The 57,671-nt window shown below is 45.3% G+C and carries 50 protein-coding genes (2 of these 50 running past the window's edge); 21 read left to right on the plus strand and 29 right to left on the minus strand.

Annotated features, from left to right (window positions below):
- A protein-coding gene (gene recG / locus AB4180_RS06380) for an ATP-dependent DNA helicase RecG (protein WP_102249009.1) crosses the window boundary here: on the plus strand, positions 1–1,830 show its 3' portion. The gene continues 249 nt to the left of window position 1, outside the view; 1,830 of the gene's 2,079 nt are visible here — the last part of the coding sequence; its start codon lies off the left edge, out of view; it ends in the stop codon at positions 1,828–1,830.
- Positions 1,831–1,897: 67 nt separating this feature from the next.
- Here the strand turns inward: recG and envZ are convergent, their stop codons facing one another.
- Together envZ and ompR are read right to left on the minus strand one after the other, a co-directional pair.
- Positions 1,898–3,193: a two-component system sensor histidine kinase EnvZ gene (gene envZ, locus AB4180_RS06385; RefSeq protein WP_012603020.1), complete on the minus strand. Its 1,296-nt coding sequence runs from the start codon at positions 3,191–3,193 to the stop codon at positions 1,898–1,900.
- Positions 3,194–3,501: 308 nt separating this feature from the next.
- Entirely contained in the window at positions 3,502–4,221 is a 720-nt protein-coding gene (gene ompR / locus AB4180_RS06390) for a two-component system response regulator OmpR (protein WP_009848007.1), read from the minus strand.
- 178 nt (positions 4,222–4,399) lie between these two features.
- Here ompR and greB point away from each other — a divergent pair, with 178 nt between their 5' ends.
- Together greB and AB4180_RS06400 are read left to right on the plus strand one after the other, a co-directional pair.
- Positions 4,400–4,882 (plus strand): transcription elongation factor GreB, encoded by a 483-nt coding sequence (greB, locus tag AB4180_RS06395; protein ID WP_012603019.1) that lies wholly within the window; start codon positions 4,400–4,402, stop codon positions 4,880–4,882.
- A gap of 664 nt (positions 4,883–5,546) precedes the next feature.
- Positions 5,547–7,877 (plus strand): Tex family protein, encoded by a 2,331-nt coding sequence (locus tag AB4180_RS06400; RefSeq protein ID WP_102249010.1) that lies wholly within the window; start codon positions 5,547–5,549, stop codon positions 7,875–7,877.
- 251 nt (positions 7,878–8,128) lie between these two features.
- Here AB4180_RS06400 and AB4180_RS06405 read toward each other — a convergent pair whose 3' ends face one another.
- Both AB4180_RS06405 and bioH read right to left on the minus strand, forming a co-directional pair.
- Positions 8,129–8,602 carry a hypothetical protein gene (locus AB4180_RS06405; RefSeq protein ID WP_009848010.1) on the minus strand — a complete coding sequence of 158 codons (474 nt, stop codon included), beginning with the start codon at positions 8,600–8,602 and terminating at the stop codon, positions 8,129–8,131.
- A gap of 354 nt (positions 8,603–8,956) precedes the next feature.
- Entirely contained in the window at positions 8,957–9,733 is a 777-nt protein-coding gene (gene bioH, locus AB4180_RS06410) for a pimeloyl-ACP methyl ester esterase BioH (RefSeq protein WP_102249011.1), read from the minus strand.
- Positions 9,734–9,826: 93 nt separating this feature from the next.
- Here bioH and AB4180_RS06415 point away from each other — a divergent pair, with 93 nt between their 5' ends.
- From AB4180_RS06415 to cysQ, 4 genes are all read left to right on the plus strand, one after another.
- Complete coding sequence (locus AB4180_RS06415; RefSeq protein WP_012603014.1) at positions 9,827–10,540, plus strand: ComF family protein; 714 nt, start codon at positions 9,827–9,829, stop codon at positions 10,538–10,540.
- 109 nt (positions 10,541–10,649) lie between these two features.
- A complete protein-coding gene (nfuA, locus tag AB4180_RS06420; protein ID WP_009848013.1) occupies positions 10,650–11,234 on the plus strand; it encodes a Fe-S biogenesis protein NfuA in 585 nt (194 codons plus the stop codon).
- Positions 11,235–11,547: 313 nt separating this feature from the next.
- Positions 11,548–12,099 (plus strand): ADP compounds hydrolase NudE, encoded by a 552-nt coding sequence (gene nudE, locus AB4180_RS06425; RefSeq protein ID WP_029224088.1) that lies wholly within the window; start codon positions 11,548–11,550, stop codon positions 12,097–12,099.
- Positions 12,100–12,135: 36 nt separating this feature from the next.
- Positions 12,136–12,963, plus strand: coding sequence for a 3'(2'),5'-bisphosphate nucleotidase CysQ (gene cysQ / locus AB4180_RS06430; protein WP_009848015.1), 828 nt, complete (start codon positions 12,136–12,138; stop codon positions 12,961–12,963).
- Positions 12,964–13,084: 121 nt separating this feature from the next.
- On the opposite strand, the gene AB4180_RS06435 is transcribed toward cysQ, so the two are convergent.
- The 12 genes from AB4180_RS06435 to gspC form a co-directional block, all read right to left on the minus strand.
- The gene (locus tag AB4180_RS06435; RefSeq protein ID WP_102249012.1) at positions 13,085–13,864 is read right to left on the minus strand and encodes a type II secretion system protein N; all 780 of its coding nucleotides are present in this window, start codon (positions 13,862–13,864) and stop codon (positions 13,085–13,087) included.
- Positions 13,865–13,871: 7 nt separating this feature from the next.
- A complete protein-coding gene (locus tag AB4180_RS06440; RefSeq protein ID WP_102249013.1) occupies positions 13,872–14,354 on the minus strand; it encodes a type II secretion system protein M in 483 nt (160 codons plus the stop codon).
- A 19-nt stretch (positions 14,355–14,373) separates the two neighbouring features.
- Positions 14,374–15,621, minus strand: coding sequence for a type II secretion system protein GspL (gene gspL, locus AB4180_RS06445; RefSeq protein WP_102249014.1), 1,248 nt, complete (start codon positions 15,619–15,621; stop codon positions 14,374–14,376).
- Complete coding sequence (gene gspK, locus AB4180_RS06450; protein ID WP_102249015.1) at positions 15,590–16,639, minus strand: type II secretion system minor pseudopilin GspK; 1,050 nt, start codon at positions 16,637–16,639, stop codon at positions 15,590–15,592. The genes gspL and gspK overlap by 32 nt, the downstream gene beginning before the upstream one ends.
- Positions 16,623–17,390: a type II secretion system minor pseudopilin GspJ gene (gspJ, locus tag AB4180_RS06455; protein WP_102249016.1), complete on the minus strand. Its 768-nt coding sequence runs from the start codon at positions 17,388–17,390 to the stop codon at positions 16,623–16,625. Before gspJ ends, gspK begins: the two co-directional genes overlap by 17 nt.
- Positions 17,377–17,772 carry a type II secretion system minor pseudopilin GspI gene (gene gspI / locus AB4180_RS06460; RefSeq protein ID WP_102249017.1) on the minus strand — a complete coding sequence of 132 codons (396 nt, stop codon included), beginning with the start codon at positions 17,770–17,772 and terminating at the stop codon, positions 17,377–17,379. The genes gspJ and gspI overlap by 14 nt, the downstream gene beginning before the upstream one ends.
- A complete protein-coding gene (gspH, locus tag AB4180_RS06465; protein WP_017099561.1) occupies positions 17,759–18,352 on the minus strand; it encodes a type II secretion system minor pseudopilin GspH in 594 nt (197 codons plus the stop codon). Before gspH ends, gspI begins: the two co-directional genes overlap by 14 nt.
- Before the next feature lie 78 nt (positions 18,353–18,430).
- On the minus strand, positions 18,431–18,874 hold the full coding sequence (gene gspG, locus AB4180_RS06470; RefSeq protein ID WP_009848023.1) for a type II secretion system major pseudopilin GspG: 444 nt from the start codon (positions 18,872–18,874) through the stop codon (positions 18,431–18,433).
- Positions 18,875–18,962: 88 nt separating this feature from the next.
- Positions 18,963–20,183 (minus strand): type II secretion system inner membrane protein GspF, encoded by a 1,221-nt coding sequence (gspF, locus tag AB4180_RS06475; RefSeq protein WP_017099562.1) that lies wholly within the window; start codon positions 20,181–20,183, stop codon positions 18,963–18,965.
- 1 nt (position 20,184) lies between these two features.
- Positions 20,185–21,687 (minus strand): type II secretion system ATPase GspE, encoded by a 1,503-nt coding sequence (gene gspE / locus AB4180_RS06480; protein WP_009848025.1) that lies wholly within the window; start codon positions 21,685–21,687, stop codon positions 20,185–20,187.
- A complete protein-coding gene (gene gspD / locus AB4180_RS06485; RefSeq protein ID WP_009848026.1) occupies positions 21,687–23,711 on the minus strand; it encodes a type II secretion system secretin GspD in 2,025 nt (674 codons plus the stop codon). Before gspD ends, gspE begins: the two co-directional genes overlap by 1 nt.
- A gap of 41 nt (positions 23,712–23,752) precedes the next feature.
- Positions 23,753–24,676, minus strand: coding sequence for a type II secretion system protein GspC (gspC, locus tag AB4180_RS06490; RefSeq protein ID WP_102249018.1), 924 nt, complete (start codon positions 24,674–24,676; stop codon positions 23,753–23,755).
- 279 nt (positions 24,677–24,955) lie between these two features.
- Here gspC and hslR point away from each other — a divergent pair, with 279 nt between their 5' ends.
- The 4 genes from hslR to AB4180_RS06510 all read left to right on the plus strand — a co-directional run bounded on the left by hslR (position 24,956) and on the right by AB4180_RS06510 (position 30,341).
- On the plus strand, positions 24,956–25,342 hold the full coding sequence (gene hslR, locus AB4180_RS06495; RefSeq protein WP_102249019.1) for a ribosome-associated heat shock protein Hsp15: 387 nt from the start codon (positions 24,956–24,958) through the stop codon (positions 25,340–25,342).
- Between the two features lie 18 nt (positions 25,343–25,360).
- A complete protein-coding gene (gene hslO / locus AB4180_RS06500; RefSeq protein ID WP_009848029.1) occupies positions 25,361–26,254 on the plus strand; it encodes an Hsp33 family molecular chaperone HslO in 894 nt (297 codons plus the stop codon).
- A 337-nt stretch (positions 26,255–26,591) separates the two neighbouring features.
- On the plus strand, positions 26,592–28,217 hold the full coding sequence (gene pckA / locus AB4180_RS06505) for a phosphoenolpyruvate carboxykinase (ATP) (RefSeq protein ID WP_009848030.1): 1,626 nt from the start codon (positions 26,592–26,594) through the stop codon (positions 28,215–28,217).
- Positions 28,218–28,370: 153 nt separating this feature from the next.
- Positions 28,371–30,341, plus strand: a complete 1,971-nt coding sequence (locus AB4180_RS06510; protein WP_102249020.1) for an AsmA family protein — start codon at positions 28,371–28,373, stop codon at positions 30,339–30,341.
- A gap of 39 nt (positions 30,342–30,380) precedes the next feature.
- On the opposite strand, the gene AB4180_RS06515 is transcribed toward AB4180_RS06510, so the two are convergent.
- Genes AB4180_RS06515 through AB4180_RS06525 form a run of 3 tightly spaced genes read right to left on the minus strand, consistent with a single transcriptional unit; the run spans position 30,381 to position 32,680 of the window.
- Complete coding sequence (locus AB4180_RS06515; protein ID WP_009848032.1) at positions 30,381–31,316, minus strand: bifunctional GNAT family N-acetyltransferase/hotdog fold thioesterase; 936 nt, start codon at positions 31,314–31,316, stop codon at positions 30,381–30,383.
- Between the two features lie 16 nt (positions 31,317–31,332).
- Entirely contained in the window at positions 31,333–31,767 is a 435-nt protein-coding gene (gene dtd / locus AB4180_RS06520; RefSeq protein WP_004735590.1) for a D-aminoacyl-tRNA deacylase, read from the minus strand.
- Entirely contained in the window at positions 31,739–32,680 is a 942-nt protein-coding gene (locus AB4180_RS06525; RefSeq protein WP_012603002.1) for a virulence factor BrkB family protein, read from the minus strand. The genes dtd and AB4180_RS06525 overlap by 29 nt, the downstream gene beginning before the upstream one ends.
- Before the next feature lie 205 nt (positions 32,681–32,885).
- On the opposite strand from AB4180_RS06525, the gene AB4180_RS06530 reads away from it, so the two are divergent.
- Both AB4180_RS06530 and AB4180_RS06535 read left to right on the plus strand, forming a co-directional pair.
- Entirely contained in the window at positions 32,886–33,527 is a 642-nt protein-coding gene (locus AB4180_RS06530; RefSeq protein WP_102249021.1) for a DUF2959 domain-containing protein, read from the plus strand.
- 20 nt (positions 33,528–33,547) lie between these two features.
- Positions 33,548–34,078: an AAA family ATPase gene (locus tag AB4180_RS06535; protein WP_102249022.1), complete on the plus strand. Its 531-nt coding sequence runs from the start codon at positions 33,548–33,550 to the stop codon at positions 34,076–34,078.
- 190 nt (positions 34,079–34,268) lie between these two features.
- Here the strand turns inward: AB4180_RS06535 and typA are convergent, their stop codons facing one another.
- On the minus strand, positions 34,269–36,101 hold the full coding sequence (gene typA, locus AB4180_RS06540; protein WP_009848036.1) for a translational GTPase TypA: 1,833 nt from the start codon (positions 36,099–36,101) through the stop codon (positions 34,269–34,271).
- A gap of 563 nt (positions 36,102–36,664) precedes the next feature.
- On the opposite strand from typA, the gene glnA reads away from it, so the two are divergent.
- The 5 genes from glnA (at position 36,665) to AB4180_RS06565 (ending at position 44,367) form a co-directional block, all read left to right on the plus strand.
- Positions 36,665–38,074 carry a glutamate--ammonia ligase gene (gene glnA / locus AB4180_RS06545; RefSeq protein WP_009848037.1) on the plus strand — a complete coding sequence of 470 codons (1,410 nt, stop codon included), beginning with the start codon at positions 36,665–36,667 and terminating at the stop codon, positions 38,072–38,074.
- Between the two features lie 240 nt (positions 38,075–38,314).
- A complete protein-coding gene (locus tag AB4180_RS06550) occupies positions 38,315–38,884 on the plus strand; it encodes a DUF4124 domain-containing protein (protein WP_102249023.1) in 570 nt (189 codons plus the stop codon).
- 168 nt (positions 38,885–39,052) lie between these two features.
- Positions 39,053–40,129: a nitrogen regulation protein NR(II) gene (glnL, locus tag AB4180_RS06555; RefSeq protein WP_198592239.1), complete on the plus strand. Its 1,077-nt coding sequence runs from the start codon at positions 39,053–39,055 to the stop codon at positions 40,127–40,129.
- A gap of 110 nt (positions 40,130–40,239) precedes the next feature.
- Entirely contained in the window at positions 40,240–41,643 is a 1,404-nt protein-coding gene (glnG, locus tag AB4180_RS06560; RefSeq protein ID WP_009848040.1) for a nitrogen regulation protein NR(I), read from the plus strand.
- Between the two features lie 108 nt (positions 41,644–41,751).
- Positions 41,752–44,367 carry an EAL domain-containing protein gene (locus AB4180_RS06565; protein WP_102249024.1) on the plus strand — a complete coding sequence of 872 codons (2,616 nt, stop codon included), beginning with the start codon at positions 41,752–41,754 and terminating at the stop codon, positions 44,365–44,367.
- An 83-nt stretch (positions 44,368–44,450) separates the two neighbouring features.
- On the opposite strand, the gene hemN is transcribed toward AB4180_RS06565, so the two are convergent.
- The 5 genes from hemN to AB4180_RS06590 all read right to left on the minus strand — a co-directional run bounded on the left by hemN (position 44,451) and on the right by AB4180_RS06590 (position 49,054).
- Positions 44,451–45,842 (minus strand): oxygen-independent coproporphyrinogen III oxidase, encoded by a 1,392-nt coding sequence (hemN, locus tag AB4180_RS06570; RefSeq protein WP_102249025.1) that lies wholly within the window; start codon positions 45,840–45,842, stop codon positions 44,451–44,453.
- Positions 45,843–46,188: 346 nt separating this feature from the next.
- Positions 46,189–46,677, minus strand: coding sequence for a DUF2489 domain-containing protein (locus tag AB4180_RS06575; RefSeq protein ID WP_017079341.1), 489 nt, complete (start codon positions 46,675–46,677; stop codon positions 46,189–46,191).
- 6 nt (positions 46,678–46,683) lie between these two features.
- Positions 46,684–47,241 carry a Der GTPase-activating protein YihI gene (yihI, locus tag AB4180_RS06580; protein WP_004735577.1) on the minus strand — a complete coding sequence of 186 codons (558 nt, stop codon included), beginning with the start codon at positions 47,239–47,241 and terminating at the stop codon, positions 46,684–46,686.
- Positions 47,241–47,879, minus strand: a complete 639-nt coding sequence (locus tag AB4180_RS06585) for a class I SAM-dependent methyltransferase (RefSeq protein ID WP_004735576.1) — start codon at positions 47,877–47,879, stop codon at positions 47,241–47,243. The genes yihI and AB4180_RS06585 overlap by 1 nt, the downstream gene beginning before the upstream one ends.
- A 557-nt stretch (positions 47,880–48,436) precedes the next feature.
- Positions 48,437–49,054, minus strand: a complete 618-nt coding sequence (locus AB4180_RS06590; protein WP_009848044.1) for a cytochrome c — start codon at positions 49,052–49,054, stop codon at positions 48,437–48,439.
- Between the two features lie 148 nt (positions 49,055–49,202).
- Between AB4180_RS06590 and yihA the strand changes: the two genes are divergently transcribed.
- Both yihA and AB4180_RS06600 read left to right on the plus strand, forming a co-directional pair.
- On the plus strand, positions 49,203–49,862 hold the full coding sequence (yihA, locus tag AB4180_RS06595) for a ribosome biogenesis GTP-binding protein YihA/YsxC (RefSeq protein ID WP_017099574.1): 660 nt from the start codon (positions 49,203–49,205) through the stop codon (positions 49,860–49,862).
- Between the two features lie 230 nt (positions 49,863–50,092).
- Positions 50,093–50,692: a GTP-binding protein gene (locus tag AB4180_RS06600; protein WP_102249026.1), complete on the plus strand. Its 600-nt coding sequence runs from the start codon at positions 50,093–50,095 to the stop codon at positions 50,690–50,692.
- 507 nt (positions 50,693–51,199) lie between these two features.
- Here AB4180_RS06600 and polA read toward each other — a convergent pair.
- The 3 genes from polA to hemB all read right to left on the minus strand — a co-directional run bounded on the left by polA (position 51,200) and on the right by hemB (position 56,260).
- Positions 51,200–54,001, minus strand: a complete 2,802-nt coding sequence (polA, locus tag AB4180_RS06605; RefSeq protein WP_102249027.1) for a DNA polymerase I — start codon at positions 53,999–54,001, stop codon at positions 51,200–51,202.
- A 693-nt stretch (positions 54,002–54,694) separates the two neighbouring features.
- On the minus strand, positions 54,695–55,135 hold the full coding sequence (locus AB4180_RS06610; protein ID WP_102249028.1) for a GNAT family N-acetyltransferase: 441 nt from the start codon (positions 55,133–55,135) through the stop codon (positions 54,695–54,697).
- An 81-nt stretch (positions 55,136–55,216) separates the two neighbouring features.
- The gene (gene hemB, locus AB4180_RS06615) at positions 55,217–56,260 is read right to left on the minus strand and encodes a porphobilinogen synthase (RefSeq protein WP_009848049.1); all 1,044 of its coding nucleotides are present in this window, start codon (positions 56,258–56,260) and stop codon (positions 55,217–55,219) included.
- A gap of 208 nt (positions 56,261–56,468) precedes the next feature.
- On the opposite strand from hemB, the gene AB4180_RS06620 reads away from it, so the two are divergent.
- Complete coding sequence (locus AB4180_RS06620; RefSeq protein WP_102249029.1) at positions 56,469–57,230, plus strand: TatD family hydrolase; 762 nt, start codon at positions 56,469–56,471, stop codon at positions 57,228–57,230.
- A gap of 191 nt (positions 57,231–57,421) precedes the next feature.
- Here AB4180_RS06620 and tatC read toward each other — a convergent pair whose 3' ends face one another.
- Positions 57,422–57,671, minus strand: partial view of a twin-arginine translocase subunit TatC gene (tatC, locus tag AB4180_RS06625; protein WP_009848051.1) — the 3' end only. The gene runs 506 nt beyond the window's last position; only the last 250 of its 756 coding nucleotides appear in the window; its start codon lies beyond the right edge, outside the window; the stop codon is at positions 57,422–57,424.

Genomic DNA, 57,671 nt, shown 5'->3' on the forward strand with positions numbered 1-57,671 from the left:
ATCAGCGATGGTAACGGCACGATTACTCTGCGCTTTTTCAACTTTACTGCAGGAATGAAGAATAACTTTGCCGAAGGCAAACAAGTGCATGCTTATGGTGAGATCAAGCGCGGCAATATGGGGCTTGAGATTGTTCACCCTGACTACAAATTCTTTGCTCCTAGGCAACAACCAGACGTTGAAGCCAACCTGACTCCAGTGTATCCAACCACTGAAGGGCTAAGACAAGTCACGCTGCGTAACCTCACTGACCAAGCCTTAGAGCTGATCGACAAGGCCGCGGTTAACGAGCTTCTCCCATCAGGTTTATACGACCACCAAATTACCCTCGCACAAGCACTGCATACCATTCACAGACCACCTCCGGGAATTGACCTAGAGCTGTTTGATGAAGGCAAGCACCCTGCGCAACTGCGCCTAATTATGGAAGAGTTACTGGCTCAAAACCTGTCTATGTTGTCTGTTCGTAGCAAAGGGCAGCAAGACAAGGCAATGCCTTTTCCTCCAGTAAACACTCTTAAAGATAAGCTACTGGCTCAGCTGCCGTTTTCACCAACCAATGCCCAAGCACGAGTGACCAAAGAGATCGAAGCTGACTTGGAAAAGCCGCACCCTATGATGCGTTTAGTGCAAGGTGATGTGGGCTCTGGTAAAACCTTAGTCGCTGCACTCGCGGCGGTTCGCGCACTCGAACACGGTCAACAAGTAGCACTGATGGCACCAACTGAACTACTCGCAGAACAACACGCGATTAACTTTGCCAACTGGTTTGAGGCAATGGGTATTCAAGTTGGATGGCTAGCAGGTAAGCTCAAAGGTAAGGCTCGTGAAACTGAACTAACACGTATTGCCAGCGGCGAAGCACAAATGGTGGTGGGAACTCATGCGCTATTTCAAGAGCATGTCGAATTCAAAAACCTTGGCTTAGTGATCATCGATGAGCAGCACCGATTTGGTGTCCACCAGCGATTAGAGCTGCGTGAAAAAGGCGCGAAGCAAGGTTATTACCCTCACCAACTGGTGATGACCGCGACCCCAATCCCACGAACGTTAGCAATGACGGCCTATGCCGATCTTGAAACTTCTATTATTGATGAGTTACCACCGGGGCGAACCCCAATTCAAACCGTCGCGATTCCTGATACCAAGCGCGATGACATTGTTGAACGTGTGAAAAATGCGTGTCTCAATGAAGGCAAACAAGCTTACTGGGTGTGTACGTTGATTGATGAATCAGAAGTACTGGAAGCTCAAGCTGCAGCGGATACGGCAGAAGAGCTGCAACGCAAACTGCCCGACGTAAAAATTGGTTTGGTTCATGGCCGAATGAAACCCGCAGAGAAACAAGCGGTGATGCAGGAATTCAAAGAGAATAAACTGCACCTGTTGGTTGCTACAACCGTGATTGAAGTAGGTGTAGATGTACCGAATTCGAGCTTAATGATCATCGAGAACCCAGAGCGTCTTGGTCTAGCGCAACTGCACCAACTGCGTGGCCGTGTTGGCCGAGGTTCGGTCGCAAGCCATTGTGTACTGTTGTACCACTCCCCACTATCTAAAACCGCTCAGAAGCGCTTAGGGGTACTTCGTGAAAGTAACGATGGCTTTGTTATTGCTCAGCGTGATTTAGAGATTCGTGGCCCCGGTGAACTACTTGGTACCAAACAAACAGGCTTGGCTGATTTCAAAATTGCCGACTTAGTCCGTGACCAACGTTTGATACCTGAAGTGCAGCGTATCGCGCGTCATATTCACGATAGCTACCCAGACAACGCCAAGGCGATCATCAACCGCTGGCTGGGTGAACGCGATGTGTATTCTAAGGCGTAATTCGCCCTCATATCTTGCTTAAAACGTAAAAAGGCTTCTACAAGGAAGCCTTTTTCGTGCGTATAGCCTAAGGTTTCACAGGGAAACTGATCTGCGCCTTCAAGCCACCTTCACTGCGGTTATTCACCACCACTGCACCTTGGTGTTGGCTGACAATACGTTTCACGATCGCCAAGCCTAAACCTGTCCCTTCACTACCACGAGCCGTGTCACCACGAGTAAACGGTTCAAACAGCTTCCCGATCTGGTCTTGTGGAATACCCGGACCATTATCTTCTACCGTTACCCAAGCCAGTTTGTTATCTGCTGTCATGCCAGTCGATACTTTGACCCAGCCATTACCGTAGCGCAGCGCATTTACCACCAAATTACTCACCGCACGCTTCATCGCGATCGGGTTACCCAACGCAGGTTTCATGGTTTCTGGAATATCGGTTTCAATCTGAACCTCATAGCCTCCTTCAGAGCTAGAGACCTCGCGCGCAATATCATCGACAAATACCGCCTGGAATGAGTCTCGGTCAACAGGCTTTAGGTAATCCATAAACTGACTGATGATCTCATTACACTCTTCAGTATCACTGATGATCCCTTCCGCTAGATAACTGTCTTCTGGCGACATCATCTCAGTCGCCAAGCGAATACGCGTGAGTGGTGTACGCAGATCATGGCTGATACCCGCCATCAGCAGGGCTCTATCTTCTTCGAGTTCTTGAATGCCTTTCGACATCTGATTAAAGGCTCGAGTTACCGAGCGAATCTCTTGCGCCCCTTGCACTGGAAGTGGCGGTGGAATATCACCACGCCCAACACCTTGCGCGGCTTTCTCTAGGGCTATCAACGGCCGATTTTGCAAGCGGATAAACAGCCACCCACCAGCAACAATCAACAACGCCATGATCAGGCTGTTACGAAATAGAGGCGCAAAGTCTTCTTCTTGCAGTTCAGACAGGGGAATACGAATCAAGGAGTTAGGCAACTGCGCAATGTCCATCCACAACACGTAACTTTCTTTGCCCAAAACCAATCGCACTTCGGTCTCAGAGCCGAGCTCTTTGGTCATCTCCTCACTCATCAGGTCAATCGCGACCGCATGATAGTACTCGCCCGACGCTTCACTGTCCTTGGCATGAACCGTAACCCCGAGCTGCTCAAGTACACGCTGACGCAGTGGCGCATCAATCTCGATATCACTGCCTTGGTCCAATACTAAGTTTAGTTCGTGAGCCAAAATCTTATTAAACTGCTGTAAACTCGGCATCAATGCATAATTGAACACCGCGTAATACGAAAAAATTTGGCTGGCAACCAACAGGGTTAAGAAGAGCACTATCGACTGAGTAAAGGAGCTACGTATGCGCATAGGAGACCTAAAGTGAGGGATGATAAAGGGATATAGTGGGAACTATAGCTGTAATACCAATCACAGTAAGTAAATGATCATAAATAGCGCCGGAAAAAAGCTTGAGAACAAGGCAGCAATTTTTGATAAGTAGTTATTCTACAATCAAAATTTCTAACGAAGTTATCGAGCGTTTTAACAAGCTAGGATGAGCAGTTATTTACTACGATTGGTATCTCTCATTGTGCTGAATACAAAACGGGCCATCGCATATTAATGAGATGACCCGTAAATAAAGAATTCTGAATCACAGAACGAGCAAAGCTAGATTACACAGCTTTGCCATCTGGAACGAATACATAACCCAAGCCCCACACCGTTTGGATATAACGAGGTTTACTTGGATCTTCTTCTACTAGACGACGCAAACGCGAAATCTGAACATCGATAGAACGTTCCATCGCTGAATACTCACGGCCACGCGCCATGTTCATCAGCTTATCGCGAGACATTGGCTCACGAGCGTTAGTGACCAGTGACTTAAGAACCGCAAATTCACCAGAGGTAAGAGGCATAGGCTCTTCACCGCGGAACATTTCACGTGTACCTAGGTTTAGGCGGAACTCACCAAACTCAACCACAGACTCTTCTGTGCTTGGCGCGCCCGGTGCTTCAATCACTTGGCGACGCATTACCGCTTTGATACGAGCAAGCAGTTCACGCGGGTTAAATGGTTTTGGCAGGTAATCATCAGCACCCACTTCCAAACCCACAATGCGATCCACTTCGTCACCCTTTGCGGTCAGCATCAGAATTGGTAGCGAGTTGTTTGCGTTTCTTAGACGACGGCAGATCGAAAGACCGTCTTCGCCCGGCAACATTAAATCCAATACCATCAAGTGAAAGTTTTCACGGGTTAACAGGCGGTCCATCTGCTCACTGTTTGCCACGCTACGCACTTGAAAGCCTTGCTCTGACAGATAGCGTTCTAGCAGTGCACGTAAACGAGCATCGTCATCGACCACTAAAATTTTGTAGTTTTCTTGCATGTAATGGTTCCACCTATTAAAGCTTAAACCTAAGGTTAAGCATTCTTGGTAAATTGTATATTGGTATAAGACATTAAAAATGTAACATTATTGAGGGAAAAGTCGCCTAAATAATTGTTAACGTATGTTGCCTTTCTATATATTCTATCTTAGATCATCATTTCATTAAGTCAGATTTATGAAAACCAAACTTATCACCCGCGAAGGTTATAACAAGCTCAAAGCAGAACATGACCACTTATGGCACGAGAAGCGTCCTGAAATCACCAAGATAGTCACTTGGGCTGCAAGCCTTGGAGATCGTTCAGAAAACGCAGATTACACCTTCAATAAGCGTTTGCTTCGTCAGATTGATCGCCGAGTGCGTTTCCTACGCAAATTCCTACCAGATGTCACTATCGTGGATTACTCGCCACAACAAGAAGGTAAGGTATTTTTCGGTGCTTGGGTCGAGATTGAGAATGATGATGGGGAAATTAAGAAGTTTCGCATTGTAGGTCCTGAAGAGATCTACGGCGATGCTAAAGGCTATATCTCTATAGATTCACCCATGGCTAGAGCTCTGCTCAAGAAAGAAGTGGATGACGAGTTTACGGTAACCACACCGGAAGGCGACAAAGAGTGGTTCATTAACTCTATTCGCTACGCAGACGACGAATAATCAAACCTAATAAACACTTAGCGATGAGCTGAGGGTTCAAGCAAACTCAAACACCAGATAAAAGAAAACCCCGCTAGGCTTTCGCCTGACGGGGTTAAGTCTCTATCGCAGCAATCCGGCTACTGTTTATCTCTTCGAGATAAGGTGCTCCCTGCATCTTTCCTTGATAGTGGCTAAATCCTTTAACCAATTTCCTTTTTGTTCATCGCCATCCTAGCGGTGTCCATTCTAGCCTGTCATCCTGACTGGCGAATCTCATCCAGAGATTATCACATCCTTGCTGACCACTAATCCTAAGTAATCAAATCTTCATCCTGAAGATACCTAGTCCATTAGGCTTTTTCCTGTTCCTGCCAACTCCCTGTCGACAAGTTAAATATTACGGTATTTGGGCGACTTTCCTAGACAGTCCCAAAAAACATTTCAGGTGAGAAATACACCCACAAACACACAAACAAATAAAATCAGTAACTTAGATTTATTTTAAGACGATTTCATCGATTTAAAGTGACTTAGTCGCACACCACGTGTGAGAGATCTCGCACAAAGTGGGTATCAGAAACGGAAATTGGACTTCTGACAGGATAATTACACAGTCAAAGCTAGAAAAAGCGTACGCTCACCCCCATGTATTTGTCATGATATTAAATAAGAGATTCATCGGATGAGCCAAGCTATCTGTCGACTGATTGCTGAAGAACTGAATGTTCGTTCAGAGCAAGTCACCGCCGCAGTAAACCTAATTGACGACGGTAATACCGTTCCCTTTATTGCCCGCTACCGTAAAGAAGTCACGGGTGGCTTAGACGATACCCAACTACGCAACCTTGATAGTCGCCTTTCATACCTTCGCGAACTAGACGATCGTCGCCAAACTATCCTGAAATCGATTCAAGACCAAGGCAAGCTCACGCCAGAACTGGAGCGTGATATCACTCAAGCCGACAGCAAGACGCGCCTTGAAGATTTATACCTGCCATACAAACCAAAGCGTCGTACCAAAGGTCAAATCGCAATCGAAGCAGGCTTAGAGCCACTTGCCGATACACTTTGGAATGAACCACAGCACGATCCTGAAACCGAAGCAGCTAACTTCATCAGCAGCGATAAAGGCATTGCTGATACTAAAGCCGCACTCGATGGGGCACGTGCAATCGTGATGGAGCGTATTGCAGAAGACGCAAACCTACTTGAAAAGATTCGCCAACATCTAACACGCAACTCTGAGCTCGTTTCACGTGTCGTGGCAGGTAAAGAGCAAGCTGGCGAAAAGTTCAAAGACTACTTCGAACACAACGAAACGCTAAACAAAGTGCCTTCTCACCGTGCCCTTGCCATGTTGCGCGGCCGTAATGAAGGCTTCTTAACGTTGGCAATGAATGCTGATCCTGAACAAGAAGAAGGTGTACGCGGTTCATACTGCGAAAACATCATCTCTGATCACTACGGTATTACCCTAAGCAGCGCACCTGCAGATGTATGGCGTAAGCAAGTGATTAGCTGGGCATGGCGTATCAAGGTTTCTATGCACATGGAAACTGAGTTGATGGGCGCGATGAAAGAACGCGGTGAAATCGAAGCGATTGAGGTGTTCGCAACCAACCTTAAAGACTTGTTGATGGCTGCGCCTGCTGGCCCTCGAGCAACTTTAGGCTTGGATCCGGGTTTACGTACCGGTTCAAAAATCGCCGTTGTAGATTCAACCGGTAAGGTTCTGGCAACAGAGACCATTTACCCTCACCCACCACAGAAGCAATACGACAAATCTGCGCACGTGGTTGAGCAGATGGTTCGCCAATACAATGTTGATTTGATTGCGATTGGTAATGGTACGGCTTCGCGCGAAACAGACAGCTTTGTGGCTGATGTGATTAAGCGTGGCAACCTAACAGCGCAGAAAATCATTGTTAGCGAAGCGGGCGCATCGATTTATTCTGCTTCTGAGCTAGCGGCAAAAGAATTCCCGAATATGGATGTCTCGATTCGTGGTGCGGTGTCTATTGCGCGTCGTCTACAAGATCCACTGGCAGAACTAGTGAAGATAGACCCTAAATCGATCGGTGTGGGCCAATACCAACACGACGTTAGCCAAACTATGCTCGCTAAGCGCCTAGATGCGATTGTCGAAGACTGTGTAAACGCGGTTGGTGTTGATGTGAATACCGCTTCTGCTGCGCTTCTAACCCGCGTAGCTGGTCTTTCTAGCACCATCGCTCAAAACATCGTCGACTTCCGTGATGAGAATGGTCGTTTCGAAGCGCGTACTACCTTGAAAAAAGTCGCTCGTTTAGGGCCAAAAGCCTTTGAACAGTGTGCTGGCTTCCTGCGTATCATGGATGGTAAGAACCCGCTAGATGCATCATCGGTTCACCCAGAAGCTTACCCATTGGTGAAAACCATCGCCGAGAAAAACCATAAAGACATCAAATCTCTGGTAGGTAACACAGACTTCTTACGTGGCTTACATGCGGTTGATTACACGAATGAAAATTTTGGTGTACCGACAGTAACCGACATCATCAAAGAGCTGGATAAACCGGGTCGAGATCCTCGTCCTGAGTTCAAGACGGCAACGTTCGCCGATGGCGTAAATAGCATGTCTGACTTAGAACCCGGTATGATCTTAGAAGGCGTGGTTTCAAACGTGGCTAACTTCGGTGCGTTCGTAGATATTGGTGTTCACCAAGACGGCTTGGTACACATTTCAGCACTGACCGATCGCTTTGTCTCTGACCCACGAGAAGTGGTGAAAGCGGGTGATATCGTGAAAGTGAAGGTGATGGAAGTGGATGTTCAGCGTAAACGTATTGCACTAAGCATGCGCATGAAAGATGAGCCTGGACAAGATAACCGCGCACAACGTTCAAGTGCACCTCGTACGCAAAGCCGACCAAATCAAAACTCACAAGGTGGACAGCGCCGTCGTGAGGAGCCGCAACAAAACGCTGCGATGGGCGGTGCTTTCGCAGCTGCCTTCGCTAAAGCGAAAAAGTAATCCGTTAGCTCGTCTGCAAAACGGATGTGCTTAAAACAGAAAACCTGCATCCCTTAGGGTATGCAGGTTTTTTTATTATGTGTTCAAAAAAGACATCGAAGCTTGGTTGTATTCTTCGTGCTTATACTCAAAATAATTGGAGTTGCAGCTAGGCAACAAGTAAGTTCATCCCTATGAGCATAGAGGTTCTATGTGATTAGGGTGAACTTACGCAGTTAACAACGCTGCAGCTTCAAGTATGAAGAGTATAACTATAATACGACTAACATCTCTGACGGAGCATGAGGCGCAACAGCATGACCATAATGATATTTTATGACCTTACGTCGTTTCTCCATCTGTCCCTCCTGAATCGCCGCATCTAAAACATGCTTTGGCAGGCGGAAACGCATGGTATAGCCCTTTCCTTGATCAGCACTGTATGTTCTCAGAGCCAATAAGCTGAACAGCCTGTCAAAAGGATCTTGTGGCTTTTCATGGCTAACCGAATTGGCCTCTGACTCGTTCTCCATTTCATAACCTGGATGGTCTGAAGGATCCCAAGCCGACTGCTGCCTTCGTTTATCGTCTGATTTTACCTTACGCTCTGCATTGGTTCTCGCCAATGCTACTGCGGGAGCAACAGGTTCTCGGACTCTATTATCACGCGCAACTTGCTCTGTTTGCACATTAACGGACGGGGCGATTAGTGGCACACTTACTGCAGTTGCAGGTGACACAATCATCGCGAACTCTCCTCAAGAATCGCCCATCACTGTTGCCATAACACTGTCGTACTGAGTCAGCACAACAGGCATAGCCCAACTTACCGCAATCAACTCATGAGAGAGTTAGGTCTGAGTATCATGCAATGCCTTGGTGTTATACCAATCGTAGTAAATAACTGCTCATCCTAGCTTGTTAAAATGCTCGATAACGGCGTTAGAATTTTTGACTGTAGAATAACTACTTATCAAAACTACTTGTCAAAAAAAAAGCAGCCTTGTTTTCAAGCCTTTTTCCTACGCTATTTTCGAACACTTACTTACTGTGATTAGTATTAGGTTATATATCGACCAATCCGGCAATAAATTTAGTGATTATTTTTGCGCGAAGCTAACTAGTTCACTGCAAAAGGCATCGGCTTCTGTCATAAACGGCGCATGTGAAGACTGCGTGAATATATATTGCTCGGTATGAGGCAGCGCTCTACCCAGATCTTTTGCTACCTTGATTGGCACCAATCCATCCAGTCGCCCGTATAAACGCAGCATAGGCACTGAAATCTCCGGCAGTTGTTCACGCAAGTCAACATCAGACAGCATCTTTAAGCCGGCCAATAAAGAATCAGGATTCGGAAGCGGACGAGACAGTACCGCTTGCTTGAGTTGTTTTACATCTTGCCTTGCAGAAGGGCTGCCCATGGCTTGCAGTGCCATAAAGCGTTCGATAGTGGTTTGGAAATCTTCAACCAGCTGTTCGGTAAATGCGCTTAATACGTTTGGCTGAATGCCTCGCCATAACACGGGTTCTTTTGCAGCGGCGAATTTAGGAGAACTGGCAACAGTCACCAATTTGCTTACGTAGTCTGAGTGATGCAAAGCCATGTGTGTTGCGACCAAGCCACCCAGTGACCAACCGACCCAAATAGCCTGCTTTGGAGCTTCGGCCAACAGTTGCTGAGCTATCTCTTCAAGATCTTGAGCGTGGCAATGCGCGCTGTGTCCATACCCAGGAAGGTCAACAACATGCACTCGAAAATCAGCTTCTAACGCATCAACGGTTTGTTGCCATACCGCACCGTTCATTCCCCAGCCGTGAACCAACACTAAATCAGGCCCTTGCCCAGAAACATGCCAATATAACGTGTCACTCATTCTCGATATTCCCTACTTTTTCCATCAGCGATAATCCGCGCTTTTCAGTATTGTGAGTAAAAGGAACACCATAACCCAAAAGCATCACGAGCTATGTTATCCGATTGGCTACAAAAACACACACCACGTCTTGTCACACCTCAATGCGACCTGTGTAAGCTAGATAAGTCGCACAGCGATACTCACCCTAGATGGTGTAATTATTGTCTCAAACTCTTTGATCCAGTTCCTCGCTGCCAACGATGTGGTTTAAAAACGCTGCTCACAGTAGAGCAGTGCGGGCAATGTTTATCACAGCCTCCACCTTGGCATCGTCTCTATTGTGTTGGGGACTACACCTTTCCAACAGCACGTTACATTCAGCAAATGAAGTACGCCGATAAGTTTTGGTTTGCACGCGATCTGTCAAAGCTATTAGCTTCACGTATCGAACATCCTGCTTCGATGATCACCAGTGTCCCTCTGCATTGGCGTCGATATATTCATCGTGGCTTTAATCAAAGTCAGCTGCTCGCTAATTACACAGCTCAAGAACTTGGCGTTAAAGATGAGGTGCTGTTCCGTCGAATTCGCTCAACAGCTTCTCAGCAAGGGCTAACTAAATCCGCGCGATTACACAATCTAAAGAGTGCTTTTACGCTTAGAAAACAAGACTTTCATGGAAATATCCCCTCTCACGTCGCGATAATTGATGATGTTGTAACCACCGGCAGTACTGTGTATCAATTATGCCAATTACTACTTGAAGTAGGTGTGAAAAGGATTGATATTTACTGCATCTGCCGCACTCCTGAGCCCTCTGGATAGAAGCTGTGAATCGCTACTTGTACAGCAATCCAACAAAAAAGGGCTGAATTACAAGTCTGACAGGAGTAGAATGGCGCTAATAACCTACAAATCTACTCAGGTATTCGTCGTGTCAAATATTACTATTACAGAAACAGCTCAAACTCACTTTGCCAATCTGCTGTCACAGCAGCCTGAAGGTACAAACATTCGTGTGTTCGTGGTAAACCCAGGCACACAAAACGCTGAGTGTGGTGTTTCTTATTGCCCAACAGATGCTATCGAAGCGTCTGATACAAAACTGTCTTTCGAAGCATTCTCTGCATACGTAGATGAGTTAAGCCTGCCGTTCCTAGACGAAGCTGAGATTGACTTCGTGACTGACAAAATGGGCTCTCAACTAACACTTAAAGCACCAAACGCAAAAATGCGTAAAGTATCAGACGACGCAACTCTGATAGAGCGTGTTGAGTATGCAATCCAAACCCAAGTGAACCCACAGCTTGCTGGCCACGGCGGTCACGTTAGCCTAGTAGAGATCACTGAAGAAGGTGCTGCTATCGTTGCATTCGGCGGTGGTTGTAACGGTTGTTCTATGGTTGATGTAACGCTAAAAGAAGGCATCGAGAAAGAACTTCTTCAACAATTCGAAGGTGAATTGACAGCCGTTCGTGATGCAACTGAACACGATCGCGGTGAACACTCTTACTACTAAGCACTTTACAACTAAGTGCTCATATAGTCTTAGCCAGTAGATAGTTAAAGATTCAATCAAAAGGTTGATGCGCAAGCATCAACCTTTTTTTGTGTTTAAAACAGCAGAAGCACTCCTCAACAGTATATTTCCCGTTCAATGCCAACAATAGTGAGGCGTTACCATTTGCAGTAAGGTATTCAAGTGATCGCAATCGGTTCCTGCTCCAATAATTCTAGGATATGAAAGCTCGGATCTAGGAACTCACCGTCATTTCCCCTATATTAGAATGACTTTATAAGAAAGAATTCCAATGAGTTAAGGAGTGAGCGCAATGACAAAAAGGACCAAACCAGAAATTTTGGCTCAGCAAACTGTCGCTCAATCAAAACTGTTCTCTATCGAGTCTCTCGATTTACGCTTTTCAAACGGTGAAGAGCGCACTTACGAACGTATGAAGCCCAGCGGCCGAAACGCAGTCATGATGGTTCCGATTACTGAACAAGGCGATATTCTGTTAGTGCGTGAATACGCTGCGGGTACAGAGCGCTATGAACTCGGCTTCCCAAAAGGTCTAATTGATCCAGGCGAACAACCAAATGAAGCCGCCGTTCGTGAACTAAAAGAAGAGATTGGCTTTGGTGCCAACAAGCTTACTCCTCTAAAAGAAGTGATCCTTGCACCCTCTTATTTCTCTAGCAAGATGACGCTGTTTATCGCAGAAGAGCTCTACCCAGAGAAACTAGAAGGTGATGAACCAGAGCCACTAGACATTGTGCGCTGGCCACTTACTCAAGCCGAAGAACTGTTAACGCATCTCGACTTCTGTGAGGCTCGCAGTATTACCGCCCTACTATTAGCCCTTCGCGTGTTAAACAATAATTAAAACAGTCAGAATCACTCGAAGAGTAAGAGAATATTTATGCCAATAACAAAAGATTTGTCTCACCTGCTGCCCTCTGTCATTGAGATTGCTCGCTCTGCTGGGCAACTGATCTTAGAGATCTACGAGAAAAAAGATTACGAAGAGTTTACCAAGAGTGATGATACGCCCGTCACTAGTGCTGATCTCGCCGCTCATAAACTGATCTCGAAAAAACTTAGCGAACTGACACCTGATATTCCGGTGTTATCGGAAGAAGCCGCTGATATCAGCCTAGAACAACGTTCTCAATGGGATCGCTACTGGTTGGTTGATCCGCTGGATGGTACGCAGGAGTTCATTGCAAGAAGTGGCGATTTCGCGACAATCATTGCCCTAATCGAACACAACAAGCCAGTAATGGGCGTCGTATACGCACCGGTTTCAGGTGTGAGTTATTACGCTTACAGTGGTAAAGGTGCATGGAAAATTCCAGACCTTAATGACAGCGTTAAAATCAAAACGCATCGTCACGAGCTGCCAAACCAATCGATCGCGATGGCAATCAGTCGCCGCCAAGACATCAATCGAATCACTAATCGTATGAGCTCTGCTTGGAACTACGACTTAGTTCCTCTTGGCTCTGCTGCGCTTAAGGCATGTTTAGTCGCAGAAGGTGCTGTGGACTGTTATCTACGTATTGGACCAACCGGAGAGTGGGATACCGCAGCAACCCAGTGCATTGTTGAAGAAGCTGGCGGACGAATCTTAAGTACCCAGTTAGAGCCGCTTTCGTACAATGAAAGAGAGACGCTTGAGAACCCGAACTTCATTGTGCTTGGTGATGCAGACTTACCGTGGGCAGAAATCTTACAAGGTAAAGACTAGGCTTGTTTGCTCTCCTTAACCGTCAGATATCCTCTAGATTCTCAGAACAAATAAAATGGGCACCTCAGTGAGGTGCCCATTTTTTTTATATTTCGTCGTTTAGTAACCCTTAGCTATTTAGCTAAAAACGGCCTTGATAAGTAAATTGGTATTTACCTTGGCTGTCAGGGTTGCCCAACCACTTAAGCTGACTCTGCATCGCAGGTGGGAATTCAGCGCCCGGCTTAAACCATGCAGCCGAGGTGTAGCTTTGATTTGGCGTTACGCTCGCAGAAAACTCACTATCAACTTGAGCACTTTTCTGATTACCTTTCGCTGAAACAGTGCTGTTTTCACAACTGATGTCAGCAATCACAGGGCCAAAATCTAACGAGCCAACCGGAGAATCAACCGCAGCACCTGACCAAGCAAGCGTACCTTCACCCGATTGGCACCAAGGTTGAGCATGAATCGCATGTTTGATAGTCAGTTCAACTTGTCCTGCAATAGACACTGGCACTGGGATAGCAGGCGCATACTTCATCACGTTACTAGCTGGCATTGATGCCACAAAGTTTTCCGCGTAAGCACCGCTCATGCTATACCCGACAAGCCCTTTACCAGATAAGTTCATGTCGCTGTTACGTCCAAAGCGAACCGCAAGTTCTGCTTTGGCTTGGAATAGCTTAGAGAACTGGAAGCCCCACTGCACTGAGCCGTAATTGACACGCTGCCACGCAATATTGTTAGCGCGACCTTGCCAAACCGTGCCCTCAACACCTTCAATGCTTAAACCACGTACAACGGGCGCATGTTTAAGAACAAAAGAAGCCGGCAAGTGCAGCAACAAACTTACCGAGAAAAAAACGATAAAGATGCTGCTAAATAACAAACCATACTTAAAAGATAAACCGCGTTTCACATTAACCTCATTTAAACTGTAGTCGGTTGACGTCAATAACCCCAAGGCTATCAGAGCGATCAATATCCATAAACTCAACCTCAACACCCTGCTTTTCTTTCAGGTATGTCAGCCAATCAACAAATTGATTAAATGGCAAAGGTTTAATCCACACTTGCAGCATCTCGCCACGTGGTTGCACTCGTATCAATTCAATCTTGAAGCGACGCATAGATGCGGGCACGGATTGATTCAGAGGCTGGCTAGCACTAATGCCACCATTGCCTCTTAGTTCAACCACCTCATTGGCTTTATTGGTAACCCAAGCCAGTAGTTGCTTTTCACTTTGAATGCGACTCTGTGCCAGTTCAGCTCGCTGACTGAGGGGCTGTATTAGCCCCCAATAAATGATACCTACTACCAATAAAATTGAGCAACCAACAACTAATCGTTGCTCTCTTTGACTTATTGAAGTCCACCACGCTTGGAGTGGTTCAATTGTATTTCTCATCACTGATCTCCTTGCGCAGTTACTGACGGGGTTTAAGGGTAAAACTGCCAAATACGGCATCGCCATTACGGTTCAATGGCCCTTGTTCAACGGAAAACTTCTCTTCAAGTTTTACTTTAGCCGTCTCAAAATGTTGAAAATCAGCGCTTTTAGCTTGTAATCGAACTTCAGAACGATTGCCATCATAGCGAATGCTTTCGACTTCGATCGATTTCACTTGTCCTAACGTTTCTGGCAGCAATGCTAACCAACCAAGTAAGGAGTCACCATCGCCTGAGCCGCCGTATTTCTTAGCTTCATCATTCATCTGACGCTTAAGGTAGCTTACTGTAGGAATTCGTTGTTTGCCTGGCAGAACGGCTCTAAAGATACGCTCACTCTCCATGCGATAGGCTTGTGCCTGTGCTTCGTATTGCTGCACCTTCAACACTTGTTGAGTCACAATCACGGCCACCAGCAAGCAAGCAGCAATCGCCACCTTCTGCCATACACGCCAATATTTACTGAAAGAAGATTTGGTTTTAAAGGTGCCCGTCAGTAAATTTACGCCGCTGGTGATCGCTTGTTGGCTCAATAAGGACATCACCAATTCCGCAGGCTTTGCTTGCCATTCCATACCGCTTTGCTGCTGTACATCGTCGCTCGGCATTGCGGTATAGCTGAAGATAGTCGTAGGTTGGTCTTCGTCGTCAGCCACAACCCAATCACTTTGCAAAAACATCGCTAACCATGCTTCGCTGATTGATACGGCTTGATAGTTACCTTGACGTTGAGAGTGACCTTGACGTAATAGCCAATGCTGGTCGATTTGCAATGCACTGATGCCTTGATCTTCAACAGGCACGGCTAGTGTATCTGGTAGCACCTTACGGAAAATAATATTGGCTTTGCGAAACTGGTCTAAAGCTTGTTTTAACCACTCGCGATCTACACCACACACAGTAGCGTGCGTTGCATCTTTATCTAAAATGGTTAGATGTAAGTCTTCGATATCTTGTGCCACTTCGTCTTCTAACAAAAATGGCAGCATAGAGTCGAACTGGCGAGCAGCACCTTTCGGAATTTCAACACGCTTAATTAAGCACTCATTTCCCGGCAATAAAGCGATACAGCTACGCTTTTCAGCGTAAGGCGTTAACTCATCAAGCTGATCCCAGCTAGACAGCTCACCACTTGCTATCACTTCTTGTTGGCTTGTCGACCAAACCAACCACTGCACTGGGCTTTGTGGCTCGCTACTCAGTCGAACGGTCAGAAACTCGCTCACGGATTCCTCCAAAACGACGGCGTACTACCGTCACTGTTTCTCTATTACTACTATAGAAAAGCGTTCGTATACGTACACGAGACTGCTCAACTAATACCTCTGCATCTAGCTCAAAATAGGCGCTATCTACAGTTAAATATGCTTTCGCTTGTTTGCTGACTTCTGCACTCACACCAACAATAGCAGGCTCAGCCATAAACGCATCCACCGAATCCCAGCCATCAAATGGGCGCTTGTCTATCAGCTGTTTGGCGTCCGATTCACTTAGACCGGGTGCAAACATTGCTTCCAGTAAAGATGCCTGCTTTTCCGAGATGGTATTCACGTTTAATCGGAAATCATCAGTGGGCAAAGCGCAAATAAATGGATGTACCTTTTCCATTGCCTCACCAGAGACCTGATAAACGGCTCGCAACTCTGATTCATCCGCTATTAAGCCATTCGCCGCCAAATAAGCTGGCTTCATCGCCTCATAAGTGCTGTCTTCTACACCCGTCGAAGAGGTGGCTCGAGTATCAGAGTCCAGAAATTCCCAACTTGAATTTGCGATAACCTCAGCCTGATAAGGCTCCACATCTTGGTTTTCCAGCAAGGTTTGCCAAACCTTCACTAAATAAGGGGTTTGGTTACTTGATGTCGTCGTAATCCCAGCGAGCGCATTAAGATTGAAACAAGCCTGCGCATCAACGATACGCCCTTTAACTTGGCCATAATCCAATGGGTATACCTGCTCTTCTAACGCCCATGGCTGGCTTAAGTTCACCGTATCACTATCTTTATAACTTTGCCTAATACCGTCTTGGACAAGCGCTTCTACACCAATGCTATACCAGTAAGCCTGTTGGTAATTCAGTTGATTGCCAACGCGCTTGAATTGCGTAAACAGACGCTCCGACATACTGCCAGCTATTATTGCCATGATCGCCAAAAGCATCAGAATAATGATCAGCGCGACACCACGCTGTTTACGACCCACAGCAGACCTTGTCAGTGCAGGCTTATTAGTTTGATGAATCATTATTCCCCTCATTACTGCCTGAAGAGTCACTATTTGCAGAATCATCGACCTGATCTAAGGCGCCACTTGGTGTGAAATAAACACGTTCTATCTCACCGTAATCTTTCAGTGTCAGCTTAAGTCTCACCGCTTTAGGCAGTGATTTATCGGTTTGCCACTCTTTGCCCCAGCGGCTTCCGTCATAAAACTCGAACTCCAGGTTCTCAACATCATCAAGCAGAGGAGTAATCACACCTTGTTGGCCGGCAGGTGTATCGGGGTAACGCCACCATACACGCTCAAGCGTTTCCTCTTTTATGCGGTAGCCTACTTTGGTGACTTCTCCGCGAGGGAACTGCTGCTGTGGGTTGTGCCAACCAAGGCGAGTAAACATAATGCCAACACTGTCGGAATCCAGTAAATACTCTTTCATTAGGATCAGCTTAGATGATGCTTCTTCACCATTGGTACGAAATTGTCGTACCGCCATCTGGCGAAAATCATTATCTAAAATGACTAAACTGCGTTGCAGTTGATTTAAACGAGCACTGCGCTCAATAGAGAGTTCATTGCTTCGTTGGACCTGATTTACCACCTGATAAGCCGCCATGCTTAACGTGGAAAAGATGGCAATCGAGACCAAAACTTCGATTAAAGTAAAGCCTCTCCCTTTTGAAGATAGACCTTGTTTACGAGGCTCTCGCTTATTGGCGGACATGCTCTCGCTTGGCGACTTGCTCTTAGCTAACGACACGCTTTTAATTGACCACATAACTGCGCACCGTGACCACTGGAGACGCTTTCTTACTGGTTGCTGCACTCACATCAAACGCCTTTAATAAATTATCGCTGGTATCGATGGGAGTCACCTTCCAGAACCACTCTCTTCCCGCTAACTCTTGCGTGCCCTGCGCTTTTTTAAGCTTCTCAGGATGCAGCATGACTAAGGCCATCTGGTTATCAACAACCATCGCCGCGAAGGTTTTTTCTTCTAAATAACTGAGGGTATTAATGTGTTGGGTGACAGCACGAATCACACTGATCGCCGCCGTAGCGAAGATAGCGAGCGCAACTAATACTTCAAGCAGAGTCATTCCTCGAGAACCAAAAGGCATACCACGAGAACGATAAGGAGAACGGTTACTCCTCTTCATCTTCTTCTCCCGGCTCTAGCAGTCGAATCACACCATTATCCAACACCCGAATACGCCAACCATCTTGTATGGTGTCTCCGGTATTTGGATAAAACGATAATACAAATGGCGTCATTTCAGCACTCGACAAGATGTATATCTGAGGTGGCTTGGGCTTTTTTTCCTCTTCAAGATCCGCAAACATATCTTCATCAAACAAGCTTCCGGGATTGAACAAACGATCATCGTCTTCCCATGCGCCACCACCTAAAGTCAGTGACAACGCGAGTTCTTCCGGTAATTCAGTTGAAGAGGGGATTTTTTCAAATTCGACTTCTTGCCAACCTTCTGACTTCAGAGCCATCAGAACGTAAGTCGATTTCTTTTCATCGACACGAACGCCAAAATCCAAGCCACTCAAAATAGCCTCTTCATTGAGTAATTGAACTCGTTGATAAAAACTTTGAGCGTATTTTTTTGCGACATCTTTGCTATTGGTCGGAATAGTCGCGATCACCGCGACCGCAGTTACTGACAGTAATACCAACACCAAAAGAATCTCAATCAAGGTGAAACCTGGCTGTGTTTGCTGAGTTTTCACCTTGTAGACTCCATCTGTTTACGTCCTACCATCAATAACGTATCAAGCTCAATAACTTATCAAACAATAAGCCGAAGCTTATTGGAAATCCTGCATGTTCCAGTTACCGATATCCGCAGCGATACCTTCACCGCCTTCTTGGCCGTCAGCACCAAGCGTAAAGATATCGATAGTACCGTTATCACCTGGGCTTAGGTATTGATACTCATTGCCCCATGGGTCGTTAGGCAGACGCTTAATGTAGCCACCGTCACGGTAGTTACGAGGCTCTGGACTGCTTGGCTTAGAAACCAATCCATCAAGGCCTTGATCCGTTGTTGGGTAAACACTGTTATCCAGTTTGTACATATCTAGCGCGTTCTCTAGCGCCACGATATCCGTGATGGCTTTCTGTTGATCCGCCTTCTCTTTGTTACCCAAAAGGTTAGGAACAACAAAGCTAGCTAAAACACCAAGAATAACCACAACAACCATCACTTCCAATAGAGTAAAGCCTGACTGTTTTTTCATTTTATTTTTCATTATTTTCTCCAAATTACAGATAGCGAGTTGAAGGTAATAATGCCCTTCTTCTCGATAATCCAAAAACTAACGTCTGATGAGCAGTACGTTATCCACTCATTAAATTGTTCATTTCAAGCATCGGCATCAGTGTCGCCATCACGATAAACAGCACCAAACCGGCCATCAACGCGATAAGCGCTGGGGTGAAAATGCCTAACGCGATATTGACCGTCGACTCAAAGCTTTGGTCTTGGTTGTCTGCCGCTCTTGTCAGCATCTGTTCCAACTGACCACTCTGCTCACCACTGGCAATCATATGCAGCATCATCGGTGGAAAGAGTTTGGTTTGATCCAACGCTTTACGTAGGCTTGCGCCTTCTCTAACACTGTCTGAAGCCTGTAATACTTGTTGTTTCACATGTTGATTCGACATCACATCAACCGCGACCTTCATCCCTTCAAGGATTGGAATCGCACTCGAGGTACAAATTGAGAGTGTTCGTGCAAAACGAGAGGTATTGATCCCTTTCGCAATCTTGCCGATCAGCGGAATACTTAATAGTTTGCGATCCCAGTTCATGCGAACACCCGGCTTTTTTAGCGCGGTCTTAATCAACACAATCACACCAATGATCAACAACAGTAATTGGATGCCCCAATTCTGGATAAATTCACTCGATGCCAATAAAAATTGTGTCGACTGAGGAAGCTCTTGGCCCATTTGGATAATAGGCTCGACGATCTTAGGTACCACGGTTGCCAACAGGAACGAAACAATCGTCACCGCAAACACCACCAGAACCACAGGGTAGATCATCGCTTGTAGCAGCTTAGAGCGCATCTTCTGACGATTTTCTGCGTAATCGGCCAGTCGCTCCAATACCGCATCTAAGTGACCAGACTTCTCACCCGCCGCAACCATGGCCCTAAACAGTTCATCGAAGATGTGTGGATAATCAGACAAGCTATCCGCTAGCGAATAACCTTCTGTCACTTTAGATCGGACTGCCAGTAACATAGTTCGAATACGTGGCTTTTCAGACTGCTCAGCTACCGCTTTCAAGCACTCTTCTAGCGGCATACCTGATTGAACGAGCGTGGATATTTGACGAGTAATCAACGCAAGATCTGGCGTACTGATACCACGCTTAAAGCTGGTCGAAGGCTGAGTACCTTTCGCATTTTTCGCCTTAGCTTCGGTCATCTCAACCGGCATTAAACCTTGTTCTTTTAAACGTTGGCGAGCCTGGCGAGCATTATCCGCTTCAATCGAACCCTTTTTGCTCTTACCTTTGGCATCCAGCGCTTTGTATTCAAATGCCGCCATACTAGACTTCCTTAGTCACTCGCATCACTTCTTCTAAGGACGTTACCCCTTTCAGAACTTTGCTCAAGCCATCATCTCGAATACTTGGGGTTGTGCCACGAATCGCTTTCTCAATTGCCTGTTCACCAGCTTCACTGTGAATCAGCTCTTGTACCGAATCGTCAATCATCAGTAGCTCATGAATACCGGTACGACCTCGATAACCTTTATGGCCACACTCTTCACAACCTTTTGCATGGTAAAGTGTGAGGCTCTCTTTCTTCTTCATACCAAACAGCTTTTTCTGTTCTTTATCTGCTTCGTAAGGTTCTTTACAGTCGTTACACAGAGTACGAACCAAGCGCTGAGCCAAAACACCCAGCAGAGAAGAAGAGATCAAGAAAGGTTCAATGCCCATATCACGCAGACGCGTGATCGCACCGATTGCCGTATTGGTGTGAAGAGTCGACATGACTAAGTGACCCGTCAAAGAGGCTTGAACAGCGATCTCAGCAGTCTCTAAATCACGGATCTCACCAATCATTACCACATCCGGGTCTTGACGAAGAATCGCACGTAAGCCGCGCGCAAAGGTCATATCAACCTTAGGGTTTACCTGTGTTTGACCAATACCATCAATATCAAATTCGATTGGATCTTCAACGGTAAGGATGTTGCGTTCGTTACTGTTGAGTTCTTGCAGGCCAGCGTACAAGGTCGTTGATTTACCCGAACCCGTAGGACCGGTAACCAAGATAATACCGTGTGGGCGCTGAATAAGTTTACGGAAGTTCTCGTGGTTCTCTGCCGTCATACCCAAACTGTGTAGATCTAGACGAGTGGCGTTTTTATCCAACAGACGCATTACCACACGTTCACCGTGTGAAGAAGGCATGGTAGATACACGCACATCAACCGCTCGGCCACCGATACGTAGAGAAATACGACCGTCTTGTGGCACGCGTTTTTCCGCAATATCCAGCTTAGCCATAACCTTGACACGCGAAACCAACAGCGGAGCCAACTTACGGCTTGGTGCTAATACATCGCGCAGCACACCATCAATACGGAAACGGATCGACAGTGACTTTTCGAAGGTTTCGATATGAATATCCGAAGCGCCTTCTTTAATCGCCTCACCCAACATCGCATTAATTAACTTGATGATCGGTGCGTCGTCTTCTGATTCAAGCAAGTCTTCGTCTTGTGGCAACTCTTCCGCTAACGAGAAAAAGTCGTCATTGTCGGCACCAATATCTTCCATTAACTGTCGAGCTTCCGACGAGTCACGCTGATACGCGTCCGTCAGTTTTTTATCAAATTCGTCTGCGCTGATCGCTTGTGGTGTGAAGCCATTTTTCACAACACGGCTCACTTCAATGATCGCCGCCGATTTCAGAGGTTCAACATAATAAAGCACCGGCGCGCGCTCCGGGTGCTGATATTCCAACACCATCTTGTAGCGATTCGCAAAGCTAAACGGCAAGCGCTGATAAGTACGTGCCGCCCCTACCAATTCAGCCATTATTCTGCTTCCATTTGATCGATGAAGGCTTGGATTTCAGCAGGATGATTCATGCTATCGCCAAACTTAGGAAGTACTGGAATATTATCGTTATCCATCAGTTTCAAGCCTTGCTCTGCCTTGTACAGTTGCTCAGCACGAATAAAGTTGTATTTGCGCTGCGTGATACCATCTGCAGTCATGCCATCACGAATAATGGTTGGCTTGATGAATACCATTAGGTTCTTTTTCTCAACCTGAGTACTGGTTGATTTGAACAGGTGTCCAAGGACAGGAATATCACCCAAGAATGGGACCTTAGACTCACTCTCCAATGCGCGCTCATCAATCAGGCCACCCAACACCAGCATTTGACCATCTTGAACAATCACTGACGTATTTAGCTGACGCTTAGCAAAACGAACATCTACTGCTCCGTTTGCCCCTAATACGTTCGATACTTCTTGTTCTATTTGCAGTTGAACCGAGTCACCTTCATTGATTTGCGGCACGACTTTTAGCTTAATACCCACTTCTTTACGTTCAACCGTTTGGAATGGATTATCGTTGCTTGAACCTGCTGTAGAACCGGTTAGAACGGGCACCTCTTCACCCACAATGAATGAAGCCTCGCCGTTATCCATTACCGTAATACTTGGAGAAGACAGAATGTTTGAGTTTGAATCGGTTGCTACCGCACTGATCAACGCTGTCCAGTCGCCCATAACCACACTCATTGCAGCACCATTAACGCCAGAAAGAGCAGATGCTAACGTTGAATAGTCACCCTTTTCTGTCGTGGTTTCATTACGTAGGAAATTATTATCCTTATCGTAAACCGCTTTAGTTGTTGTCGAGTCTTTTGCTTCTTCTAGACCCACCATCACACCGCCAATCGATGCACCGGTATTGCTGTACTGAATCATGGCACCCGTTTCTAGGTTGCCCCACTGCACACCCAGGTTAACGCCGTCACCTTCTGCCATTTCAACAATTAAGGCTTCAATCAAAACTTGAGCACGACGGATATCGAGTTGAGCGATCACGTCTTGCAGCGCGTTCATGATGTCTGGCTGTGCGGTAATCACCAACGAGTTAGTATCGCTGTGAGCCGAAATCATCACTTGGTTGCGCTGCGATGAACTGCCTTTGGTTGATGTTTGTTTCTCTGATTGCAGGTTGTCAGACACGCCTTTCAGCACATCGACTAAGTCTTCCGCTTTTGCGTATTTAAGGTAGATAACTTGGTTGTTACCCTTAGTCGCCATTTCAACATCAAGCTGTTCAATCAACTTTCTTAAACGACTGCGTACTTTAGGGTCGCCTGAGATAAGAATTGCATTGGTACGCTCATCGGCAACTAATTTAGGCTGCAGGAAGGCAGGGGTGTTTTTAGCATCTGTGGTTTTGCTTAACGCATCAACGATACGTACCATTTCTGCCGCAGAAGCATTCTTTAGTTCAACGACCTCAATCTCTTTATCACCCGCTTGGTCTACACGCTTGATGATCTCTGCTAAACGGTTTACAACCGCCGCACGGCCGGTAATCAAGATGATATTTGCAGGATCGTAGTGCACCACGTTGCCCGCGCCCGCGTTGTCATTCAGTTGACGAAGCAGAGGAGATAGCTCACGAACCGAGACATTACGAACCGTCACAACACGTGTCACAACGCTGTCGCCTGTGATCGAATCACGGTCGCCAACAACTGGGATTGCCGAGGTTTTAGAATCTTTCGCTTTGATGATCTTAAGAACACCCGAGTCCATTTCAACGACTGCATAGCCGTACACTTCTAATACGTTTAAGAAGAAGCTGTAATATTGCTCTTCATTGAGTACGTCGTAGCTGCGTACATCGATTTTTCCGCGCACCGAAGGGTCGACGATGATCGTCTTCTCTAGATTACGACCAACAATATTAATAAACTCTTGAATATCAGTGCCTTTAAAGCTGGCACTAAAATCACTCGCGATGGCGGCGGGTGTGCAGATTAAGCTTCCTGCCAATAACCATGCACTTTTCTTAAACCAATGCTTCACGTACTTCTCCTACACTTTCGTCCTTCGTTAGACGCAAAGTTTTAAAATTCAATAAACACTTCATGTTGTTGACCATCTCTCTCGACGACGAGATTTAGCTCTGTCAGCTCTGAGATAGAACGGAATATGTTGCCCATAGCAGCGGGGTCTGTCAGGTCTTGCCCATTTAACTGAGTCGCGATATCTCCGTTTTGGAGCCCTACTGAGTTAAAAAGTTCTGAATCTTTGCCTGGACTCACTCGATAACCAATCACTTTATCGTCGCGCTTGACCTGGGACAGTCGAACATATTGGAAGATTTGTTGCGGATCTTTCATTATCTTCGCTTTAATTTCATCTAGCTTTTGCTCTGCTGAAGCAGGGTTATTACCACGAACCGAAGAAGAAGCGCGAGGTGGCGCAGGGGCTGAGACAGCTAAACGCTTGTACTCAATACCTTCAAGCATCAAGGTTTCGTCTCGACCTGAGTTATCAATAATCACACGATCGACTAATACGGCTTTAAGCTTAGCTCTAGTGCCTTCTATCTCTTCATTAATTCCGTATGTTGCCTGCGTACCGCGATTGGCAATCACCGCTAAGCTCCGCTTTGAATTAGAACTGGCGACTGCACCTACCAAAACTAGATTTAATCGTGTCTTTGGTGCATCTTGGATAACTTGCTGCTCAACCACAACAGGCGTGGTTGGGTTATAGGCACCAAAAAGGTTGCTCCGCTGCAAAGAAGAGATATCAAGGGTCGATTGAGGAGTAGAAGACGATGAAGCTGTTGCTTTCCAAGGCACGACGGTTTGCTCAGCAGGTTCAATAAACCATGCAAGCTGTCCTAAAATCCATGCGGAAGCTGCAATCAACATACAACACATCGCTAGGCTTAGTTTCTGCTGAAGTACAAATCCATTTTCTAATAAGCGGCTCAACACAGGAGAATTTCCTGCGCGATTCTTGAGCTCTAAAAAGTTCACTTTCCTTGCCCCTTTTCATGACGACAAATGCTGCAAATCATTAAACTTTCAGCTTTTTTATTCATTCGTTCGATACCAAGCTTATTTAAGCATAAGATCCTGAACTATATCATAGCAAATCTATAAAGCGGCATTACATGGCTATTTTGTATTATGACTTGAAAAAAATGCCAACCGCCTCCACTTTAAGCTTCTACTTAATGTAATTAAAAGCATGTTGCGCACTGTTCATTACAGTTAAACCGCATTCATTTCTCACTTAATAAGGCACTGCCCTATATGAAAACTACTAATGAAGCTGTCAGACTCGATAAATGGTTGTGGGCAGCTCGTTTTTACAAAACCCGGTCTATTGCTCGCAATATGGTCGATGGTGGCAAAGTCCACTATAATGGTCAGCGCAGCAAGCCAAGTAAAATTGTCGAACTTGGAGCAGTGATTACCCTGCGCCAAGGTAATGAAGAAAAGACGGTGACAATCGAGAAAATCTCGGCCCATCGTGGTGGAGCTCCTATAGCTCAAACCCTCTATAAAGAAACCACCGAGAGCTTGGCAAAGAGAGAAGAGTTTGCAACACAACGCAAACTGAACGCTCATAGCCCAGCACCAGAACGTCGCCCAGATAAAAAGCAACGTCGTGACATCATCAAGTTCAAGACTCAATAAGCTAGAAGGAATAGCCAAATGGCCAACCCAATGTCTACAAGTAATGTTTTAAATCGCTACCTATTTGAAGACCTATCAGTTCGTGGTGAATTGGTACAGATGGACGAAGCGTACCAACAGATTATTTCTAGCAAGGAATACCCAGCGCCAGTACAAAAGCTGTTGGGTGAGCTACTGGTTTCAACGACGCTACTAACAGCGACTCTAAAGTTTGAAGGCTCTATCACGATGCAACTGCAAGGTGATGGCCCTGTATCTCTAGCTGTTATCAATGGCGATAACGATCAGAAGATCCGTGGCGTTGCTCGCTTTGATGGTGACATTGCCGACGACGCTGGCCTGCACGATCTAATAGGTAAAGGTCACCTAGTGATCACTATCGATCCTAAGAAAGGTGAGCGTTACCAAGGTATCGTTGGTCTTGAAGGTGACACTTTAGCTGAAGTCCTTGAAGGTTACTTCGCAAACTCTGAACAGCTAAAGACACGTCTATGGTTGCGCACTGGTGAGCATGAAGGTAAAGCACACGCTGCTGGTATGTTGCTACAAGTGATGCCAGACGGCACTGGTACGCCAGACGACTTCGAGCACCTAGAGCAGCTAACTGACACAGTTAAAAATGAAGAGCTATTCACTCTAGAAGCAAACGAACTGCTTTACCGTTTGTACAACCAAGAGAAAGTACAACTGTTCACACCACAACCGGTTGAATTCTTCTGTGGTTGTTCACGTGACCGAAGCGGTGCCGCTATCATTACTGTCGCTCAAGAAGAGATCTACGACATCCTTAGCACTGAAGGCAGCGTTGCTCTACACTGCGATTACTGTGGCACAAACTACTCGTTCGACAAGAATGATGTTGATGCTCTGTATGCAGAAGCGGCAGATAAAGGCAGCAATACGGTTCATTAATTTACGGCGTACCAAAAACACGTAATTTACCCCAAAAAGGTCAGCACTACGCTGGCCTTTTTTGTGATCAAAATATCGCAAACTCCGTAACATCTCGTAATAAAATCACCTCTTAATTTTAATCAATTAATAATGTTCTCTCCTCTAGCGCAAAGGTTTGCGTACAGGATAGACTAGTCAGGCCAATATGTGATGAGGCGCTTAAAACCCCATGGTTAATATGGATATTTTTTGAGCTATATCCCTGTTTCCCCCGAGCCTCGTTGCTAGCATGGTGAGCAGATAACAATAAAAAATTAATACAAAATCCCTACAAAATATCCTACAAGGAGCACCTATGACCGTTATGGAACATACTAAGGCTGCACAAATTGATCTAACTAAGCACGGACTGACTGGCGTTACTGAAGTTCTTCGTAACCCTAGCTACGAGCAGTTATTCGTTGAAGAGACACTGCCAGGTTTGGAAGGCTACGAAAAAGGCGTAGTAACGGAACTAGGCTCTGTTGCGGTTGACACTGGTATCTTTACTGGCCGCTCACCAAAAGATAAGTACATTGTTAAAGATGACACCACGCGCGATACCATGTGGTGGTCAGATCAAGGCAAAAACGACAACAAACCGATTACAACTGAAGTATGGGATGAGCTTAAAGAGCTTGTGACAACTCAGCTATCTGGCAAGCGCCTGTTTGTCATCGACGGTTACTGTGGTGCTAACCCTGATACGCGCTTAAGTGTACGTATTATTACTGAAGTAGCGTGGCAAGCGCACTTCGTTAAGAACATGTTCATTCGTCCAACAGACGAAGAGCTAGCAACGTTCGAACCTGATTTCGTGGTAATGAACGGTGCTAAAACAACTAACCCTAACTGGGAAAAGCAGGGGCTAAACTCTGAAAACTTCGTTGCTTTCAACCTAACAGAGCGCGTTCAAATCATCGGTGGTACTTGGTACGGCGGTGAAATGAAGAAAGGCATGTTCGCAATGATGAACTACTTACTTCCTCTGCAAGGCATTGCTTCAATGCACTGTAGTGCTAACGTCGGTGAAGAAGGCGATGTAGCGATTTTCTTCGGCCTATCAGGTACCGGTAAAACAACCCTATCAACCGATCCTAAGCGTGAGCTAATCGGTGATGATGAGCACGGTTGGGATGACGATGGTATCTTCAACTTCGAAGGTGGTTGTTACGCCAAGACCATTCGCCTATCTAAAGAAGCAGAACCTGAAATCTACAATGCTATCCGTCGCGATGCGCTACTAGAAAACGTAACGGTTCGTGGCGATGGTTCTATCGATTTTGATGACGGCTCAAAAACCGAGAACACTCGTGTTTCTTACCCGATTCACCATATCGACAACATCGTTAAGCCAGTATCAAAAGCCGGTCACGCTCAAAAGGTTATCTTCCTGACTGCTGATGCATTTGGTGTGTTACCACCTGTTTCTAAACTGACTCCAGAGCAAACGAAGTACCACTTCCTATCTGGCTTCACTGCGAAACTAGCAGGTACAGAGCGTGGTATTACTGAACCAACACCAACGTTCTCTGCGGCATTTGGGGCGGCATTCCTAACTCTTCATCCAACTCAGTACGCTGAAGTACTTGTGAAGCGTATGGAAGCAGCTGGCGCTGAAGCTTACCTTGTGAACACTGGTTGGAATGGCACTGGCAAACGTATCTCAATCCAAGATACTCGTGGCATCATCGACGCTATCCTAGATGGCTCAATCGACCAAGCTGAGACTAAGGTTATCCCTATGTTTAACCTAGAAGTACCACTAGCGTTGCACGATGTTGACCCAGCGATTCTTGACCCACGTGACACGTACACTGACCCTCTACAATGGGAAAGCAAAGCGAAAGATCTAGCAGAGCGTTTCATCAACAACTTTGATAAGTACACAGACAACGCTGAAGGTAAGTCACTGGTTGCGGCTGGCCCTCAACTGGACTAACCCAACATCTGCTCGGGCCAAGCTAAAAGCGAACGCCCAATTTAAAGTGATATTTTTGTAGCAAGCCCCTCTTTTGAGGGGCTTTTTTGTTGATGCTTGACCCTTTTTGTTCCACTCTGTTTTGAGACGATTGAAATTTAAGGCTTTCAGGGAATGAAAAAGGTATTCATGGTGTTCGGCATTGCGTTGGCTATCGCCGTTGCAACTATCGCAGCATTGCTATTAAGCCTGCAAACCCAATACCGTGCGGATGTTACTAACTTTTTTATCAAACATGCGATTGAACAACCTGTGCTCATTGAAGATGTTGAGTACCAGGCGCCTTATCACATCACCTTAATGGGCATTACCCAAAGCCAACCTGAAAAACAAACACCGCTGTATATCGACAAGGTTGACCTTTGGTTCAGCTCAGACTCTATTCTTGAAACTAAGCTGGTTTTGGACTCTGTATTGATCAGCGGACTGCAGTTAGAAGCCGACGACCTAGAAACGCTCGCCTCTTTATTTACCCAGCCAAGCATTAAGATCCACCAGCTGGCCATCAACAATCTCGACTTTTCAACCCCAGATTTTAACGCGCGAGGCATCGATCTTCAGATCTCCGACCCAACGTGGAACAACGACAACTCACTTCTACCTTATGGAAAAACCCAACTTTCTGCCTCACAGCTGTATTGGCAAGGCGAAGCGTTCGATAACCTGTTGATTGACCTAGATCTTAAACCAAGTGATAGCACCCTGTATGGCGCTTCGTTTGACTGGCGTGGTGCCAAAATTTCTGGTCAAGCAGAGCAGTATCAGCAAGATTGGTCGTTGGTGAATGTGACCGTCGATGGCTTACGACTCAATCAGAAACAGACCCAAAGCCTACTAAGCAAAGAGTGGGATGTGACAGGTATTCAGATCAATCACATCAATAGCTTAGATATTCTGCGTAGCGATGTAGAGTGGCAAGACGGCCACCTCGCAGCTTTTGATGCCTCACTAGAAAATATCCAACTGCCTTTTGAGCTGTGGAAGCAACAGAGAGCCATTTTCTCTCTGCAAGCTGAAGGCGTCACCTTGGACAATGATCAATTCATCGACCCAAGTCTCAAGCTGAACCTAAACCCCAACCAAATTTTGGTTGAAGACTTCTATACACAATTCCTGCAAGGCAGTATTCAGCTAAATGGCAAATTTACCCCTACTGCTATTGATTTAGCACAGCTTGATATTCAAGGCATCAAGTGGATTACGGAGAGCCAAGATAATCATCTACCCGCCGCACGCTTAATACCTTGGCTTACAGAGCTTCAACAAGCCTCTATAGACCGACTAAATGTAGAACGCACCCAACTCATCCAGCTTGCAAATAAACCTTACTGGCAAGTATCAGGGCTGCACATTGAAGGACATCAAGTTCAGTTGCTTCAAGAACGGAAACTAGGATTATGGCAAGGCAAACTGATGGCCAGCGCAAACGATGCCAGTTACCAAAACATTGTTAGCGCACAGCCGGTGGTTGAGATGAATAGCGAACAAGGGAAATGGACGCTGACACGTCTGTTTGCGCCACTCAGGAATGGCTATATTGAAGCCAATGCAACACTCGATTTTAACCAAATCAGCAAGCCATGGAGCTTAGATATCTCTGCCGATGGGTTACCGATAGCACCCATGTTACAGCAACTTGAACTACCGCTCGACGCAACCGGTTATGGCGAGTTTGAACTTCAAGCCGCAGGTTTATATGGCGACTCACTGATGCTCGGTTACTCAACCACGGGGCAACTCACTGGCAGCGTTCGCCAAGGTGTGATGACCTTTAACGACAAGCTTTCTGAAACATCGACTGATAACGTATTTGAAATCCCAGAGCTCAATGCGAATTTTGACCGTGGACGCTTCACACTCGAACCAGCGCACATTATTGGTGCATCGGCAGCAGAGCAAGGCGAACAAAGGATTCAAACGTTAAATGGCGAAATGTCTGGGGAGCTCGACTTGCTAAAGGCAGAGCAACACACTCTCTCTATTTCACTATCCGACCCATGCCACCAAATATCAGGAAAGCTCACCCAAGCTGAGTATTCCGAGATTAACGACTGCCAACAAAAAAGCGCCACTCCACAAGAGTAGCGCCTTCTATCTGTATCTTTATCTGCTAGCCATTGTCAGCTATACGCTTACGTTGGAGTCCGTTGATAATCTCTTTTTGTAGTCAGGGATCAGCATATAGGTTCCCGTAAACTCAACCGCCTCCACGTCGCCACTGTTAATGGTCACGTGAATGATGATACGAGCTTTTCTGCCTGACGCGAGGCGATCTAAATCGCCACTGATCCCATCCAATGACGTGGATGCCACTGGGTTTTGCTCAACTGGATGACGGTAACGAATATTACTATCTGCTAGTACGATATCACCAGTCAACCCACGCTCCTTCATTAGTAACCAAGTCATACCCCAACCGGTTAAGGTCGCCAAAGTAAAGGCTGAGCCAGCAAACATGGTGTTATGAGGGTTAAGGTTTGGATTCAACTGAGCGCTACACTCGAACTGATACCCCGTGTATTGGTTAATCTTGATGCCCATCTTGTCACTGATCGGGATCTGATGCTCCCAGCGCTGTTGAAGCTCATTACACCATTCTGGTTTGCGCAGTACATCAGCCATTGGATCAAGAGGTTTTACCATCTGTTGGTGACGCACAGGCCCGCGTTGGTCGTTAATCTCACCACGACGCTCAAACTCATTCTTCTCATAGAATGAGATCGCATCTTCACGTGCATTACACACCAAACGCTTCGCCCCTTCTTGACGTGCCAGTGACTCTAGCGCAACCAAGATAAGTGAGCCCATGCCTTTGCTTTGGCGAGAGTTCTTCACCGCCATATAGCGAATCTGCCCCTCTAGATCTGGGGTGATATAGAGACGACCAATCGCCATCGGGCGACCTCGACCATCAACAATCATGCGATGGTGACTCATTGGGTCATATTCATCGCGCTCTGAACCGACCGGCATTCGCCAAGGTTCGCGGAGCATTTGCCAGCGAAAATGGTAATACTTGTTCAGTTGATTCTCGGTGGTCGGGGTTATGAGTTTAAACATGCTTATTCCTTTAAGCCTAAACCTGCAGCCAGAATGTCACTGGGCCATCATTAACCAAAGACACTTTCATGTCGGCTGCGAATCGGCCACGTTCCGTTGGCAACACTGATTCACATTGGTCAGAGAAATAGTTGTAAAGACGCTCTGCATCTTCAGGGTGAGCACCGCGAGAAAATCCAGCTCGTGTCCCTTTCTTGGTGTCAGCTGGCAGTGTGAATTGAGACACCACGAGTACCTTGCCTTCCACCTGTTTCACGTTGAGATTCATTTTATCGTCTTCATCTCCAAAGACACGATAAGTGGTCACTCGTTCCATCAAACGTTTGGCTTTGGCTTCGTCATCACCTTTTTCTACACCTAACAGAACTAATAAGCCTTGCTCAATCTCACCCACTACTTCGCCATCAACACGGACGGCAGCTTCACTTACTCTCTGGATCAGTGCTATCACTGTTGTTTCCTTGCTCTGTAATTTTGTCTTTATCCGACGAGTGTACCATTTCTTGAGAGTCACTCCACTGTTCCTGCTCGCCCAACGCGGCCGTCACTTCAGCACCCACTAACACAATCAACCAGCACAAATAGACCCAAACAAAAAGAATGGGAATCGCCGCTAATGCGCCATAAATCAACTGGTAAGACGGAAACTGAGTAATGTAAGCTGCAAAGCCTTTCTTACTGAGTTCGAACAACAAAGCCGCGACCAGAGAACCCGCAGCCGCATGAGAAAAGTGTATCTTTTTGTTGGGAACCAACAGATACAGACCAAAAAACGCAAAGAATGAGGTAATCAAAGGGAGCTTGCGAATCACGGTATTAAAAGCACTCGACACGACTTCGTTTTGTAACAAGTTTAATGATGTCACATACGAGGTTGCAGCAATGCTCGCTCCGATCAAAATAGGCCCAAGAGTTAGCACCATCCAATACATCGAAAAAGACAACACAGCACGTCGCTTTTCCGTTACTCGCCAGATGTAGTTTAGGTTTTTATCAATATTGGAGATCAGCATCAGAGCGGCAATGAATAAGAACACACTACCCACCGCCGTCATCTTGCCGGTATTGGCAACAAACTCCAGTAAAGCACCATGCACCGCATCCCCGGAAGCGGGAACAAAGTTGGTAATAACGAAGTTTTGAATCACTAAACCAACATCAGCAAAAACTGAAAATGACGACAAAATAGAGAGCAAAACCGTCAACATCGGTACGATCGAGAGCAAAGTAATGTACGCCAAGTACCCTGCATTCACATTAACTCTATCGTGCGTCATCCGCGTAAGAAGATAGCGGGAAAACTGGATGCTTCCTGTAGCTGCCTTTTTTATCTTCAACTTGTAACTCCCTGGTAACTCGTTCATAGTCCTAATTAATATTCCGTTATATTAATCACAGTAAGTAAATGTTCAAAAATAGCGTAGGAAAAAGGCTTGAGAACAAGGCAGAGTTTTGTGATAAGTAGTTATTCTACAATCAAAAACTCTAACGCCGTTATCGAGCATTTTAACAAGCTAGGTTGAGCAGTTATTTACTACGATTGATATTATTTAACTATAGGAAACTAGGATGCCTTATTTAATAGTTATAGTCCTCTCTATTTTTACTCTTACTGGATGCCAATCAGCTTATTACTCCGCAATGGAGCAAGTGGGTTACCACAAGCGTGACATTATGGTTGATAGAGTGGAAGACGCTAAAGAGTCGCAACAGGACGCTCAGGAAGAGTTTACTAGCGCACTTGAAGCCTTGAGTAGCCTGACTAATTTTAGTGGCGGCGACCTTGAAGACATGTACAACCAAATCAACGATAAATACCAAGACAGCGAGAAAGCGGCACAAAATGTCAGTGATCGCATTGCTGCGATTGAAGACGTGTCAGATGCGCTGTTTGCAGAGTGGCAGAGCGAGTTAGACCTCTACACCAGTGCTTCACTGCGCCGTTCGAGTGAACAAAAACTGCGAGAAACCCAATCGTCTTACCAGACCATGCTTTCAGCAATGAAACGCGCTGAGAAGAAAATGGACCCGGTACTCAACACCCTTCGCGACAATACGCTTTATCTAAAGCATAACCTCAATGCGAGTGCTGTCGGTTCGTTGCAGGGCGAATTTATGAGCTTAGAAAAAGACATCGCCTACGCGATAGAACAGATGAATGCTGCAATAGCAGAATCGGATAAGTTCCTAGCTCAGCTGAACCAGAAGTAGCGCTACAGATAAAGAACACGATGCAACCTATCATTATTACTGCCGGCCCCGGAGCCGGGAAGACAACACTGATTAATGCCTTGGGTGACATGGGTTACCCAACCTTCGCTGAGTCCTCTCGCCAGTTGATAGAACAGCAGAGCCAACTTGAGAACGGTATCTTACCTTGGTTAGACCTACCGGGCTTTGCTCGCCTGTGTCTCACTGTCATGAATGAGCAAAAGGAACAGGCCAACCAGCATCCGGTTGCGTTTCTCGATCGCGCCATTCCAGATATCTGCGGTTACTTAACTCAGGCGAACCTTGAGATTGACGAAATCTACCGAGAAGCTAGCCAAGGCTATCACTCACAAGCCTTGCTCTGTCGCCCTGAGGAATCAATTTACGTACAAGATGATGTGAGACCTTATCCGTTTGAAGAAGCATTAGAGATTCACCACGCGCTGGTCAGAGTCTATCAAGAGCTTGGGTATGAGATTATCGAGGTGCCATTTATGTCAGTCGAAGAGCGGGCTCTATTTGTTAAAAGCCACCTTGGTATCAAAAGCTAGATCCCCACTCGGTCGTCCCTCCCTCTTGAGGATGACGAATACTTGAACGCCTTTCGTATCTCGCATCTCGTTTACCCGTATCAACTCTAACACCACATAAAACAAAAGCCCCGAGCAGCTAGGCTACTCGGGGCTTTCTTATTTATTCTAAACGTATTGCTTGAATAGCTAGAAGCTAGTCAGCTGGCGATTAAGCCTTAGCTGGACGTGCTGCACGCTTACGTTCGTTTTCAGTAAGAAGCTTCTTACGGATACGTACGTTTAGTGGCGTTACTTCTACTAGTTCATCTTCATCGATAAACTCAAGAGCTTGCTCTAGAGTGTGCTTGATCGGTGGAGAAAGAACTTGTGCTTCATCAGTACCAGATGCACGAACATTCGTTAGTTGCTTACCTTTCAGACAGTTTACTGTCAGGTCGTTTGAACGGTTGTGAATACCGATTACTTGACCTTCATAAACTTCATCAGCGTGCTCTGTAAATAGACGACCACGAGCTTGAAGGAAGAACAATGCGTAAGTCAGTGCTTTACCAGTCGCGTTCGAGATTAGAACACCGTTGTTACGTTGACCAATGATACCGCCTTTGTAAGGACCGTAGTGATCGAACGAGTGGTAAATAAGACCAGAACCAGACGTCATTGTAAGGAATTCAGTTTGGAAACCGATAAGACCACGAGAAGGCATCATGAAGTCCATGCGAACACGGCCTTTACCATCTGGTGCCATATCTGTTAGCTCACCCTTACGTAGACCGATGCTTTCCATGATCGCACCTTGGTGCTCTTCAACTACATCGATAGTAACCGTTTCGAACGGTTCCATTTTCTGACCATCTTCTTCTTTGATGATTACTTCTGGACGAGATACTGCTAGCTCGAAACCTTCACGACGCATGTTTTCGATCAGGATAGAAAGGTGAAGTTCACCACGGCCTGATACGCGGAAACGGTCTGGACTTTCAGTTTCTTCAACACGTAGTGCAACGTTATGAACCAATTCTTTTTCAAGACGCTCAAGGATGTTACGTGAAGTTACAAACTTACCTTCTTTACCCGCGAACGGAGAAGTGTTTACTTGGAAAGTCATTGTTACTGTTGGTTCATCAACAGATAGAGGTTCCATTGCTTCAACAGTGTTTACGTCACAGATAGTGTCTGAAATTTTCAGCTCACCAAGACCTGTGATTGCAATGATGTCGCCAGCGTTAGCTTGTTCTACTTCGTGACGCTCAAGGCCTAGGTAACCAAGTACAGTACCTACTTTACCGTTACGTTTTTTGCCTTCAGCATTCACGATAGTTACTTGTTGGTTTGGCTTAACAGAACCACGAGTAACACGAGCAACACCGATAACACCTACGTAAGAGCTGTAATCAAGTTGCGAAATTTGCATTTGTAGTGGACCGTCAAGGTCAACTGCTGGTGCTTCTACTGTATCAACAACAGCTTGGAACAATGGTTCCATGTTCTCGCCAGTTTCGCCTTCAGTCATTGTTGCCCAACCGTTTAGCGCTGAAGCGTAAACAACGGTGAAGTCTAGTTGCTCATCTGTAGCACCTAGGTTGTCGAAAAGGTCGAATACTTGATCCATAACCCAATCAGGACGAGCGCCTGGGCGGTCAATCTTGTTGATTACAACGATTGGCTTAAGACCGTGTGCGAATGCTTTTTGCGTTACGAAACGAGTTTGAGGCATTGGGCCATCAACTGCGTCAACGATAAGCAGAACAGAATCAACCATAGACATGATACGCTCAACTTCACCACCGAAGTCCGCGTGTCCCGGAGTATCTACGATGTTGATGCGGTAATCATTCCAGTTGATTGCTGTGTTCTTAGCAAGGATTGTAATGCCACGCTCTTTTTCGATGTCATTCGAATCCATGACACGCTCTTCAGCTTCACCACGAGACTCAAGAGTGCCTGACTGTTGTAGTAGTTTATCAACCAAAGTCGTTTTACCGTGGTCAACGTGCGCGATGATCGCGATATTTCTTAACTTATCAATCTGTGGAGTAGACATGGATTCTCGATTCACTCATAAAAGTAGCCGTCACTTATCTCAAAAGTTTGGATAATAACCGCTAGCTTGATTTAAAAAACGGTCAATAATATACCAGATTCTAGACAAAAACCCAGAAATATGTGATCTGAACCAAGGCTTTTTTCTTTATTAGCGATTCATATCCGCTTAACTTTGGTTCCGTACAGTGTCTAGTCGACTAATTCGTAGGGTTATCGAAAAATATCACCCGCTAAGTGGGCAACCAAATCTCCGGTAAAATAACAAAAGTGGATTGACAACTTAGGCAATTCATTGCTGAATGGTGTTCGCTTATGTCTCATATTGGTGCACAGATAAATAATTGCACCAATATCGTGCAATCAAAGATCATTTTGGTGCAAAAGTCAGAGTTCGCAAATCAAGAAAACAAGTAAATCATTGAAATTAATGGAATAATTTTTTTGGCACGTTTTTGGCTATAGATAAATCAGCATCGATTAATGCACGTATAGACATTAATCAATGCTGGTTTCAACCGAATCGAGCTAATACCGAATTAATAACACTGGAGGTTATCCAAGATGTCAGTAGAAAATGTACTATCCCTGATCCAAGAGAACGAAGTTAAATTTATCGACTTACGTTTTACTGATACAAAAGGTAAAGAGCAGCACATCTCTATTCCTTCTCACCAAGTTGATGCAGACTTCTTCGAAGAAGGCAAAATGTTTGACGGCTCTTCAGTAGCTGGTTGGAAAGGCATTAATGAATCTGACATGGTAATGATGCCAGACGCAGCTTCTGCTGTACTGGACCCATTCACAGAAGATGCAACGCTAAACATCCGTTGTGACATCCTTGAGCCTGCAACAATGCAAGGCTACGACCGTGACCCACGCTCTATCGCTAAACGTTCTGAAGAATACCTACGTTCTACGGGTATCGCAGACACAGTTCTAGTGGGTCCAGAGCCAGAATTCTTCCTATTCGATGACGTTAAGTTCTCAAACGACATGTCTGGTTCTTTCTTCAAAATTGATGATGTAGAAGCAGCTTGGAACACAGGCTCTGACATCGAAGGCGGTAACAAAGGTCACCGTCCTGGCGTTAAAGGCGGTTACTTCCCAGTAGCTCCTGTCGATTCATCTCAAGATATCCGTTCAGCAATGTGTCTAGTAATGGAAGAGATGGGCCTAGTTGTTGAAGCTCACCACCACGAAGTTGCAACTGCGGGTCAAAACGAAATCGCAACTCGCTTCAACACGCTAACAACAAAAGCGGATGAGACTCAAATCTACAAGTACGTTGTACACAACGTTGCGCACGCATTTGGCAAAACAGCGACATTCATGCCTAAGCCACTAGTTGGTGACAACGGTTCTGGCATGCACGTTCACATGTCATTGAACAAAGATGGACAAAACTTGTTTGCTGGTGATAAGTACGGCGGCCTATCTGAAATGGCTCTTTACTACATCGGTGGTGTAATCAAGCACGCTCGCGCAATCAACGCATTTGCTAACCCATCAACGAACTCATACAAGCGTCTTGTACCTGGTTTCGAAGCACCTGTAATGCTTGCTTACTCAGCACGTAACCGTTCTGCTTCTATCCGTATCCCAGTAGTACCAAGCCCGAAAGCACGTCGTATCGAGCTACGTTTTGGTGACCCAGCAGCTAACCCATACCTATGCTACTCAGCAATGCTTATGGCTGGCCTTGACGGTATTAAGAACAAGATCCACCCTGGCGAAGCTATGGATAAAGATCTATACGACCTTCCTGCAGAAGAAGCAGCTGAAATCCCAACAGTTGCAGAATCTCTACAAGGTGCTCTAGCAGCACTTAACGAAGACCGTGAGTTCCTAACGGCTGGTGGCGTATTCTCTGACGACTTCATCGATTCTTACATCACTCTGAAATCTGATGACGTACAGCGCGTGAACATGGCTACACACCCACTTGAGTTTGAACTGTACTACTCAGTTTAATCCTTAGTCGGTTAGCATGTAATTCTTACTGCAGTAAAAGCTATTGCAACATGTAAGAAGCACTAAAAAATATTAGGCTCGCCTCGCAGGCGGGCCTTTTTTCTATTCTCCCTCCCCCAGCTTCCTCGTACCATATCTTAAACAAAAGCCCTCACAGGCTGTTGCTATAAATACAATAAAATCAATAACAAAACTAACGTCAAACGTGAAAACACCTAACGGTGGAAAGAGGCTAACGATATGAAAAAAATACTGTTCCTAATCGGATTAACAGTCGCATTCTCGTGCTCTGCTCAAACGGTGTACACCTGGGAAGATGAGGATGGTGTGCTTCACTTTAGTGATACCCCTACCGATCAAGGTGCGGAGGCTCTTCGTCTACCTGACGTACAAGCTTCCGCGCCAGCCCCTAAATTTGAGGCCTCAACGCCTGTTGACGCTGCAGATCCCTCTACAGCTAAAACGGCAACACCAGCTCAAGCTCAGGAAAAAACGGATAACACGAAACGAGAGGTACCCGCTCAGTTAGCCCTCAGCATGCTGACTCCAGTTCATGATCAAACCATCCGCAGCAACCGTGGCTTAATCCCAATAAAAATAGAACTCAACCGCAAGCTTGGTATTGGAGAGCAGTTGCAATTGATGCTCGATGGTCGTCGTTATGGCGCTCCACAAACCCAACCTAATTGGGAATTGAAAGGTATCGATCGAGGCACTCACACCATTGCAATTCAAGCACATAGAAGCGGCAAGCTTATTGCATCTACTAGTCCAGTCACCGTGTATTTACATCGAGCGACGCTCAAGTAAGCCAATGTGTTAAAAGAGGCCAAATTACCTCTACTTTTCACCTGATCGAAGCAGCTTTCAGCGACTCTAATGAATTATCTTTAGCTTCTGGTTGATATGCGCCATACTTGAACTTAGCTTCGCACCAATTTGGTGCAGTGAGAAAAACACCAGTTCAAGGACGAAATAGTGAATCGATCAGCCAAAAGCGACAGCATAGATACACATCATCTTTCCAGCGCCATTCTCGACAATATGGTGACCTCAACATTGATGCTCGATGAGCAACTGTATATCCGATATGCCAACCCGGCGGCTGAACAACTCTTTTCGCAAAGTGCACGACGTATCGTTGATCACCCTCTGAGCCAACTTATCCAGCACGCCTCACTGGATTTAGCGCTGTTGACTCAACCGCTACAAAGTGGCCAAAGCATTACCGACAGTGACGTTACCTTTGTGGTTGATAACCGCCCACTAATGCTTGAGGTAACAGTGAGCCCAATATCTTGGCAGCGAGAAACGCTGTTATTGGTTGAGATGCGCAAGATAGACCAACAAAGACGCCTCAGCCAAGAGCTCAACCAACACGCACAACAACAAGCGGCTAAACTATTGGTACGCGGATTAGCCCATGAGATTAAGAATCCATTGGGCGGATTAAGAGGAGCCGCGCAGCTACTTGGTAAAATGCTCCCTGATCAGTCCCTTAATGAATATACGCAGATCATTATTGAACAAGCCGACCGCCTGAGAGCTTTGGTCGATCGCCTGCTTGGCCCACAGAAACCGGGGACCAAATCGGAAGAGAACCTTCACCAAATACTTGAAAAAGTAAGGCAACTCGTCGAGCTAGAATCAGGTTCAACACTCGTCATCGAACGAGACTACGACCCGAGCCTACCGGACATCTTGATGGATTCAGCACAGGTAGAACAAGCCATGCTCAATATAGTGAGCAACGCAGCTCAGATTCTGAAGGCTCAAGAATCAGGAAAAATCACCATTCGCACCAGAACGGTGCATCAAGCAAACATTCATGGTCAGCGACACAAACTCGCCGCTCGCATTGAGATCTGCGACAACGGCCCGGGTATCCCCGATGAATTGAAAGACACCCTGTTTTACCCAATGGTCAGCGGACGAGAAGGAGGTACAGGGCTAGGGCTATCGATATCTCAAAACCTGATCGATCAACACAATGGGAAAATTGATGTTGAAAGCTGGCCGGGCAACACCACATTCACGATTTATTTGCCGATATAAGCAAAGCTGGGTCTCCCACTGGAAACAACGTTTCATTAGCAACACTGAATACCGAACAATAAAAACAACAATGATTATCACAATAGATTTGGCTGCAAAGGAATTGAATTATGAGTAAAGGATACGTTTGGGTCGTCGATGACGACAGCTCTATCCGCTGGGTAGTAGAGAAAACACTTTCATCTGCGGATATAAAGTGTGAAACATTTGCTGATGCAGAGAGCGTATTACTTGCTCTTGAGCGCGAGACGCCAGATGTATTGGTATCTGATATTCGCATGCCCGGCATTGACGGTATTGAGCTTTTGCATCAGGTTCATCAACGCTCTCCCGACCTGCCAGTGATCATTATGACCGCGCACTCAGACCTTGATGCAGCGGTCAATGCTTATCAAAAAGGCGCTTTTGAGTATCTGCCTAAGCCGTTCGATATCGATGAGACACTGACTTTAGTAGAACGAGCAATCGCCCACAGCCAAGAGCAAAAGCGAGAACAGGCGAGTGAAGCAGTAGAAGACACCAACGCGCCAGAAATCATTGGCGAAGCGCCTGCGATGCAGGAAGTCTTCCGCGCCATTGGTCGTTTGTCTCGGTCATCCATTTCCGTACTGATCAATGGTGAATCAGGTACAGGTAAAGAACTAGTCGCACACGCCTTACATCGTCACAGCCCAAGAGCGAAAAAGCCCTTTATCGCCCTGAACATGGCTGCGATTCCCAAAGATCTCATCGAGTCAGAACTGTTTGGCCACGAAAAAGGCGCCTTTACCGGTGCTAACAGTGTTCGCCAAGGACGCTTCGAGCAAGCCAACGGGGGTACTCTGTTTCTTGATGAGATTGGCGACATGCCACTCGATATTCAGACTCGACTACTGCGCGTGCTGTCTGATGGCCAGTTTTATCGCGTAGGTGGACATTCTGCGGTTAAGGTCGATGTTCGTATCGTTGCCGCAACCCACCAAGATCTTGAGCGCTTAGTACATGACGGTGGTTTCCGTGAAGACCTTTTCCATCGACTCAACGTTATCCGAATCCATATTCCGGCACTGCGCGAACGTAAACAGGACATTGAAAAGCTGACTCACCACTTCCTAGCATCAGCCGCTGAAGAGCTTGGTGTAGAAGTGAAGACACTACACCCAGAGACCATTCTGAAGCTCAATCAGCTCAATTGGCCGGGAAACGTGCGTCAGCTTGAGAACATTTGTCGTTGGTTAACAGTAATGGCAAGTGGTAGTGAAATACTTCCTTCGGATCTGCCTCCTGAGTTGTTGGAAGAGAAGGTTGTGATCAGCGAAGGTACTGATGGTAATTGGCAACAACTGCTGGCTAATTGGGCCAAGAGTGCGCTTGATTCCGGCGAAAAAGAGCTGCTGACTTATGCTCTACCCGAGTTTGAACGTATATTATTAGAGGCCGCACTCAACCATACTAATGGCCATAAACAAGATGCAGCGAAAGTTTTAGGATGGGGAAGAAATACCCTGACTCGTAAACTCAAAGAGTTGTACTGATCTTTATATGCCTCTATATACATATTTTTTAAAGCTAAAAAAGTGTCGCTTGCTTTGAATAGTATCGGTACAATTACAGTACACTATCTATCCAAACTGTAGCTAAAGATGTCTTTGAAAACACAAATTACCTTGAGAACCGCAGTGGTTCTGCCATTCGTGATGATATTTCTCTTCACTATGGGCGTAATGATTTTCACTCAAAAGCAAAGCTACAAGGAGATGGTGAGTGATATTAGTGCGCGCCAACTAACATCACTCACTGATAACGTTCATCAAAGCCTTGCCGATTTTTTAGAAAAGCCATTTCACGCTAACCTTTCACTAAGTCATAACATCGGTTATCACAACCTTTATAAAGAGGGAGATCTTAGTCAGGTTCAAGACTACATCCTTTATAAATTTTCTCGTCATTTCCAAGCTGTTCCCCAACTAGATGTGATTAGTTTTGGCTCTGCAGACGGTAGCTACGTCGGTTTTCGAAAAGAAGTTAACAACGGCTACACTTTGATGGCCCGAGATGACCGAACCCAAGGCCAGCTGGTCATTTATCGTGGCCACACGATTAGCGAAGACATTCGAACCGTGATTTCAGCTTACGACCCAAGAGTTCGCCCTTGGTACACACCTGTCGTAGCACAGAACAAGGCATTATGGTCATCAATTTATGCCAATGCAGATGAACGACAAGAGATCACTTTATCGGCTCTTGCTCCTATCTATAGTGATAACGAGCTCAAAGGTGTCCTTGCCAGCGATATCAAGATCAACACTTTTAATGCATTTCTCAAAGAACTAAAAGATGAAACAGATGCTTCTGTTTATATTATTGATAAGCAACAGCGCTTAGTCGCTCATTCGGGCGGAGGCAGCGTGGTCTCTTGGGGAACAGGACAAACAGACAAAGGCCAGCGCTTGTTAGCAACAGAGAGTGCTAACGCGGTAATACGTGAAAGTGCCCGTTATGTAGATAAGTTTCATCTAATCGATGATTTAAATGTGCAGCGCTTTAGTTTTAATTTAGATAACGAACGATATTTCAATCAACTTACCCCTTATGAAGATGAGTACGGCATCACTTGGATTATTGGTATGTCGATCCCAGAAAGTAGCCTACTTGGTGAATTACCAAAAAACCAAAGAAACAGCTGGTTACTCGGTCTAACGCTCAGTTGCATTGGTATTATCGCTGGATTAATTGCCTTTAATCGCGTAACTCAACCCATCACTTCAACAGCAGGGGCAGCAAAGCGCCTCGCCAAAGGTGACTGGGATACGAGCATGCCAAAAACGGGCAATATCTATGAAATTAGCATGTTAACTGCGTCATTTAATGAAATGACCAACAATTTAAAGGCTTCTTTTCAGGCGTTACAGGCTCAACTTACCTATGACTCATTAACTAAACTGTATAGTCGTGAAGGCTTTATTGATACAGCCAAGAAAAACCCTGAAAACGAAAAAGGTACACTTTACTTAATTGGTATTGACCGCTTTCGAGATATTAATGATAGCCTCGGCCATTACAATGGTGACCAACTGCTTATCATTGCGGCTGCTCGTTTAAGAGGTACGCTGCCATCGAACTTCCTGTTAGCTCGAACTGGCGGGGATGAATTTGCGATTTACGCTCCTAACATCAATCAAATAGATGACGTCCAGCTACTGACGAGCCGCTTACTTCGAATCTTTACCTCCCCATTTGCCATGGAATCAGAAAGCGTGGTCATCAAAGTATCAATGGGTGTCGTGAATGTCTCGAACGTCAACGACATTACACTGCTGCTACGCAACAGCAGTATAGCCTTGAGCAACGCAAAGCAAGACAAAACCAGTGTCAGTATTTACAACCCAGAAATGGGCAAAGCATCGAGATATCGTACCAAGATGCTGGCACGTCTTAACAAGGCAATTGAGCTTCAGCAGTTCGAGCCCTTCTATCAGCCTATAATCGACCTGGAATCCGGAGCTACCATAGGTGCCGAGGCTTTGGCTCGTTGGGTAACGGACGAGGGTATAATCTCACCTTTGGAGTTCATTCCTTTAGCAGAAGAAACAGGATTGATCTACGACATTGGTAAGCAGATTTTGCACAAGTCATGTCGAGATACCGCAATCGCGATTGAGTCTGGAAAATGGAATAAAGACTTCTCTATTCACGTTAACCTATCTGTCGACCAACTGAGTGAAAGCGGATTCATTGAATTGGTTAAAAGCACGCTGCGTGACACCAAATTACCAGCCCAAAACCTGACGCTAGAGATCACTGAATCACGCATCGTCGACAATGACCAAACCATCATCGATAATATGCTGACGCTAAAAGCACTAGGTATCTCGATTGCAATTGATGACTTTGGTACCGGCTATTCGTCACTGGCTTACTTACACAAACTGCCATTTGATTGCTTAAAGATCGATCGCAGCTTCGTCAGTAAGTTGGAAAAAGAGAACCTAGACAGCTCCATCGTCGCGGCCATCGTCAACATCACCAAGGGTTTCAAAGTAAGTTTGGTAGCAGAAGGCGTTGAAACACAACAACAAGCTGAACTACTCAAGCAGCTTCAATGTCCGTTAGCTCAAGGGTTCTTATACAGTCGTCCAGTTCCGTTTGACCAATGGCCTACCGACCTCGGCACCAAGCAAAATGCCAAGTTTAAAACGAATAACGAAATCGAACAAAACGCAGAGGCCAAACAGAGCACCAAAGAGAACCTCGCCTAAATCAGGCACAAATCGAATGAGTCAGATACAAAAATGCCAGCATGATGCTGGCATTTTTTATGTTTCTATTCTCTATCGATTTATTAGATGACGCGAGAGAATTGCTGTTGGCGAGCCTTGGCACGTAGGTATTTATCAAAACACATACAGATGTTACGGATCAGCAAACGGCCACGCAAAGTCACGCGGATTTCTTTGTCATCGACTTCAACCAACTCATCGTTGATAAAGGTTTGTAGAAGCTCTAAATCTTCTTTGAAGTAGCGATTAAAGTTAACCGAGAACTCAGATTCGATCATTGTTTTATCAAGCTTGAAGTTACAAATCAGCTGCTTGATCACTTCACGACGTAGAAGGTCGTCACTGTCTAGAGCAACACCTTTCCAAAGTGCATGACGCAGGTCATTCACCTGAGCGTAGTACTTCTTCAGCTCTTTCTGATTTTGAGCGTAGGCATCACCGACCATAGAGATAGCAGAAACACCGAAACCAATTAGGTCAGCTTCACCTTGGGTCGTGTAGCCTTGGAAGTTACGATGCAGAATACCTTCACGTTGTGCTACTGCTAGCTCGTCTTCAGGCAGAGCAAAGTGATCCATACCAATAAACTGGTAGCCCGCGCCCGTTAAAGTCTCAATGGTATCTTGGAGGATTGCCATTTTCTCTTTTGGTTCAGGTAGGTCTTCATCTTTAATCTTACGCTGTGCGGCAAACAGTTGCGGCATGTGTGCGTAGTTAAATACCGATAAACGACCCGGTTTCATTTCTAACACTTGCTTCAATGTTTCCGCGAACAAAGCTTGAGTCTGCTTTGGTAGGCCGTAGATCAAATCAAGGTTGGTTGAACGGAAGCCTAGCTCTTTCGCACGTTTAACCATCGCAATGATGAACTCTTCATCTTGCTCACGGTTAACCAGTTTCTGCACTTCTTTATTGAAGTCTTGCACACCAATGCTCAGGCGGTTGAAGCCTTCGTTACGCAGGTGGTCAAGTACGTCTAGCTCAATCTCACGCGGGTCAACTTCAATACTGATTTCAGCGTCAGCAGTGAAATTAAATTCCTCACGCAGAATCATCATCAAGCGAGTAATTTGTGTTTTGGTCAAGAACGTTGGCGTACCACCACCGAAGTGCAATTGCGTCACTTCACGGCCATTCAACAAAGAGGCGCGCTGGCGGATTTCATGTTCAATCACATCTAAGTACTCATCCGCTTTATGCGAGTGACGAGTAATGACTTTATTACAACCACAGTAGTAACAAAGCTTATGACAGAACGGGATATGCACGTAAAGAGAGAGTGGACGCTCAGGGTACTGAGTACACGCCATGTCGTAATCAGCGACGGTAAACGCTTCATGAAACTCCAACGCTGTTGGATATGAAGTGTAACGAGGTCCCGAATAGTTGTACTTGTTTAAGATCTCTTGATCCCAAACGATTTGCTGATTCGTTGTTACTGGCTTGCTCGACATAGCGGTAATTCCAATTTAGATCCGCGAGAACCTAAGGTCTCTCAAATCATTTTACATACATTAAAATATAGACGGGTTATTTTGCCACACGACCAGTAAGGTCGTTCCAAGACAAAATCAATTTTTCAGACAAAAACTCAGAACTGCTAGCTTGATCACTAACAAAGCGTCGGGATTAACGAGACGCAAAAGGTAAGAAGGCTCATTTAACATTGTCTATTAAAAGATAAGGCGACTTAAAAACAAGATGCATTTAAGATGAAAAGTCTTAAATGCATAGGTATTAAAAGCAGCGCGTCTAAAAACGGAATGTTAAACAAGCCTCTATATTTAAAAGTCTTAGTGACTAGATCATCTGAATGTTGATTTGGTTGTTGAGAGGCTTAACCTTCTCCTGCAACCTTTTCAAATCTTCAATGACCGCATCATTCAAGCGAGTCTCCGCCTTATGGCGTGTGAGATTCTGCTGCATACGCTCTTTCTTCGTCAGTTCCTGCCTTCCATCTCCGCGAGCCATATCTTTTACGATATGGTACAGCTCAGAAAGAGCAGGATACTCAGAATCAAAATCGACACGCTCATCACCCTGAACATTATCCATAATGATACACACTCGGATACTGATCTCAGGTAAGTCACACTGGCCTTGAATACCCGCTAAGCATAAAGTATTTACGTTTTCGTAAATCGTCGCGTTACGTTTTTCAATGGCAAGTGCTTGATGCTGCTTTTGCAACTCCGTCTGCTTCTTCACTTGAAGTAGAAGGTAACCTGCGTAAGAGCCCAAGCCGAGAATGATAATTCCACCAGCAATTGCTAATAAGGTTACGTTCATTGGCTATTAACCTTTAAAGCTGTCTAAGTCGAAATCTTCGAATTGAGATAGCAAGTCTTCGTCAGAGCTTGCTTTCTTCTTAGAGGCAACAGGTGCTTCTTCGAAGATCTCTTCTTCATCGTCTTCTGGCTCTAGCAGACCTAAGCGGCCCATTAGGTGTTCGATACGATCAAGTTTCTCATCAACAAACTTCTGCAGACCAGCACCTAGGTTTTCACCATTTTCGATACGATCTAGCAATGTGTTCAGTTGAGCATCATTCTCAAGCATCTCTAACTCTTGTTCGTTAGATAGCTTGCGCTCTTGTTTCGTCGACTTCTTCGCTGGTTCAACAATCAGCGGGATTTTTTTCTTGCTACCTAAACGAGGGTCGCGAGCTAGTGCAGCTTTACGCTGTTTTGCTTCGCTACCATCTGAGTGACGGCTGCCCGACTTAAGGCCTTTACGCTTTTTAACACGCTTACGTTCACGACCTTCAACATCAGATTCACTACGGTTACGAGTAACCATAGGTTCCGGAGCGCCAAGTGCTCCCGGTTTTCTTGATTTCTTACTACGACCCATTACTGCACTTTCCTCAGTAAAATTACATCATTTCCAAAAAATTCTAGTTCGAGCTTATCCCGCTCTGCCAAAAACTGGAATGTTTGACGACTAAAGAAGACGACATGTGTCGGGTCATTCTTGTAGTGCCAACCAGCAAACGCGTCTACGTCTATTACTAGTTTAGTCATAAGACCAATCCAGCCCTTGGGTTTAACTAAATTCAACCATTGCTGCCACACTTTGTCTGGGTGATAAAGATGCTCTATCACCTCCGTGGCAGTCATAAAGTCATACGTTTTTTCCAACACAGAAGCTTCTGGGTGGTAATAGATATCGTACAACTCCATGGTGTGTCCGGCTTCTTCTAACATAATAGATAGCGTAGGGCCTGGGCCACAACCAAAATCCAACCCGTGTGAGTTAGATGAAATTTTGTCTGTTAGTGGATCCGCGATGCGAGATAGAAAACGGCGATAGCCTGCATCACTAGGATCGTTCTCATGGAGATCATAGTGTGCTTTCTCTTCTTTTGCTTCTAACCTTTGTTCAGGTTTAACAAATACCAGTTCACATTGCTGACATTGCAGATAGGCTCTGCGTTTGTCTTCAAAATAGTGATTCACGCCTTGGTGATGGCATAAGGGACAAGTATACATAGCACATCCTTAAACAGGGATGCGAAACATACCAGAAACTGAGTTTATAGTGGAGAGGTATTGGGTGTTTTTTCATCAAATCAATAAAAAAAGCGATAGGAAAACCTATCGCTCTCTAAATCTGCCTATATCGGCCAAAATTTGCATACTCAACTTGGTACACAAATCTCCATTTGTTATTGGTGCTTTCCATGCCAAATTTGTTTGTTGTTCATCGTCCTGATGAGTTTTGGCTATCCTTTTCTAACACCTTGTTGCTGGGCTGTCCTAGCCTGATCCGTTTCTGTCTATACCGTTAGACTAGATGACCATCCGTATCTAAGTCAGCTCCTAGCTGATGGCGGCTACTTTACCTTTTTACAAAAAGACTACAAGAGTGCGAGCTCACACTTTTGTACACAATTCGAACAAGCATTGATAAATTAGACATTAACACAAACCGGATATATAAAATCAATACAAAAGAAAACGCCCCAACCATTACTGATCGGGGCGTCTCTTCAATCTCGCTCGAACGTACATTTCATTACTCTGGCTAAGAGCAAGAAACCAACATATTAGTGTAAACCACCAACGTACTTCGATAAGGTATCAATATCTGCGTCTGTTAACTTTTTAGCTACATCACGCATCATCGCATTCATGTCGTTATTACGGTTACCATCGCGGAATTTCTCAAGTTGAGCCTTGATGTAATCTGCGTGCTGACCTGAAATCTTAGGGAAACCAGAAAGTTCGGTACCATTACCACGAGGGCCGTGACAAGCAATACAAGCCGTTACGCCGCGTTCTGCGTTACCCGCAGTGTAAAGAACCTTACCTTCATCTACTACATTTTCAGGAGTAGAGTTACTAGAGATAGGGAGAGATGCGTAGTATGCCGCTAGGTCAGCCATATCTTCTTCAGATAAAGGCATCGCCATTGCACCCATTACAGGCTCGTAACGACCTTGTTTACCACCACTCGTCATACCTAGCTTAAGCTCTTTTAACTGCTTCTCTAGATACTTCTCATGTTGACCAGCCAGCTTAGGATACTGAGTGATCAGACTGTTGCCGTCAGCACCGTGGCAGGCAACACATGTTTGTGATTTGGCTTTACCAGCTTCAATACTACCTTGAGCCCATACTGAGCAGCTGGCTAAAAGACTCAAAATTAGCGCTAATTTCTTCATGACATTCCATTATAATTATCAAGCTTCCAGTACCACTCTATGTTGCCACTCATGGTACAATAGGCGACCTTATGCCGAGCACGGTTATTTTACACAAATTCACAAAAAAGTAATCAATCGACTACACAAAGTCGAGATGGAGTTAACAGTGAGCGTAAAAATTCATTATCAAAACACGCATTTCATTACCAGTGCACCTGATATTCGTCACTTACCAGAAGACGAAGGGATCGAAATTGCGTTTGCAGGACGCTCCAATGCTGGTAAATCTAGCGCACTAAACCGCGTTACAAACCAAAAAAGCTTGGCGAAAACCAGTAAAACCCCAGGTCGAACTCAGCTAATTAACCTATTTAAGGTTACCGACGGCTGTCATATTGTCGATTTACCGGGATATGGCTTCGCTCAAGTACCGCTTGAGATGAAGAAAAAATGGCAGAAGTCGCTAGGTGAATACCTACAACGACGTGAAAGCCTAAAAGGTTTAGTGGTATTGATGGATATCCGTCACCCAATGAAAGACCTTGACCAACAAATGATCTACTGGGCTATCGATAGCCGCATCCCAGTACAAGTTTTGTTAACAAAAGCAGACAAACTGAAAAGTGGTGCGCGTAAAGCACAGCTACTGAAAATCCGTAATGATGCGAAATCTTTCGGTGGTGATGTTGCGGTTGATGTCTTCTCTTCAATGAAGGGTATCGGCGTTGATCAACTGCGTGCCAAGATGGATGAGTGGTTTGCCCCAGTGTTTGCTGATCAAATCATTGATGAGCTAGCGGACGAAGAGCACAACGACTCAGAGTAGTTCTTCTATCTATAGCTTTATCTATAATTAGAAGTTAAAGCACTTACAGCAAGTGATTTAGCCTTATTAATACCCTTCCTTATATAGGTGGGGTATTTTTTTGCCCAAAAATTAGTGAGTTAAACCTAAGTCTTGAGAATTAAAGACAAGATTAATCAGTTAGAAACGAGAGAAGTGAACCATACTAAAAGACACATCTAAATAAACAGAACAATGAGAAAGGAATACTCATGTGGAAAACACCATTGGCCATCATTGCACTTATGTTGATCTCACTGACAGGGTTTGCCTCTGAAGCAGAACAAGAACAAGTCCCATTAATCAATGTCGATATGACCTTAGACCTAGATGGTATGGAAAGGTACGCAAAAGACGCGAGTGAGTCTCTTGAGGTGATATCGCAATCTTTGCAGGCGATAGTCAACAACCCCAACCTCAGCAATGACCAACAACAAGCCTTGAATCAAACCGTTGAAAGCATCAATCAGCTTGCGAGCTCCACCAAGACATCCCTCAATCAACTCCCACAAGTCTTAGACCAATCTCGACTCGCCTTTAAGAAAACCAGTCAATTACTGCTAGATGATATCCAAACTAAAATCATTATTGCGTTGGCAGCCGTTATCACTGTCATTGTTATCGCGTTGACCGCTATCTATCTACTTATCCTAAAACCCATGCAGCAAACCTTGGTGGAAGCGACCAACAATATCTCTTCTATGGCGCAATCTATCCAGATCACGGCCGAAGCTCTGAAATACAGCACAGAGAAACAACAGGAAATCATGGACTACATTGAGCATTCACCCACTCAATATACTGATAAATAAGACGTAAACGATCAATGCATTATGAGTCACTTGTAAAATAAAAGTTATTTTCAAGAATAAAACAATGCACTTAGAGACGGATTAAAATTACCAATTGCTGATTGAATTCCAGATCTAAGGCAATCAAGTGTTTATCACGGTGCTTAGGGAAAGCGTAACAAAAGGCACTAAAAATGGGAGATTTTACGGGGGAATAGTAGGTTGGAGATATTTTTCTTTCGCACAAGAAAAAACGCCCCAGTCAAATACTGACTGGGGCGGCTGAATCAGCCTAATCCAATAACGTGAAACAAAAGGTCTGAAAGATAGAACATCTTACCTCTGTACCCTACAAGATTTAATGTACAACAATTGCTCAGAAATGAAAACCATTTTTGTAGTTTTTTTTCATGAACGTTTTATTAAAACACCCAAAATCTTCTTATGATTTAACTTTATTCGAGACAAAAAAAAGCCAGTGTTTGTGCACTGGCTCATACTAATTTACTCAATAAGGTCAAAAACTGATTAGTGGGCTTGATCCCAGTTGTCACCGTGGCCAGCTTCCGCGACAAGCGGTACTTCTAGCTCTGCAGCAGATTCCATCAATTGTTGTACTTTACTTTCAATTTCGGCTAAAGCTGACTCCTCCACCTCAAACACCAATTCATCGTGTACCTGCATAAGCAGTTTCACACGACCATCGCCTTCCGCTTGAATCCATTCATCAACCAACAGCATCGCTTTCTTAATGATATCTGCTGCTGTGCCCTGCATTGGCGCATTGATTGCCGCACGTTCAGCAGCCTTACGACGCATGCCATTTCGAGATTGAATCTCAGGAAGGTGCAGACGACGACCGTAAATGGTTTCAACAAAGCCTTGCTCTGAAGCCGCGCTGCGTGTGTCTTCCATATACTGCATCACACCTGGGTAACGCTCAAAGTAAGTATCCATGTAGTGTTGTGCTTCGCCACGAGGAATACCTAGCTGCTTAGCCAAACCAAAAGCACTCATGCCGTAGATAAGACCAAAGTTAACCGCTTTAGCACGACGACGCTGCTCAGTGGTCACACTCTCAATATCAACACCAATGATCTCAGCAGCCGTTGCCGCGTGGATATCTTTGCCTTGTTGGAATGCTTCCAGCAGCGCTTTGTCACCTGATAGGTGCGCCATAATACGCAATTCAATTTGAGAGTAATCGACCGCTAGAATCTTCCAACCATGTTGTGCAACGAATGCTTGGCGGATACGACGACCTTCTTCATTACGAATTGGGATGTTCTGTAGGTTTGGATCAGTCGAAGACAAACGGCCCGTCGCGGTCACCGCTTGATGATAAGACGTATGAACACGACCAGTCTCAGCGTTGATCATCTTCGGCAGTTTATCTGTGTACGTCGACTTAAGCTTCGCAAGACCACGATACTCAATGATCAACTTAGGTAGCGGGTAATCAAGCGCCAGCTCTTGAAGCACTTCTTCGTTGGTTGAAGGTGCACCTGATGGCGTTTTCTTGATAACTGGCAGACCCATTTTCTCAAACAGGATCGCTTGCAGTTGTTTTGGCGAGTTCATATTGAACTCTTGCTCTGCTATCTCGTAAGCTTTCTGCTCTAGCTCATCCAGACGAACCGCAATCTCTTGCGATTGAGCACCTAACAACATGTCATCAATGAATACACCTGTGCGTTCAATGCGAGACATCACAGGAATCAGTGGTACTTCGATTTCTTCATAGATGGTTTTTAGCTTTTCATCTTGCTCAATGTTTTCCATCAGGCGGTTATGAAGACGTAATGTCACATCAGCATCTTCTGCAGCGTATGGAGACGCCTCACCCAGTTCAATCTGGTTGAAAGTAAGCTGTTTCTTACCTTTACCTGCGATTTGCTCAAATGAGATGCAGCTGTGCTGAAGGAAACGCAGCGCTAGGCTGTCCATATCATGCTTGCCACCTACGCTATTGAAAACGTAAGACGCCAACATGGTGTCATGTTTAATACCCTTCATTTCGATACCGTAGCGCGCTAGCACACTCATATCGTACTTCAGGTTTTGACCCACTTTAGCTTGAGCATCATCTTCAAGAATCGGTTTAAGTTGTTCAAGTACCCAATCACGATCCAGCTGTTGCGGTGCATCTAGGTAATCATGAGCAACTGGTACGTAAGCGGCAACGCCCTCTTCCGTCGCAAATGATAAACCGACTAGATTCGCGACCATGTAATCAAGGCTGTCTGTCTCAGTATCAAAAGCAAACAATTCAGCTGCTTTAAGCTTTTCTAACCAAACATTGAATGACGCTTCATCTAGAATCGTTTCGTAGTTGCTACGATCAATCGTCACGGCAGACGTATTCATCTCTACAGTAGAAGCGCTGCTACGTACTGATCCAGCTCCCGCTGCGGAAGATTTCTCATCCGCCTCAACCACTCCGCTGCCACCTTCAAGGAGCTCGTTCAGCCAAGATTTGAAAACCAATTGACCGTATAGCTTGATCAACTCATCGATATTGGGTTGAGCTTTTACCAATGATTCTGGTGTCTCTTCAAGCTCAACATCTAGCTTGATTGTTGCAAGCTCGTAAGACATGTCAGCATTGGCTTTATTATCAGCCAGCTTCTTAGCCATCGTCTTCGAACCACGGAAACCAAGCGCCGCAATATCATCAAGATTCTGATACAACTTTTCGATACTACCAATGCCTTGCAGCAAAGCCGTCGCTGTCTTGTCACCCACACCCGGAACACCAGGGATGTTATCGACTTTATCACCCATCAGTGCCAAATAATCGATGATCAGTTCTGGCGGGATACCAAACTTCTCAATCACACCTTCGCGATCCATTACCACGTTGGTCATGGTGTTGATCAGAGTAACGTTGTCATCAACTAACTGCGCCATATCTTTATCACCAGTACTGATAAGTACAGGCATCCCCATCGCAGAAGCTTGAGAAGCAAGCGTACCAATCACGTCATCTGCTTCAACGCCAGGAATAGAGATAAGTGGCAAACCCATCGCACGAATCACATTGTGCAATGGTTCTATCTGGCAACGAAGATCGTCAGGCATAGGTGGGCGGTTTGCTTTGTACTCTGGGTACATGTCATCACGGAACGTTTTCCCTTTCGCATCAAAAATAACCGCAATACGATCAGAAGCAAATTGACGCATCATGCTGCGTAGCATGTTAACTACACCATAAACAGCGTTCGTTGGGATATCACCATTGCTCATGGTGCCAGGGTAAGCATGGAACGCGCGATATAGGTAAGAAGAGCCATCGATCAGAATCAATGGATTATCAGGAATACGAGCCATAATATTTGTGAATCCAGTAAGTACAGAAATTATCTGTTAAGAATGCCACGTCTGTTGGTTGGATTCCATGTTGTCGATCTGTATCCGTTCACTCGGTTGTATTCGTTATAATCGATTTGTTGTTATTTTTTGTTCTTAGACGCAAGCGTTCTGTGGATAACTCTGTTTATATTATTTATCCACCCTGTTGAGAAGTAAGGTTAACAAATCAAAAAACACCAACAAAACACTGATAATAAAGAATAATTTTACAGATCGAACATATGATCAACGATCTTTTTACGATCCTGCATTGTGGAAAAGAATGCTGATGGCGTTTTATTCATAAAAAAACGTGCCACTAAATATGCATATTGTTGAATTGGAGGTATAAAAAAAGCGACACCCGAAGATGTCGCCTAGCAAAAACTGGTAAAGCCATTCAAATTGAATACCACAGCTTTACCTAAAAGCTATAAATTACACTGGAAGCAATGTGAGCAATGTCGTGTCAAAAAGAACTTAGTACAAGTTCGCGAGAATTCTGTTGGGTAACCAAGTTGATACTTGAGTACTTAACATCCTTGTGAACATTTCCTCATTCCCTAAGACAGGGTTAATAATAATGATTCTCATTTAATAGTCAACAACTAAATGATAATAAATCTCATTAAATTCATTTTAAATGATTTATCACCCCGATAAAGCAAATCATTAAGCTGATAATTGCTTCACGAAATGGATTCGATTTTCATTAATCTCTTCTTTTTCTTCCAATTTTTCAATTCGATATCCATTTTTCAATAGTAAACACAGCATCGCAGGAAACTGGTTACGAGATTTTACTTTCAGCTGCTCATAACCCCGATCTTGTGCCCACTGCTCCTGAACATCTAATTGAGCCTGTGCGACCCCCTTATTTCTTGCAAGCGGTGACACACCACCAAACCAACTATAGAAAGTATTTGAGTTAAGCTCATAACCAATTTTAAAGCCGAGTAACACGTTCGCCTCTTCAGCCACTAAGATCAGGCTCTTTTTCCCTTCAAGCCGAGCTGCCAGTGAAGCGACACTCTCTTTTCTAGCAAATTCAGAGATCTGCTCGACAACAGACACAACCTCTCCCAGTGAACCTTCACGTACTATGACTGACATCTTCTTCCATCCTCATAAGCGAAAGGGCTGACACAATGGCCAACCCTTTTACTGAATATCACTTAAGTTAACGTTAAGTTGTTACTTTTCTTTTAAGTGCTTGGCTGCTTGTGCATTGTCTTCAGCAAGCCACTCTGCAACATCTTTAGCGAAGTAAGTCAGAATGCCATCAGCACCAGCACGCTTAAAGCACAGCAGTGATTCCATAACGGTGTCGCGTTCTTTCAGCCAACCGTTTTGAATTGCTGCTTTGTGCATCGCATACTCACCAGACACTTGATAAGCATACGTTGGTGCTTGAAGTTCATGTTTCACACGACGCACGATGTCTAAGTAAGGCATGCCTGGCTTAACCATCACCATATCCGCACCTTCATTAAGATCCATTGCCACTTCGTGAATCGCTTCATCGCTGTTGGCAGGATCCATCTGGTAGTTCTTCTTATTACCACCTTTCAGGTTCGAAGCACTGCCGACTGCATCACGAAATGGGCCGTAATAACACGATGCGTATTTCGCAGAGTACGCCATAATCTGAGTATGAATATAACCCGCTTCCTCTAACGCTTCGCGGATCTTACCAATACGACCATCCATCATATCCGACGGAGCAACCACATCTGCACCGGCTTCAGCATGCGATAACGCCTGCTGAATCAACACTTCAGTCGTTTCATCATTCATCACGTAACCATCTTCATCGATGATGCCGTCCTGCCCGTGAGTAGTAAATGGGTCCAGTGCAACATCAGTAATCACACCCATATTTGGCACGTGCTCTTTTAATGAACGTACCGCACGCTGCACTAAACCTTCTGAATTATGAGCTTCAGCCGCGCATAAGCTTTTAGCATCTTGGTTCACGACCGGAAACAGAGCAATCGCCGGAACACCCAATTTTGACAGGTAATCCGCTTCTTCAAGCATCAGATCGATCGACAAGCGTTCAACACCCGGCATTGACTCGACAGGCTCGCGGCGGTCTTTACCCATCAGGATAAACATTGGGTAGATGAGGTCATCCACAGACAATTGATTTTCTGCCATTAGGCGACGGCTAAAATCGTGTTTACGCATACGGCGCATACGGCGACCTGGGAATTGACCTTGAATTGAAACAGACACTAGATTCTCCTTGCCTAGTCTAAGCACCGAAATGCTTAGATATGAAAAGTGCTAAATACAGGCAAAAGCATATCACTGATGGCTCAGGACGCTAGCAGTAAAATATAAAACCCACTCAAAAACAGGGATAAATGGCAAAAAATGACCTTCTCCTCACACTGCCGTATACTCATGACAACTCAGTAAAGACTGCTTTCAGGACAAAATAATGATCGACACCCATGCTCATATCTACGCGAGCGAATTCGATGAAGACCGTGAACAAGTCGTGCAGCGCGCACTGGCTCAAGGTATTGATACCATTCTATTGCCGAACATCGATTTAGATTCTATCGAGCCAATGTTAGCGACGGAAGCTCAGTTTCCTGAGGTGTGCCGTTCAATGATGGGCTTACACCCTTGTTATGTGGATGCGAATATCGAGCAAACCCTCAAAACCGTTCGAGCTTGGTTCGACAAGCATAACTTCATCGCCGTGGGTGAGATCGGTATCGACTTGTACTGGGATAAAACCTTCAAGGCAGAACAAGAGATGGCTTTCGTGACTCAACTGCAGTGGGCAAAAGAGCTCGATCTTCCAGTGGTAATCCACACGCGTGATTCTATTGAAGAGACACTTGCCTTACTGCGTAAAGAACAAGACGGCAGCTTACGTGGCGTATTCCACTGCTTTGGCAGCAGCTTAGAGGAGGCCCAGGCAATCAACGAGCTAGGCTTTCACTTAGGTTTAGGCGGTGTATCGACCTTTAAGAACTCAGGAATGGACAAGGTGATTCCACATCTTGATATGAATTACGTCATTCTAGAGACAGATTGCCCATACTTGGCACCAACACCGAATCGCGGTAAACGTAATGAGCCAGCCTACACGGAGTTGGTAGCAAAACGCATCGCTGAATTGCGTGGAATTACCCTTGAAGAAGTCGACAGTATAACGACCAGCAACGCTAAATTACTGTTTGGTTTATAATATCAATCGCAGTAAATCATCAGAAATAACGCAGTGATCGAGCTTTAAAACAAGTGAGCGTAACCCGTTATTTATGACGAAGGTATAATCGACATTCGATAAACAGACACAATAAAAAAGCGGCCTCGGGCCGCTTTTTTATTGTGTCACTTTTGCTGAAGGACTCTAGCAATTATACTCTTACAGCAGAATCAAGACTCAGCTTCTTCCTCTTCATCCGCATCTGGTTTACGCACATAGAAACGCGCGAAGAACAGACCGATCTCAAACAGAATACACATTGGAATCGCCAACAGTGTCTGCGAGATCATATCGGGAGGTGTCAGCATCATACCGACGATAAAAGCACCGACAACAATGTACGGACGCTTTTCAGACAGAGCCTTAGGCGTTGTCGCCCCCGTCCAACATAACAAGATAATCGCTACTGGTACTTCAAAG

Origin of the sequence: Vibrio sp. 10N.286.49.C3, from assembly GCF_041469545.1 — a bacterium.
In the GTDB taxonomy this organism is placed as follows: domain Bacteria; phylum Pseudomonadota; class Gammaproteobacteria; order Enterobacterales; family Vibrionaceae; genus Vibrio; species Vibrio tasmaniensis_A.

Excerpts from the sequence above, each read along its gene's own strand:
- AB4180_RS06550 (WP_102249023.1), top strand. The coding sequence starts at position 38,315 with ATGAAAAAAATACTGTTCCTAATCGGATTAACAGTCGCATTCTCGTGC.
- AB4180_RS06440 (WP_102249013.1), bottom strand. The coding sequence starts at position 14,354 with ATGAGAAATACAATTGAACCACTCCAAGCGTGGTGGACTTCAATAAGT.
- AB4180_RS06575 (WP_017079341.1), bottom strand. The coding sequence starts at position 46,677 with ATGAACGTAACCTTATTAGCAATTGCTGGTGGAATTATCATTCTCGGC.
- gspF (WP_017099562.1), bottom strand. The coding sequence starts at position 20,183 with ATGGCGGCATTTGAATACAAAGCGCTGGATGCCAAAGGTAAGAGCAAA.
- ompR (WP_009848007.1), bottom strand. The coding sequence starts at position 4,221 with ATGCAAGAAAACTACAAAATTTTAGTGGTCGATGACGATGCTCGTTTA.
- AB4180_RS06565 (WP_102249024.1), top strand. The coding sequence starts at position 41,752 with ATGTCTTTGAAAACACAAATTACCTTGAGAACCGCAGTGGTTCTGCCA.
- AB4180_RS06585 (WP_004735576.1), bottom strand. The coding sequence starts at position 47,879 with ATGTATACTTGTCCCTTATGCCATCACCAAGGCGTGAATCACTATTTT.
- AB4180_RS06535 (WP_102249022.1), top strand. The coding sequence starts at position 33,548 with ATGCAACCTATCATTATTACTGCCGGCCCCGGAGCCGGGAAGACAACA.
- glnG (WP_009848040.1), top strand. The coding sequence starts at position 40,240 with ATGAGTAAAGGATACGTTTGGGTCGTCGATGACGACAGCTCTATCCGC.
- AB4180_RS06620 (WP_102249029.1), top strand. The coding sequence starts at position 56,469 with ATGATCGACACCCATGCTCATATCTACGCGAGCGAATTCGATGAAGAC.
- pckA (WP_009848030.1), top strand. The coding sequence starts at position 26,592 with ATGACCGTTATGGAACATACTAAGGCTGCACAAATTGATCTAACTAAG.
- AB4180_RS06530 (WP_102249021.1), top strand. The coding sequence starts at position 32,886 with ATGCCTTATTTAATAGTTATAGTCCTCTCTATTTTTACTCTTACTGGA.
- hslR (WP_102249019.1), top strand. The coding sequence starts at position 24,956 with ATGAAAACTACTAATGAAGCTGTCAGACTCGATAAATGGTTGTGGGCA.
- envZ (WP_012603020.1), bottom strand. The coding sequence starts at position 3,193 with ATGCGCATACGTAGCTCCTTTACTCAGTCGATAGTGCTCTTCTTAACC.
- gspK (WP_102249015.1), bottom strand. The coding sequence starts at position 16,639 with ATGATTCATCAAACTAATAAGCCTGCACTGACAAGGTCTGCTGTGGGT.
- AB4180_RS06415 (WP_012603014.1), top strand. The coding sequence starts at position 9,827 with ATGTTATCCGATTGGCTACAAAAACACACACCACGTCTTGTCACACCT.
- gspE (WP_009848025.1), bottom strand. The coding sequence starts at position 21,687 with ATGGCTGAATTGGTAGGGGCGGCACGTACTTATCAGCGCTTGCCGTTT.
- AB4180_RS06600 (WP_102249026.1), top strand. The coding sequence starts at position 50,093 with ATGTGGAAAACACCATTGGCCATCATTGCACTTATGTTGATCTCACTG.
- AB4180_RS06590 (WP_009848044.1), bottom strand. The coding sequence starts at position 49,054 with ATGAAGAAATTAGCGCTAATTTTGAGTCTTTTAGCCAGCTGCTCAGTA.
- bioH (WP_102249011.1), bottom strand. The coding sequence starts at position 9,733 with ATGAGTGACACGTTATATTGGCATGTTTCTGGGCAAGGGCCTGATTTA.
- cysQ (WP_009848015.1), top strand. The coding sequence starts at position 12,136 with ATGCCAATAACAAAAGATTTGTCTCACCTGCTGCCCTCTGTCATTGAG.
- glnA (WP_009848037.1), top strand. The coding sequence starts at position 36,665 with ATGTCAGTAGAAAATGTACTATCCCTGATCCAAGAGAACGAAGTTAAA.
- greB (WP_012603019.1), top strand. The coding sequence starts at position 4,400 with ATGAAAACCAAACTTATCACCCGCGAAGGTTATAACAAGCTCAAAGCA.
- gspI (WP_102249017.1), bottom strand. The coding sequence starts at position 17,772 with ATGAAGAGGAGTAACCGTTCTCCTTATCGTTCTCGTGGTATGCCTTTT.
- yihI (WP_004735577.1), bottom strand. The coding sequence starts at position 47,241 with ATGGGTCGTAGTAAGAAATCAAGAAAACCGGGAGCACTTGGCGCTCCG.
- gspJ (WP_102249016.1), bottom strand. The coding sequence starts at position 17,390 with ATGTGGTCAATTAAAAGCGTGTCGTTAGCTAAGAGCAAGTCGCCAAGC.
- AB4180_RS06525 (WP_012603002.1), bottom strand. The coding sequence starts at position 32,680 with ATGAACGAGTTACCAGGGAGTTACAAGTTGAAGATAAAAAAGGCAGCT.
- hslO (WP_009848029.1), top strand. The coding sequence starts at position 25,361 with ATGGCCAACCCAATGTCTACAAGTAATGTTTTAAATCGCTACCTATTT.
- AB4180_RS06405 (WP_009848010.1), bottom strand. The coding sequence starts at position 8,602 with ATGATTGTGTCACCTGCAACTGCAGTAAGTGTGCCACTAATCGCCCCG.
- AB4180_RS06400 (WP_102249010.1), top strand. The coding sequence starts at position 5,547 with ATGAGCCAAGCTATCTGTCGACTGATTGCTGAAGAACTGAATGTTCGT.
- polA (WP_102249027.1), bottom strand. The coding sequence starts at position 54,001 with ATGGCTCGTATTCCTGATAATCCATTGATTCTGATCGATGGCTCTTCT.
- gspG (WP_009848023.1), bottom strand. The coding sequence starts at position 18,874 with ATGAAAAATAAAATGAAAAAACAGTCAGGCTTTACTCTATTGGAAGTG.
- AB4180_RS06510 (WP_102249020.1), top strand. The coding sequence starts at position 28,371 with ATGAAAAAGGTATTCATGGTGTTCGGCATTGCGTTGGCTATCGCCGTT.
- nudE (WP_029224088.1), top strand. The coding sequence starts at position 11,548 with ATGACAAAAAGGACCAAACCAGAAATTTTGGCTCAGCAAACTGTCGCT.
- hemN (WP_102249025.1), bottom strand. The coding sequence starts at position 45,842 with ATGTCGAGCAAGCCAGTAACAACGAATCAGCAAATCGTTTGGGATCAA.
- typA (WP_009848036.1), bottom strand. The coding sequence starts at position 36,101 with ATGTCTACTCCACAGATTGATAAGTTAAGAAATATCGCGATCATCGCG.
- AB4180_RS06515 (WP_009848032.1), bottom strand. The coding sequence starts at position 31,316 with ATGTTTAAACTCATAACCCCGACCACCGAGAATCAACTGAACAAGTAT.
- AB4180_RS06610 (WP_102249028.1), bottom strand. The coding sequence starts at position 55,135 with ATGTCAGTCATAGTACGTGAAGGTTCACTGGGAGAGGTTGTGTCTGTT.